Raw genomic sequence first — 53613 nt, forward strand, 5'->3', positions numbered from 1 at the left:
CTGAAATCAGCATCGCCTCGTCGGGGGCGGGAACGCGATAACCGAACATTTCGTCTCCTTTAAGGGGCGTCGGTGACGCCGCCCAACGCATCCAGGGGATCTGCCCACTCGATGACGCCGACCTGCCCGAACGGTCCCCTGCCTTGACAGTTGTTCGTTCAGTCGTCCTCTGAGCAGGTGAGTCAGGCCGGCGGTTGGCCGCTTGGCACCCGGGCAAGGTGATCTTAGGCGGTGCCGGTGAGGGTGGCGAAGGCGACGATGTTGCCAAGGTAGGTGTGGGTTCCAGGGTCCCAATTGCCGCAGGTGATGAGGCGGAGTTGGGGCCGGTCAGCGTTTGTGGCGTAGACGTCGAGGGTGGGGAAGTCGTCCTTGGGGTAGGCCCGCACGGAGTCGGTGGTGAAGGCGGCGGTGGTGCCGTCGGCCCGGGTGACGCTGATGCGGGTGCCCGCTTTGAGGGCGCCGAGCCGGTAGAACACGGCGGGCCCGGTCTCCTTCGAGTCGACGTGGCCGAGGATGACGGAGGCGCCGAGCTGACCGGGCGTGGGTGAGTTCTTGTACCAGCCGGCCTTCAGGGGCTTCCAGGGGACCTGGACGGTTCCGTCGGGGTTGCGGCCCAGGGACAGCAGCGTGGTGTGGACGCCGATGGCGGGGATATCCAGGGCCACCGGTACGGATGCCGAGAGTACGGGTCCGGTGAAGGAGTGCGGCGCCGGTGTGCCGGGGGGCCGGGGTGGTGTGGGGGGTGCCGTGGTAGCCGGTGCTGCCACGGCTGGGGGCTGGGGTGGCGGGACGCTGCTGCTGGGCCCGCCGGTGAGGGCGACGGCGGCGCCGGCTGCGGCCAGGGCCAGTGCTGCGGTGAGTCCGATGATGGTGCGGCGGCGGGTGCCGCCCCCCGCCGGACGGGGGGCGGCGGCTTCCGGGTCCGGCTCGGGGCTGGTGCCGGGCCCGGTCCCGTCGGTCATCGCTGGGCTGCGGCGTTCCTGCGCCGCAGGATCAGGGTGCCGGCCAGTGCCGCGACCGCTGCGGCGCCCAGGCCGGTGGCGATCAGATCAGCGCTGTTGCCGCCGGTGGAGGCCTGGGTGGCTCCGTCACCGGTGCCCGCTCCCCCGGTGGGCATGGCGTTGAGGGCTCCGCAGATGGCGGGGGCGGTGGCTTCCTGGGGGAGCTTCGGGTCCAGCTCGCTGGCGCCCAGGACGTTGTCGTACTTGCCGTTGTGGTTGTAGTCGATGCCGTGCACGACGATCACGGCGTTGTCGGCCCGCACTGCGGCCGCCACGTCCGGGGTCACGGTGATGGTGCGGGTGTAGTGGAACGAGCCGGTGGCCGGGAAGCGGTCGATGGCCAGCGCGCTGTTCGGGCTGGTGTCGCCCTTGGTGGTCAGGGACGTGCCGATCTTGCCGTAGGCGGGCAGACCGTCGGTGGTGCTGATGGCTTTGTGCCCGTTGTGGTCATGGGCCGCGTCCGCCTTCGGGCATTCACCCGAGCCCTTGATGTGGATGTGCTGGGCGTGCGGGGAGGCGTCGAGCAGCTGGTTGGCGGTCACCGAGACGGTGGCCTGGTTGCCCGACAGGGTGACGGTGGCCATGCCGGATCCGTCGACCATGTTGGTGGCCACCGGGTCGAGGGTGGCCTGATAGTTCGCACCGCCGCCGGTGGACTGCGCGGATGCCACCGCGGGCAGCGCCAGCGGGATGGCGAACGCGGCGATACCCACCAGGGGGAGGAGAGTCTTGTTCATGGCGTGCTCCAAACGAACCCCCGCGGCAGTCCGGTGCCGTATGGGATGAGGGGCTCCTGTGCCATAGGGAGGAACAGCGACCGAAGGGGCTTTACCAAGGCCGCCGGGATCAACTCACACCCTGTATTCGGAACTGACACCAGCACCGGATGGGTCTGGGTTGCGGTAAAGCCCAGAAGACCGTCGTGCGGCGATCGCGCCCTCTCCGAGCCTTCCGGACAAAACACGGATGTACGGGGAGTATGGCCTTCCGCTCTCCGCTCCGGAATCGTCCCTGGTCAGGGCCTCCACGTTTGCGCAACCAAGCCGCGCGTGCGGCGGGCGCTCTTGATGGCACATTCGAGCCGGATTCGATCCGGCCGGAATGACCGCCCTGAAAATCACGCTCTGACCTGCGGCGATATAAGGCGGCGGACGAGTCGGCCATATACGCCGGGGACAATCACCGCAGCGCTCTCACCTGCGAAGACACCTCCAGCAGCCCCCTCCGTGGCTACTTTGATGGCTACTTACCGTGTCGGGCTTCAACTGGCCCAACTAGGAGCACCCCTCGCGGAACTCCTAGGGGCAGCCACAAGGGCCAGCCGCGCGCAGCCGACCTTCTCTGTCAGACCGTCCACTATATGGACATGTCCTGTGACGTGCGACACAGCACCATGGAATGCGAGGAGTTCGCCGGGCGCACCAGGGAGGGGTTTCTCCGGAGATACGGAGCCCGTGCTCCGCCAGGCAAGAATTCACCTCGGGCGAACTGCGGTCCAGCCTCCCCCCGCGCCAATCGCCCGTGAGGATTGACCTCATTCCCCAACCCGCGGGATAGACGGCGGCCGACCCCCGGGGCCTTGCTGCACAGCAAGCACCGACGCCGCAACCTGGGCGTCAGTCAGTCCCGAAGACAGTTCGGCGCTTTCTGCGGTGGAACGCAGGCAGAAATGCCACGCCATTGAAGTCGATTGAGAGGTGCAGGCGGTTCGCCTGCATTCGGACCGACGCCCCTCGGCCGAGCCCCGGCGTGCCGCCGCACCTCGGCAACGCCACCTGGAGGGCGCTCGTGCATCTACGCGAACCGCTCTCGGCGCGCCACGTCGGCCGCCGGCCGCGGCGGGAAGCAGTCCACCCCAGTTGTTGGGTGCGGCAGCAGAGGCCGATACACGGCAGGTCCTCCCCCGCCCGTTCCCGCTAGCCCGGGAGTCGGACGAGTGCAGGCGGGCTCCCACTCCCGCGCCGCTCGGACCGCCTAGAACTACTGCGTGCTTGATCGAACCGGCACTGACGCCCAGGTCGTGTAGCCGCCCTCGTCGCCGCGGTACTGGCCGAGGTCGTCGACAAGGCGGCGTACGAGGTAGAGGCCAGGCTCTTCCTCGGGGGCGGGCAGAAGTCTGTGCATCTGCCCCATGGAGACTGTGATGTGGGCGCCATCGAACACGACGCGGCCGATGATGTCGGCGTTGCACCGGTGTCGAGCGGTGATGTCCGTGATTTCGGTGACTACCGCCAAAACATCCCGGCTGGTCGCGTCAGCAACGGGGTTCCCCTTCAGGAGCATGGGCAGAGTTCGGCGGACGAACGCAGCCGTCCGCGCCATGGCGTCGAGCGGGCTGACTTCGGGACCGAGCGTGAACGTGATCTCGCGGTTCATCGTCAGTTGCTGCCACAGCGCCGTCGCTGGCGCCTGCTGGTGTTGCTCAGTGGGGAGATGCCTCACGTACCCGTCCCGTCGCGCCGATTTCGAATGCCCGTTCGATCTCCCCACCGTAACAGACAGGGATCACCCGCTTACGTCGCGCGAGCAGTCCAGCACGAGGGCCGGAGGAGCAAGTTCCAGTTGCTATCCTAAGCAGAAGTTCGGCCATTTTGCCTATCGGTATTTAACTCAGAATCAACGGAGGGGGGAGTCGCCGTGACCCAAGCCCACGGGGCGCAGACTCCGGAAGAGGCGCCAGACGAGCCCGCCAGGGGCACCTTCGCCGAGCGCCTAGACTTCTTGTGCCGCAACGATCCACGCGGGCCCTTCAGCAACCCGCAGGTTGTACAGATGCTGGAGGACCGGGGTCTCCCGAGCTTCTCGGGCACCTACATGTGGCAGCTCCGTACCGGCAAAGCCAACAACCCCACGCTGAGGATGATGGACTCGCTGGCGGACCTGTTCGGAGTACCGCGGGACTACTGGCTCAACGCCGCCACGGCGCAGTCCGTTAACGCCTTGATCATCAAGCTCAACGAGTTGAAGGTCTCGGGTGCAACGCCCGACGCCCTGCATCGTCAGCTCGCCAAATTCACTCAGAAGATGGCCGAGGGCACCGCCCCCGAGGCACTGGCGGCGCAGTTGGATGAGCTGGCCCGACTGAGTCGACATGGGGTGAGCGCGGAGACGCTGAAGAGCCTCCAGGACCAACGCGTGTCCAGCATCGCGATGCGATCGGTCGGTCTCAGCGACGCGGGCCTATCCACCGTGAAGTCCTTCATCGAAAACTTCCGCCTAGCCGAAGGGTTGCCGGCCGAACTGCACACCCCGACCGAAGGCGATCCGGGGGCCACCTGACAATCAGCACGAGGAGCGATCCATGAGGCGCCGCTCACGCCGCACCAACCGAGTCGAGGGAGCGGCACTGGCGCAGCCAGTCCTCGACAGGTGCCGCAGTTTCGTCCGGTCTCTGGATCTTCCTCGCGTTGAGAGTGTCCGCGAGCTGCGCGGATACATCGAGAAGCTGATCGGCGAACCGATCGTCATCTCACCGACCCTCCCCGCTGATGGAGGCACCCCGTGTGGCCTGGTGGTCAAGGTCAACGGGGTGAACTACATCGGGTACGACCCGAGCACCAGCACCATCCACCAGGACGACATCATCGGACATGAGTTCGGCCACCTTCTCAAGGGACATTCGGGCACCCAGGAGGTACCGCCGGCGTCCGCCGAGGGGGTCATCCTCGGGGACGTAGACCTTGACCTGATTCAGATGGTTCTGTGCCGGGCCCGGTACGACGACGAGCAAGAGCTCGAAGCCGAGATCATCGGCACCTACCTGCAAGCGCATGTCCGCCACGCGAACAGCACTCCTGCCACGCAGGGGGCGGACGCTGATCGGGTCATGCAAACCCTCATACGACGGAAGAGCAACACAGAGTGAGCGCGCTGCACCCCTACTGCCTGGCCATATCCAGTCTGGGATTCGTCCTATTGCTCTGGGGTCTGAAAAGCAGCAAGACGAAGACACACCCAGCGCTCCTGCTGCTGGCTCTGACCTACCTGGCCTCCGCCGGCTCCTTCATCATCGAGATGCCGCCGATCTGGTCCCGCATCGACAGCACCTTCGGCGTCACCAACATCGCCGTCCCGCTCTCACAGAGCTGGGTCATGCTCGTGTGCACCTGCCAGACCAGCGTCATCGCCTACTGGGCCTACGCCCCCAGCCAAGCCCGACGCGCAGCGAAGTGGTTCTTCGCCGTCGGCGCTGTCGTCATCGCGGGCCTGATGGTGACCTTCTTCCAGATCCCTCCCGACGACTTCGCGACCTTCCAGGTGCGGGAGTGGTCCTACGCCACGTACCTGAGCATCTACATCGCCGCCTACACCGCCGCTCAGGCGTACCTAACCGTTCAGTGCTGGAAGCTCGCGCGCCGCGTGGGAGTCTCCTGGGTAGCCTGGAGCCTGCGCATCATCGCTGTGGGCGCTCTCATCACCATCGGCCAGAGCGTTATCCGCTCCGCGAACCTCCTTGGCATGGCCGATGTGAAGTGGCTCGACCTTGCGTGGCTGTGCGGCGACCTGGGCGCCCTGCTCACCAGCATCGGCTACCTCCTACCCACCCTCGTCGACCGCGGGCGCGAAACCTACACGTGGGTCAACGAGCACTACACCTATCAGCGTCTCGGCCCGCTGTGGGAAGCCCTCCACGGCGCTTCCCCGGAGATCACCGCGGTCGAGGCCCCGTCGCAGCGCAGCACCTTCCTGCGGCTGGGCTCGATCAACTTCGCCCTGTACCGGCGCAGTACCGAGATCCGCGACGGCATGATCGAACTCCGGCCATACCTACGCGCCAGTGCCCGCAACTCGGCCGAAGCCCGCCACGTGCAGCTCACCGGTACAGAGTGCGCCGCGGCAGTTACCGCCGAGCAGATTCGCGACGCGCTACACGCTCATCAGGAAGGGCGCCCGGCCGCGACCCCGGTCGAGTACGCCGACTCCCGTGTGCCGGCTGATACTGCGGCGCAGGAGATGCGCCTTCTGCTGCGTATTGCCTTCCACTTCAAGAGCCAGGTCGCAGACGCAGCGCCTAACTCTTCGTTGGCGCCCGCGGCCGGCTGACGGATCACACCTGGACGCTTCACGCAGTGCAGGACGCCGCCCGACCCGGAACACGCGGGTCGGGCGGCGCGCGCATCTACAGGACTTCGAAGCCGCGTACCGCCGATTCGATCAGTCGTACCGCGGTTCGGAGACCCCGCTGGGGGCGCTCCGAGAGTGACGGCACGCAGCGCTGCGCCGCCGCGTCGTACGCTGTCCCCAAGATCCCCGCGTGATCGGTGTCGACTGGCTCCCAGTGCACCGGCCATCCCCGATCGAGTACGGCGCGCGCGAATGTCTGCGACTCCTGCCAGTCCAGGACGTCGTCCGCCGTCCCGTGCGCCAACCACACAGGCACCGGCGCGGCGGTCGTCACAGCCAGTTCCTCAATCGGCGGAGTCCCTGACGAGCGCGCCACGAGGTCGTAGCGACCGGACAGACCGACCACCGCGAGCGGGCGCCATCCGTCCACCAGCTCCGGACGGAATGCCATCGACACGGCCGGCCCTGCCCCGGCCGACCAGCCGGCTGTCACCAGCCGCCCGTCTCCCCCGTGCTCGCCTGCGTTCTTCCGTACGAGTTCCAGTGAGTTGAGCAGGTCCGCTTGCCCTCCGTCCTTCGCGTCCGACTGCCAATCTGCAGCGAACGCCGGAATGCCCAGGGCGGCAAGCTGCTCCCCGATCGCGCCCATGACGTCCCGCTCATTTGGCCCGAGTCCGTGCCACAGGAGAACAGCAGGCCGGGGCGCTACACCGATGTGTGTCGACTTGTACACATCGACCAATTTGTTCCGGTCGGTCCGTATCGTCAGCCGCTCGACACCGTTCGCCACGTTGATTCCCCTGTTCGCCGTTCATCGCTTCTTCGACCTGGTCATGGTCGGCTCCCGGCCCGTCCTGATCAGGATGAGCCCGGAGCACGAACCAGAGTACGAACCCAGTCGCCGCCACACCAAGATCGCGAACCGCGGCCTTGACCCTGCGCCCAGAGCAGCAGGGTAGCGGTGACGCTGCTACGCGCCCGGCAGAAGCGCCTTGTGCTGAGAAGGCCAACAAGCTGATAGGGCAGTGCAAGTCTGGGTTGTCTGATTCCGCGGCCAGTGGTGATGCGACCTGCGAAGCTGGGGTCCGTCGTTCGTGTGCCGTGCGGGCGGTCAGGAATCAGGGCAAGGCGGGGGAAGGACTCATCCATGCCAGTCATACAGGCGAGCCTCTGGGGCCTCCTGGGTGCGGCGCTCATCGAGGGCTTGGACTTGTACACAGCCATCCACACCAGCGACGGATGGCCATGGAAACGGAAGGGCAACCCAGCGATTGCCCCGTACCTCGTTGCCGTTGCAATTCGGCTGGGCGTCGGTACTGGTCTAGCTGCGGCGTTTGGGGCTGCTCATCAGGTCGCGGGAGCGCTTGCGGCGGTGACCGTAGGTATCGCTGCTCCGAAGATCCTGCAACAGCTCGCCAAACAGGGAATCCCCACGGGCAGCACGCAGTTGGTCGCAGTGCCGAGCCCGAGTCCTACTGGGGATGAACTACCGCAAGAGGATCTGGCTGCGGGCCCGGAGCGGCGGGGGGGACAGATCAGTGCGCGCTAAGTCCTTCGCATTTCAAGTTCTGGCTAACGTCGCTCGTACCTCGGCGCCGTTCGTTGAGAAGAGTGCCAGTGAAGCCTCGGGAAGCCCAGGGTTCCTTCCGGAGCTTCGACGGGCTCTTGCATCCAATTTGGCAGGAGACAGGGGGAGCAGAGGGGGCGCCGGCGGCGATCACCCGGGCCTCGCCGGAGAAAGCAAACCACCTGAAGTGGGCGGAAGAGCCCGGGGGCACGACCGATGCCCGTCGGGGACTGCGCCGGTTCCCCCCTTCCGCCCCACCATCGTGCCTCCCGTTGGGCCACGGCCTCACGTCACAGGCAATTCCCTGCTGGAGTTGGCTGCGATAGGACTGGAGGAGGCTCGTTCCTTGCGCTCCCCATCGGAGCAGTACGCGACGGCTCATTTGGCTGCACTGCGTGCGGCCGCAGCCGTTCTTGCCATACGGGGGCGGCCAGAGACAGTAGGGGCTCGGCGGAGACCGCGCATTCGCAGCGCATGGGAGGTCTTGCCTGAAATTGCCCCCGAACTAGCCGAGTTTTCCCGGTATTTCGGAGCAGGAGCTCGAACGAGAGCCAGGGCCGAAGCTGGTATCGCTGACGCAACAAATGCACATGGCGCCGAGCAGATGATTCGGAATTCCGAAGATTTCTTGGAGCAAGTGAGACAGCTCCTTGAAGCCTCAAAGAGCGGATTCCCTGTGGTCGCGGAATCAACGGATAGCGAGTCTGAGTCCTCGGCCCTTGCTGCCCTCCCTCGGTGGCTGGTAGATGAGGCCCGGCTCGCGTAGCGGTCCGTGGGTCACCATCCTTCGGCCGCCCGACCGCAGGCCGACGCCGCCACCACGGATTCGACGCTCGGCCCGGAACCGCGACTACCGATCAATGCGGTTCACAAACCACGCTCAGGCGCGAGGGCGGCCAGGCCGGGCCGCCGCAGGGGTGGCCCGGCCGGCTGTTTAGCGGAGGGGTTGGTGATCCATTCGGCGAGGGCTTCGGCGGTGCGCGCACTGTCGACGGCGCACCCGTCCCCGTCGACGCCCCACATCTCCTGAATGTCGCCGCCCTCGTTGATGCCCGCGTACCAGCCCGTGTGCTCGCTGGCGCGGTGGACCGCGCTCGACATTGGCCACGGCATCCCCGGCAGGTCGACGACGTGGAAGTAGATCCAAAGTCCGGGTGACCGGTGCACCACGTGCGAGTAGCCGTCGACGTCGATCAGGTACTCCGCGGGGATGTCCCACTCGGCCAAGGCAGCGATGAGCAGGTCACCGGCGATGGGATCGGCGGCCCGCTGCTGCTCCAGCTCGTGCGCCAGCCTGTAGCGGCCGACCACCCGCAGGCCGGCCGGGGTGAGGAACACGTGGTTGAGCGCCGCTTCACCTTTCACTGACCCGTCGGTCGGACGAACAGCTCCCGTCGTGGCCCGGAACTCGACCAGGGCCGAACCAAGGAGGGATTCCACGACGGTCGGCGACGGGGTCAACGCGAGCTTGCCGGTCATCAAGTCCGCGCTGAACACCGCGTCATGTTGCTCGGGAGCCAGCAGCGCGGCGCGGCCCGCTCTCGTGATGCGCCAGTGGGTGAATCCGCTGTACCCGGCCATGCGGGCCAGGTTGGCACCGTCGCCAGCGGCGGTGACTTCCACGATCCAGCGGGCGGCGTAGAGGTGGTCGAGGGAGTTGGGGTTCGTGCCGTCGGGCAACCGCCCCTCGGGGTGGGCGGCGGCGGCCTGGAGTACCTGGAGCTGGTACGGGGTGGGCTGCTTGGTGTTCCGGGGCATGGCGAGGCGTCCTGTCTGGGTGCAGGGAGGATCGGGGTGCGGTGAGGGTGCCGGGCGGCGGCACGTGGCGGCACCGCCCGGCGACTCGGCTACTGGATGGCGGCGATGATGGCCGCGACGGCGGCCCAGCTCTTGCCCCGCGACAGGTACACGGTCACGGTGGTTTCGTCGCCGTCCGGAGCGCAGGCCGGGATCTTCACGTTGATGAACTCGGCCCCGAGCACCGTGGTGCCCCAGCCCTGGTAGTGGTCTCCGGAGTAGCCGTGTTCTCCGTCGATGTTGGAGAGCGCGGGTGCGGCCCGGTGCAGGCGCAGTGCCGCTGCTCCGTGAATGTGCGCGTCGGAGGCGGGATCCTGCCGCGCGGTGGCGACGCGCAGAGCGGCTTCCGCGATGGGCAGGGGCACGTGGTGGAGGGTGAGTCGGATACTCGCGGCGCCGCCAAGGCTGCTGATGGTGACCGAGACCGATCCGACGGGCAGTGCCCAGTCGATGTAGGCCCATCCGTAGTCCCAGACGGGGCGGACCCGTTGGCCGATCGCGGCAAGCAGGAGTTCGACGGCCTCCGGGACGGTCGTGACGGACCCGGGTGTCAGCGTGTGCGCGCTCATGGGGTGGCTGCCCTTCGTTGGGTGTGGTGGCGGGTTGCTCTCCCACCAACAGCACAAACTATACAGCACCGAGCGCCTTGTGGTGGATTCACGAGAGAGAACGTGGGGCCCGGCGCTGTACGTTTCCGCACCGACCCGGGCCCCGGGCTCAGCTAGGGTCGCCGCACGGACACCCCGATCACGTTCACCGCGCCCCGGTCGTCCTCCACGTGAAAGCCCCGCTCGCTCAGCGTCCGCTTGTACGCCCTCACGGCCTGGCGGAACCTCGCACGCTCCGATGGATCCCGGGGCAATCTGTTGTCGCCGTCCTGGCAGTGCTCCACCCATACCGAGTCGCGAACGAACGCCGGGGCGTACACCGCGAAGCCGTCGTTGACGCCCCCCGCCTGGCGCCGCGCCCGATGGCCGGCCTCGCGGAGTGCCGCCGCCACGTGATGGGCGAACGGGTCCTCTCTCGCATCGCACCCAAGGGTGAGTTGCGGCGGCCGGTGCGCGGCCGGCTCGACGCCCGGCCTGCGGAACACCGCTCCCTCGTGCATGGCTTCGCTCTCCTGGACCCACCCGGCATCCCGCAGTGCCGTGGCGCACTGGGTCATGAACTTCTGCCAAGCTCGGCGGTCCTCGATCGGCGCGTCCGGGGACGGCTTCATCTCCCGCGCGTTGATCGCGGGAACAACCCACGCTGCGAGGGCGTCGCCATCCACTGGGTAGAGCCGCGCACCCGTGCCCCGCATGTAGTCGCTGCGCAGCATGGGCACGCCGGCCGCCATCAGCGCCTTACGTGCCGCGGCGAGGGTGATCGGCCCGTCCCCGTTGGGAAAGCCCGCCATTGAGCTGATGACGGCCGTCCGCGCATCCGGGCGGGGAGTAAGACGCATGACGTGCGGACGGTCGCCCTCAGGCTCGCTGAGTACCAACGTCTCGTCCGGCCCCCACTCGGCGCGCCCCCCGTCCTTCTCCTGCAGAAGCACCCGCAGGACGAGAGACACCACGACGTCGCGCGGCACAGGGAGCTTGGTGCCCGGGTGCTTCCACCAAAACTCCGTGAACCCGCCGACAAGGCTCTCAGCACGATCCCTCAGCGGCACGATCTTGGCTGCTGCGGCGGCGTCCAGGATGAGAACATCGCCCGCTACGGGGCTGACCACCGCCGCGTATCCCTTCTTCCGCAGGAGCGTGGCCATCGCTGCACCTCGGGCGACGCCAGGCGGGCGGAAGGCCGCAACCTGGGCGACGGGCGGCCGCCACTGAACGAAATACGAGGCGTGCAGCGAACGCGCGTGCCGCGGTCCCCTGGCCTCGTCCAGGAAGAACCCTTCACGGTCCGGCCCCGCACACGGAAACATGCGCTTCATGGCGAAGTGGATGGGCGCGTACTGGGGGGTGACCAATCCCGGGAGCTTGTGCTCGCGCTGGGCCAGCCGCCACACCAGTGCATCCAGCACGGCCCGCTTGCGGCTTGCCCCCTGCCGGATCACTGGTGCCCGGCCTTCCCCCTCCCACAGCCGGTCAACGCTCCACCATTCGACGTCCCGGTACACCTCGAACTCGCCCTCGTCAGTGTGGAACCGGTAGGCGCGGCACCCGTTCTCTGCGGTGACGGTGCGCAGTTTCGGCATGACGACATGGTCGACGGCGGTGGGGCTGGTCGTGGGCATGAAGAACCTCCGGATGGCGAGGCGGATGGGAGCGGGGGTGAGGGGCCGGGCGGACTCGTATCGGTCGGTCCGGCCCCACACCGTCAAAGCAGGGAGGTGGCGGCCTGCACGTACAGGTGCGTAGTGACGCCGTACTCACCCGTGGACCGCACATAGATGCGGCCGTCGGCGACGCTGACTGACTTCTCTGCGTCCGGGTTCTGGTCCGACAGCACGGTGAGACCGCCGCTGACCGTGTCGATGGGCAGAGACAGAGGGAGTGTCGAGACGACATCCGGGTCGTTCCGCCGGTCAGCGGGCACCATGTCCCGCAGGCTCCTGAACGTTGACTCGTTGCTGCACGCCAGGAACGGCAGCATCTCGGAGCAGTCCCTCAGCCCAAGGGCAGTCGCATCCGGTGTGGTGAACGAGACCCCGGGCAGCGGGAGGGAGAACGGCGGGAACGTCGGTGTGAACCGGACGGACGCCTGACCGCCGGGACGACGGTGGGTCAGCCACCGACTCACCGCCGTATCCGAGAACGTGACGGGCTCAGCACCGGACAGGATGCGCCAGACACCACCGTGACGAACCCAGGTGCGGCCACTGACGGCCTTGGTCACCTGGTCGCCCTCCACGAAACCGATGGGCCGGGGCGGAAGCGGCTCAAGGGTCGTCAAGGCAACGGGGGTAATAGACATGCGGGATCTCCTCAGCAGTGATCGGGCGAGGTAGTAGTGAGCGGGGCGGCGGGGCGTACGGTCCACCGGCGGGCAGCTCCGAAAGGAGGAGATGCAACCTGCCGAGCGCGCAATTTTTGGAATATTTGGACCGCTCTTACGCGCGCGGGCGCGTTGCGCGCGACTGCGGTGGTCCAGTGGTTGCGGGGTGGTGGTGCGCGCCCTGCTCCGTGTCGCGACGTGGCCGGCCTGGGCACGGGGCGGGGCGCACCGCCCGGGGCCGGGCGGGGCGCGGTGCCGTCGGCGCTATGCGATGTAGTCGGCGAGTGCGGTGATGAACGCGTTCGCCACGTCGGCGGGTGAGGCGTGGGCGGGGGCGAGGGGCGGCCCGGTGAAGAAGTCCGTGGTGCCCTCGTCGCAGGTGTGGCACCAGCCGTCGCGGAACAGGGCGATGGAGTGCCGTACGCCGCCGTGTTCGAGAGCGACACCCCACGTCTGGCACATCACCAGCTGGGCGCGGGCCCCGTAGACGCCGTGGCCGATCATTTCCGCTTCGATCTTGCGGAGCGTTGCGAACGCCTTGCTGCCTTGGAAGGTCCGGGCCTTGCGCTGGGCGCTGGCCCAGGTGGCGGGGTTGTCGTCGGCGTACTCGCCGTTGAACTGAAGATCGTAGATGCGCTTGGCGGGGGCAGCCACGTCATCGGCCTTGGGGAGGTCGGCGGTCCAGATGGTGGCGAGCAGCGGCATCTCATCGGCGGGCGGGGGGCCGTCGAGGAGGTCGACGCGGGAGACGCGTCCGTCGGGGAGGGTCTCGACCATGACGTACACGGGGGCGCTGGGGGGAGCGGTGAGAGTGCTCATGGTGGTGCCTTTCGTTCGGGCGGTCCCGTACGCCCCGGGTTGCTCTCCCGGGGCGTACGGGGTTTGTGTCGTTCCGGGGTGTTCCCCTTCCGACACCAGAACCGTACAGTTCCGAGCACGCACAGCGCAACCCGTGAACTAGATTCCCAGATCGCATGGGAAAAACTGAGATCAATTTTGTTCAATGACGCTCGGAGCTGTACAGATTAGCGACTGATGTGTAACGTCATTCCCACACCGCCGGACAGCACGGGGAGAGCAACCCCGGACAGTCCGCACCCGAACGAAAGGCACCCCCATGGCCGTTGAGACGCCGAAGCTGCACCCGGACATGCCGACTACGGCCGAGGAACTCGCCGAGTTGTTGGCCCCGATCGTGGCTGCGGCCGCCCGTATCGGCTCACCCAAGTTCGGGTTGTCGCCGCTCTTCCTGATGGAGCGCTTCACCACCGATCAGGCGCTGGACATGGTCCTGGCCGACTACGAACTGGCGCTCAACTTGGGCTTGACCAAGGCGCAGGCCATGGGGGCGGCCGGGGCCGAACTCCTCAAAGTCACCATCGCCGCCGTGAACGAGGCCAACGCCATTTTGGCGGCCGGTACCGGCTCCCTCTGATCTTCCCGCCGCACTCCACCTCGCAAAGGAACTCCGCCATGTCCCGCACCCGCCGTTACGCCGTCGCGGCCGCCCTCCTGGCCGGCCTGCTGCTCACCCTCGCCGCGAACATCACCACGTACAGCGGCTTGAACGCCGGGCTGGTCATCGGGCCGCCCGGATACTCCGTCGGCATCGAATGGCGCGGTGAGCCGGGGACCTACGCGGACTTCGACGGCGTCGACAACGACGCACGCTGAGCGGAAAGGGACTGCACCGTGAACGCCATCCCCGCAGCGTCAGCCGTCCAGCTCTTCACCCCCGACTGCACCAGCTACGGCCCGTACGTCGGTCTGCCGCTCGCATCGTTCTGGACGCCAGGCTGCCGACACCTGTTCACCCGGAAGACCGCGCAACAGATCGTGGACGACCTGCACAACGACGAGTGCGGGCTCACCGCCGAGTGGCACGGGGACGTACTGCGCTTCACCTGGGCCACGGAGTACCGCGACGACGCGGGCACCGAGGACGTCACCCCCGACGCGCACGGCCGGTACGCCATCGGCGGCCTGTGGCCGTGGGACGAGTGGGGTGATCACTCCTTCCCGTCCGCTGAGCAGTGCGCGTACGGCGTCGGTGCGGTCGAGTGCTGGCTACCGGCAATGCCCGAGTCCGTGCCCGTCGCGATGAGTGGGGCCTACGCCCGGGGCCGCGCGGAAGCACTCCGCCTGATGCTGCGCCCTACCGAGTCCTAGCATGCCGGCGCCCCGGCCGCTTGGCCGGCGTGGGGGCGCAGCACCGCCCCCACTTCATCCCTGGCAACGGAGGTAACGCCATGCCCGACACGACCCCTGAGACCAATTGGACCCGGATGCGGCCGTCCGACTTCAACGCCAAGCTCCCGGCGGAAATCCCGGGCATCGGACCGGATGCCCCGCCCCCGATCCTCGCGGTCCCCGACACGGCATCGGGCACAGAGGCGTTGTTCGGAGAGGAACCTCCGCCCACCCCGCCGCCCGCCCGCCGCGCCGCCCCTGTTGCCCTGCCCGACTTCCTGTTCTGACCCGCCCACCCGTACGGAGAGAACCGTGACCACCATGACCTGTGCAGTCCGCGCGCTGGCCCGCCCCCTGGACGTGGCGCACACCGCGTACGTCGTCGGGGCCGCCCCTGCCGCGCCGCCCCAGACCGTACTGTCCGGCCCGCTGTTCCGGGCGTTCCTGCGCAGCAACCTGATGCATGGCGGCGCCGCAGCACTCGACGAGGGAACCGGGGAGGTCACGTTCACCGTTGGCCGCCGCGTGTTCGCCGCTGAACCGACTGGGCACCCGGGCTGCGCCCCGTGCGTGCGCTGCGCCCACTGGGCGCGTGAGCACGACTTGCCATGGGCGGTCAGTGCCTGCCGACGCTTTCAGATGCGGATTGGCCACCGGCAGCAGCACGAGGGCGCCGCCGTGGGGTTCGACCGTCAGATGGGATCGACTTGGTACCGGTTCGAGATCAGCCCCCCGACTGACGATGCACCGGGCGGCCGGTTGCGGGTGCACCGCTACCCCCGGCACGGCGAGGAGCAGCGGAACGTCCACGTCTTCGACATCCCCGTTGAGCGCCGGAATGCCGTGGTGGCGTTGGCGGACCCGCAGCGTGCCGCCCGTGCCCTGGGCAACGCGCGGTTCGACCGGCTGCACCGCCGTCGTTGAGGTGCTGCGCCCCTGGCCACGCGTGGCCGGCCCGGGGCGCCGGTCGGCGGGTGTGCGGCTGGTGCGCTCCGGGGGCGCGGGGAATCGGTCGATCGAATTTCGCCGAACGCATTGCCCCGCGTGCTCGGTGCTGTATAGTTTGAGTTGTCGGGAGAACGCGGCGGAGAGCAACCGCCGACCATCCCGCACCCACCCGAACGAAAGGCACTCCCATGGCATCTGCCCGTAGCGCCAACCGCGCCCGCCGCCTCACCGCAACCGCCGTACTGCGCGACCGGACCCGCACCAACCGGGTCGCGAACAAGCCGGTCAAGTGCAGCGACTACCTCACCGCCCAAGGCCACGACACCGAGTTCATCAACCGGTACGGCTCGATGTTCGGGAAGCACGTCGTCAACGCGTACCGGGCCCTGAACCTCGGCGCGGAGCCCCAGAAGGTCCGCAAGCTCATCAACGGCCGGTGGCGCAAGGTCAACGGCTACAAGGCCACGGACCGCGCGTTCGCCTACGGCTACACCTCCTACCCGCGCACCGCCGCCTACGCCGTCACGTACGCGGTCGCCGCGTAACCCTCCCGCCCGTACCGGGGCGGCTTCCCCGCCGCCCCGGTACGCCAGCACCCCGTACAGCCCCCACGACGGCGGAGAGCAACCGCCGGAACACCCGAACCGAAAGGCGTCACCGTGTCCGTCTCCCTGGTCAAGAGCCCGTCCCGCGCCACGCTCGCAGCCACCCGCCTCCACCCGACTCCTGACCGCATGAACGACCTCGCCGGTGACCTGATCATCCTCGCCTGCCTCACCGACGACCCGGACGTCTACTGGGCCCTCCTGCGCGCCGTGAACGCCGCCACCATCGCGTCCAGGTACGCGGTGTTCAGCGGCCAGTACCTCGACCGGGTGTTCCTCACCGTCAGCGGCGCACTGACCACCTACGAGGCGTACGCGCTCCAGCCCACCGACGGCTGACGCCGCCTGCCGCGCCCCGCACCCCGGGGCGCGGCACCCAGGGATGCAACACCGCCCACCGTGGCGCACTCCGGCGCAGAGCAACCGCCGGTCACACCCGAACCGAAGGGACACCCCGTCATGACGCATATCGACGCCGCCCTGTTCATCTCGACGCCCGTCATTCGGGCCGCGACCGCCGCCGCTCAACTCCATCTGCGGATCCAGGGTGACCGGTTCACGGCCATCACCCTCGCCCCGAACCTGCAGGGCACCGCGTACAACCTCACCAACGTCGCCCTCGGCGGCCCGGACGGCACGGTCTTCACCGCCCTGGACCGCCCCGGCGATCACGTGTTCCTCACCGAAGAGGCCATCGAGCGCCAGGCCGCCGCCGCGACGCTCGCCGCACTCATCGCCACCATGCCGGTCCTGCCCGGCGGGCTGCGCATCCCGCTGCGCCCCGGCCGCTGAGCCCGGACACAAGGCACTACCACCCGGCACCCTCACCGCCCGACCACCCCGCTTGGAAGGCCCCTGATGACTGCTGCGCCGCTCCTGGACCAGGACCAGCACGACGTACCGCCCACCCACCCCGGCTGCAAGGTCGCCGCCCTCCTGCCCGCCCGCACCGGGCGCACCTGGGCCGTGCGCGATTTCAGCTCCTCGTTTCGGCCCGCCGCCGTCCAGCTCACCGACGGCACGCGGACCCTGCTCATCGCGTTCCGCGCGACCACTGAGGTGTTCTCCCACACCCCGGGCATGAACCAGTACCTCCCGCTCGCGACGCTCCCCGGCACCGAGCCGGCCACCGTCGCCCGGGAGCTGCTGCGCAACGCCCTGCCGCAGGTAGACCAGCACCTGGACAGTGCGGCGTCGTCACTGCGACTCCCCGGCCGGAACCGGGCCCGCCGTGTGGCCGCCCTCACCGAGGTACACGCGGCACTGGCCGCCCTGGGCACCAACGCCGACCCGTTCGACCGGTCCGACGATCTCACCGGCCTGGACTGGACGGCCGCTGGCGAGCGTTGGCGGTTCTCCCTGCACGCGTGCAAGACCGTCGGCACCCTCGCATACGAGGGGCCCCTTGACGGCCTGGAGCGCGTCTTGCCGCGCATCCTTCCCCCGCCGCCCGCCCGGGTGCCGCGAAGCCTGTTGACCCACGTCTCCGGAGCAGTGGCCCGCCGCCTGATCTCCGCCTGGCCGCACACCCTCCGCCAGGACGAAGACGGTGACGTGCAATTCGGGACCCACCACGACCCCTGCGGATTGATCTATGTCGGGGACGCGAAGGCCCGCGCCCGCGACTCCTCCGCCGTACTCGCCGACATATCGCGCGTCGGCGTCGACCACCTGCTGACGATCCTGCCCGACCTCATCTGACCCTCCCGGCTGCGCCCGGCCCCGGACAGGGCGCAGCCGCCACCGCACAGGAGCCCAACCATGAGCGACATCCGTGTAGTCGAGCTTGTGCACGACCCGCTTCGCGAGGACCTTCGCGACGCCGTCCGCGAGTGGTTCGAGTGGGAGCACAAGCCGCTTCCCGACGCAGTCACGTTCTACGTCACGGGCGACTACGACGACGGGCCAGCCTGGGACACCTACGGCGCCACCCTCCACTACGGCGACCGTACCGAGGGCGCGGACGACTTCGAGCGAACGTCTGTCGCGGACGCCCTGGTCGAGATCAGCGAGGACGAGCGGCCGTTCGGCACCCCGCGCCCGGTCCTGCATCTGCGACTCAAGGCGGACACCTCAACCGCCGCCTGACACAGGTTCCGGCCCCCGGCCCACCCCCGCCGACCCTCACCAGAGAGACACCAGCATGAGCACCACGTACGACCCGAAGCCGGGCACCGATTACCCCATCGCGATCTCCGACATCGCCCGCGCCGCCGCCCGGATTCTCGGTGGCGAGTGGAGCGCGGAGTCCGGATGCTGGGGCGTCACCGGGCTCCTGGCAGCTCCCAACGGCGTCGCGTTCACCATCGGTGTCGACCACGAGGGCGACCTGTTCCTACGCACTGACCACACGGACACCCGGGACTACTTCCTGGACTCCTATGGGGTCTCCGACCTGGATGGCCTCAACAGCGTCGCCCGGGAAGTCGCTGGAGCCGCCGCGCAGGCAATTGCCACGCCCATCCGCCGCCCCCTCTGACCCCGTCACCGGCTGCGCCCGGCACCAACGGGCCGGGCGCAGCCGCCCAATCCCCACCCCTGGAGAGCACCGTGACCGTGACCGAGCAGTACGCCCCGACCGCAGAGCAGCAGTGGGAAAGCGCCGTGATCGGTGCCTCTCACGCGGCCGTTGCCTGGCTTCGGGAAAGCCTCCCGTCGCTGCGCATGATCACCCCACCGCAGCCCGGGGACGTGTTCGTAGGAGTCGCACAGTGGGACGGGCCGGTCACCGGGAACGTCACCATCTACAACGCCAGCGCGTTCTGCTTCCGCATCGACAACGCTCCCCGCGCCCTGGCAGAGCGGATCGTGGCCGCTGTCGTCCATGACGAGGATCACGGCCGGTTCCCGGGCGGTGACTCCACCCTCGCCCAGGTTCCCGCTGACGGACAGGCCCGCAACGTGTGGCTGGACGACCACGGCGCCGACGAGTTCACCATCACGGTCACTGCCCCGGACTGCGTGGAGATCGTCCTCGGCGCCGTCGACATCGACCACGCCCTGATCGTCTGCGAACTCCTCAATCCGGCGCCCACCGGCTGACGCGCAGCGCCCCGCAGACCCGCCCCGTTCATTCTGGAGGACCCGCTCATGCCCGCTGTCCCCGCCCCGGCCGCCGCCCGCTATCAGCCCGTCACACCGGACGAAGCCGTGCCCGTCGCGAATCTCCTGCCCGTCCGGGCCGGCCAGGCGTGGACGATCACGCCGTGCCGCGCGCCCTGGACGACGTGGCCGGCCGCGCGCCTGCAGCAGGGGGCACGGGAGCTGATCCTCGCGTGCGGGCACAGCGGGGCAGATGTTGCCTGGCAGGTTCCCGGAGTCGACGCGTACGGCCCGCATCTGCGGCTGGGTCGAGCCTCGATCCCCGGCATCGCCCGCGAGGTGCTGCGCGTGGTCCTGCCTGTCCTCGACGACCAGTTGGCCGCCCGCGCACCCGACGACGGGCCCGGCGCCCACCGGCACCGCCTAACGGAGTTGAACGAACTCGGGGCGGAGCTGCGGGAGCACGGTGCGGTCACGTTCCATCAGGCCGGGATCGCACCGAACAGCGATGTCCTGTCCTGGACTGGGCACGGGCACGGCATCCGGTACGCGGTCACCCTGCGCGGCACGAACCCGGCCGCCGACCTGGCCGTGTCCGGGCCGCTGAGCGCCGTGGAGCGGCTGCTCCCGCACTTCCTGGACGCCGCCCCGGCACAGGCCCCTCGTGTCCAGCTCACCGGCGTCACGGGCCGGATGGCCCGCCGCCTGACGGCCCGTCTGCGCCCCCTGACAGGGGTGGAACAGCTCGACACCGGTGGACTCGCCATCGGCGCCGCGACCGGCCCTTACGGCTACATAGCCCCGCCCGCCGATCCGGCCGCCCGCGTCCGCGACAACACGCCCGTCGCCGCCGAACTGCACAGCGTCGGCATTGACCACCTGCTCACGCTCAGCACGACCCTTGCCCGCTAACCCCTCCACCACAGGAGCACTCGTGATCACCGTCGCAATCCCCACCGCCGACCTGCCCGTCGCGCCGGACGCAGCGCTAGCGCCGACAGACTTCCCGGCGGAACTCGGCGCCTACCTCGACACCCTCACCATCGACGCCCTCTATGACGTGCGGGCCAAGTGCGCCGACCGGCTGGGCCTCGCACACAAGGCGGCCCTGGTCGCTGGGGTTCGGGCGGCCGTCGTTGATCTCGCCGAACAGAGCGAACTCGACAGTTCACAGCCCGTCGACCGTGCGGAGTTCACTGCCAAGAGCTACAGCAACGGCAACTTTTGGGTCTGTGACTCCGTGGTCTTCGTTCACAGCGACGGTGTGAGGACCGACACCGGTCTCGACGAGATGCCGTGCCACTCCCACCTCACGAACTTGTCGGACCTCATAGGGGCGGGAGAGGACGACGTCCTCACCGTCGACCTGACGACGGGGGTCGTCACGCACCTCTGAACATCCCGGCTGCGCCTGGCCACCCCCGGCGCAGCCCCACCCGCACTCACACGGAGCCGACGATGACCTTGGCGCTGAACAAGCCCACCCCCGAAGAATCCGCCAACCCTTCCGCGCCCGCTGACGCCATTCGCGACATGGTCGCCGTCTTCCAGGCGATGAGCGCCCGGCACCACTCCTCGCTCTCCCACCACACCGACGATGAGGAAGGCGTTGTGGAGGCGGAGCGATACGACGAGAAGGCGTTCGACAACGCCGTAGAAGCCCAAACGCTGCTCGCCATCACGATGGCCACGCTCAGCCACCTATTCCATCTGCCCCTTCCGGTCGACACCGAGCACCTGGCCGTCCGGTGCCAGCACACGGCGTGCGGGTGCGAATGCCCGGAGCAGTACGGCTGTCCGAACTGCGGATTGTGCTTGTGCTGGCGCTCCATGTGCTGCCCCTCTCAATGACCCGCCCTGCTACTCCCGGCCCGCTCGCACCTCCAGGCCGGGCGTAGCGGAATCACCGACCTGGCGTTCTACGCAGCAAGTACTTGAAAGGGTGGCTCTGTGACGACGACGTTCCGCTACAACTCCAACGGCATCCGGGTCCGGGTTCGTGGAGGTCTGCCCGTGTGGTTCGTGCGGGATGTGGCCGTGGCACTCGGCATCCGTCACTCGGCCGGCCCGCTGGTCCCGGCCAGCGCGCACAGTCTGCCCGGCATCGCGACCACCGAGCAGGTGCTGACGCTCCTGGACGCGGCCGGTTGCCCTGTAGACGATGCATTCGGGACCTGGATGTCGGAGGTGTCCGCTCAGGTCACCGCTTCGCCCACATTGCGCTCCGTTCCCCCGACCGTACGGCCCCGAACTGCCCACCACCGAAGGACAGCAGCAGCATGAGCAACCCACTGGACGACACCCAACGCATCATCGCCAAACACGGGCACACCGTGCGCTGGATCTTCGACCCGGAGGGCCAGGAGCAGCCCTTCGCGTACACCGTTGGCCTGTGTGCCCGACCGGGCCGCGCCTACGAACTCGCCGCTGCAGGTCTGCCGTACCAGCATGCCGTGGCCACCCTGAACGGCGCCGCACACCAGCTCCATGTCGACGGCCTGGACCCAGTCGAGGGACTGGAGCTGGACGAAGTCCTCATCGGCTATGCGGTGCGTCTGCGACAGGTGAAAAACACCACGGGCTTCACCGCCATGCGGGAGCTGTACGGCTGGCAGCCGCCCACCTGGCAGGTTCTCGTGCCCGACGTGGGCGGCCGGTTCCCCGGTGAGCACGACTACGACCAGGACCCGGCCGCGCAGCCGCTGCTGTAACCCGCGTCTGGTGGCCGACCTACTTCGTGGTCCAGCCGCGCGCGCCCGCCGCCCGTTTGAGCCTCCCGTTGAGCTCAGCCCAGTTGCCACCGGTCCGTGCCGCCACCGATACGGGGTGCTGCGACAGGGCGCGCAGCGCGTCCAGGGCTACAGCCCGCAGCCGCTCCAGCTCGGCTTCCTGCTCGGCCGTCCACACGACACGTACTTTCGGTTCACGAGGCACGTCGATCGAGGCCACGAAATCAGCCTTGGCCTCCTCGGCTCTCTCGAATGCGGCCTGCAGTGCAACCAGGTCAGGGGGCAGTTCATCCAGGGGCATGGCGCAAAACTATGTGGTGACACTGACACCGGACGGGACCACCGGTGCCAGGCGCGCCTACACGTCGTCCCGCATCCGCAAAAAGCGCAGCGAGCCGTGGCGCCCATGGCCGGCCCGGACCTCAGCAAGCGGGGCGCCCATGACCGGGTAGACCATCGCGTCGTCGAGGGCCCGCACCCGGCTGGGCGCAGTGAGATGACCCGCTACCGCGGCCGCGACGTCCGCCGCCTGGATGGACTCAAGCCGCGGAGATGTCGCCCGGGGCCCATCACTGGCCAGGACCACCACGGCGGTCGGTCGCCGTGGTGTGCCGACGATTCCGACGACGGGCAGGTCGATGGTGTCAGCGGTCCGGACCTTGATCCACGACCGCGCGTTGCGGGGGTCATAGGGGCTCACGAGCCTTTTGCAGACGATGCCCTCAAGGCCCTCGGGCAGCACGGCCAGCCACTCCAGCGCCTGCTCCCGGCTGGTCGTTGACGCCACCTTCTGCACCCTCGATCCGGCGGCCAACGGGAGAAGGATCGCATCCAGGGTCGCGGCCCGCACGCGTAGCGGCTGCGCCCGGCAGTCGATGACCTGCCCGTCCGGGCCGGCCGTGGTCAGCACGTCGAACGCAACGAACAGCACCTCCAGCCGGGCGGCGGCTCTGGCACGTGCGGTCCGCTGCAGGGCCAGGAAGTCGAGGCTCCCGTCAGAGGCAGCCGCTACCACCTCGCCGTCGAGCGTCACACCGTCGGGCAGCTCCGCCAGAGCGGTCACGAGTTCAGGAAAGCGGGGCCCGATGTCGGTGCCTCGCCTGGACCGCAGCAGGACACTGCCGTGGCGTACGTCGGCCTGTGCTCGCCACCCATCACACTTCACGTCGAATCGCCAGCCCGACTCAGCGGGCAGCACAGTGGCCGGGGCCGGACGCATCAACGACACGGCCTCGGGTTCCTCATCGCGTGCCACCGGCCGCAGTCTGCCGCTGGCGGATTCCTCGCGCTGCGCGACGCGAACGCGTTCGTCCAGGATCACCCTCCCGGCCGCGCATCCTGGTTGGCCCCGCGGCTTCTCGCCAGCGGCGGTTACTCTTCCTGCCGTTCCACCGGCGCCGGTTTCCGGTGCCTGCCGGTGTCTTCGCCCATGTTGGGCCGGTCCCACTCCGTGAGCCGTGCGTCGACCGGCTCCGGCACGAAGAGCAGTGCCTTGGTGGCGGCCAGGTCGACGGCCACTGTCACCGGCACCCACTGGTAGCCATCCCACTGCTCAATGACCCGCTCGACCCCGGGGTTGACGTGGGAGCCGCGCTCCGGACCCGGTGCCAGGGTGCGGGCACGCAACCGGCCCAGCTTTCGGGCCCGGTCAGCCGCGCGGCGCTGCGCCCAGCTCTCCAACGGTTCCTCGCTCATGGCAGCCAGCATGGCGCAGCTCACTTCGAACACGCCACCCGCACATCGCGTGCCGACCGGCCTCAGGGCGCGCCACAAGGCGTACGAGTCCGGCACCCTCCCGGCGACCTCTCCCCATACGGAAGGACGCCCTCATGGCTTCCCCTGACCCCTCCCGCACCATCGCCTTCGTCGCCTCGATCCTGCTCATCATGGTCGGAGCGATGATCGCCATCATCACGGTCTTCGCCAACTCCACAGAGGATCCGGACCCGCAGCCCACCACCCCGCCCGCGACCACGGAGCCTTCGACCACCACGACGGAACCGCCGTGGCCGGGCACCGGCGGGACCACCGGATCGCCCACTCCGCCGAATCCCACTTGGCCCGGCAACCCCACCCCGACGCCGACTTCCACCCGGCCCGGCAACTCGGGCGGCGGCTCAACCGGCGGGCAGGACAACCTCACGATCGAGGGGGACGACGGCTCCAGCTTCCTCACTGCCCAGTGACCGACCCCGTTGCGCCCCGGCTGGCCTACGGCCGGTCGGGGCGCTGATGTTCCAGCCGCCGCGACGGGGCGGAAGGGTCAGGAAGAAGACAACTGCGGAGCTTCCCAGAGCAGCCGCGGAACGTTCTGGTTCCCCTGATCAACACGGGGCCGGCTGGGGCAGTCCCATCCGCGTCGCGGTGGACGCTGAGCCACTATCCGCCAGCCTGCGGCGCGCAGGCTCGCCCCGGTCTCTCCCTCCTGCGTGTACGTGATCATGCGTGTGTACCCGAGTGCTTTGGCCGCACGCCACGCTGCGCCGAGAAGCAAGCTGTTCGCATTGCGTGCACCGTCGCTCGCCGTGCGGGTGACCTCCAGCGTCTGACCGTCGTCGAGCATCCGGGCAACGGGACGTCCAACGATGGCGACCGCGCGCAATACCCCGTCGTCGTCGGCCGCACCCAAGGTGAAGACCGCACCGGGCGGGGCCTGGTGATGACGATGCCAGGCCGTGACGAATGCCTTCGCGTCCCTCTGCCGCACCGGCACCACATGGAGACGGACCAGCACGGCAAGAGCGTTCAATTGGGGCGTCACCGGCGAACTCCAGATGCGGGAAGCCGGAGCGCCCAGCGCACCCCGGTCGCCGCGCACACTGGGGCTTCCGGCCGCCTTAGGTCCCGGCCGCGGGACGCAAGGCTAATGCTGGCGGCACCCTGCCAGTTCGCCATCCCCCGGAGCAGCAGCCGCACCCGGCATGCCGTGACCGGGGGCAAGAACGGAGATGCCCATGCAGCCCGCAGTCCTCAAGGCCCTGGAAGCCTGGAAGTTGTCCTACGACGACACTCAGGAGGCGGCCGCGACCGCGATGCGCGTCGCGTACCCAGCACTGGAATCCGTGCCGTCGCCAACCGGGTGCTGCGAAGTCCGCCTCGAATTCGCGACACCCGATTCCGGCTCCGGCACCGTGTGCGTCGACATCGACGGCCGCGCCACGATCCAGTTCACCGGCATCCTCACCCTGATCGTCTCCGACGCCATCGACGGCGTCTTCGGGCTGGGCTGGTTCGACGGCACGCGAGGCGAGTCCCTCGCGGATGCCGGTCCCGGTGTGTACGCGTACGACTGCGACTCGTCCGCCGAGTACGAAATCGTCATCAGCGAACACGGCGACGCCGCTTCCCTCCACATCGCCTACGTCCAGGTTCCCGACGCGGTGGCGATCCTCGACGCGCTCACCCAGGCCGCCCAGGAACGGCAGGCAGAAGCGATGGAGGGGACGTAAGCAACCCGGGCGGGTCAAGGTCCCGTCCTCGCCCCTCCCGCCACCCTGCGGCCGCACCTGCGGCCGGGCGCGAGGAGCAGGATGGGAGATCCTCCGCCGTGTCTTCTCGACGCCGTACCGGCCCCACCGATGTCGTCCGCGCCCTGGTCCACGATCGTGACGGCGGCCGCTGTGTCCGCTGTGCCTCCACCCGCGACCTGACGATCCACCACCGGGTCAATCGGGGCATGGGCGGCGCCCGTGAGGAGTGGATCAACCAGGCGCAGAACCTGCTGACCGTGTGCACCATGTGCAACGGCTGGTTCGAGGACAACCCGCGCGAGAGCTATGCGAACGGTTGGAAGGTCCGGCGCCCGCAGCTCCCCGCCGAGATCACCGTTCAGTACGCCGACCACGGCGTGTACGCGCTCACCCCCGACGGGGTCCGCACCATCACCACCACAGCGGGCGCCCGATGAAGCGCGCTCAGGTCCGCTGCCAGGCTGACGCTTCCCGCCTGCTGATCGGCCCGTTCCAGATCCTCACCGCACGTATCCCTAAAGGGCCCCGGTTCGCCTACGGCCGCATCGCAACGTCCGCGGCCGGCTGCGATCGGGCCGGAGCACCGTTCACCGTCGACTACGACGGGGTGACGGTCGTCATCGCCGGCGTTGCGTTCGCCGTGCTGCGCCGCGGTGCGGTGATGGCCCGATGAAGCACCGGGTGGGCAGCACCCGTACCATCCCGCTGACCCGCAGGTGGGTGCTGCTCATCCATCACGGCGGCGGCCGCGGTGGCGCCGGGTTGGTGCGTGCGCCGGGCGGTCACATCCTCGGCGCCACGCTGGGATTGGTCGGCTGGACGGTGGACCTCGCGGCGATCTTCCCCCACTCGGGAAGGCTGGGGGGATCCCGTCATCGGGCCCGGGGTGATGGCTCAGTGTGGGATGGCGTCGATCAGCTCGCGGGCGCCCTGGCGGAGCAGGGCGACGGCCACTGAGGTGCCGAGGGTGGCCGGGTCTAGGGGCCCCGCCCATTCCTGGGCATCGAGCATGGTCTTGCCGTCGGGGGAGAAAACTCTCGCCCGCAGGGAGAGTCGGCCGTCGCGCTCGGCTTGGGCGTACCCGGCGATCGGGGAGTTGCAGTGGCCCTGCAGAACGTGGAGGAACGTCCGCTCGGCGGTGGTCTCACGCCAGGTGTCGGGGTCGCCCAGGGTGCGGACGGCGTCGATGGTGACGGTGTCGTCCTCGCGGCATTGCAGAGCGAGGACGCCGGCCCCGATCGGTGGGCACATCGTGTCCACGGACAGGATTTCGGTGATCCGCTCGCTGCGGCCGATGCGTTCCAGCCCGGACACGGCCAGCAGCAACGCGTCGGCCTCGCCCGTGTCCAGTTTCTCCAGGCGCCGGTTGGCGTTGCCGCGCATCGGCACGCAGCGCAGGTGCGGGTGGGAGACGGCGAGCTGGGCGATGCGGCGCACCGCGGAGGTTCCGATCCGGGTGCCTTCGGGCAGTTGGTCGAGGGGGAGCCCGCCGGGGTGGATGAGGGCGTCGCGGATGTCGTCACGGCGCAGGAAGGCGGCGAAGACGGTGCCGGCGGGCAGGGGCCGGTCGGCTGGCACGTCCTTGACGCAGTGCACCGCGAGGTCGGCCTCGCCCGCGAGCAGGGCGGCGTCGACCTCTTTGGTGAAGGCGCCCTTGCCGCCGAGCGCAGACAGGTCACCCATCCACCGGTCGCCGGAGGTGGTGACGGGCACGACCTGGGTGCGGATGCCGGGGTGCGCGGAGGCGAGGTCGGCTCGCACTCGCTCGACCTGGGCAAGGGCCATCGGGGAGGACCGGGAGACGATGCGGATCAGCTCGGCGGAGGACATACCCGAAACGATAGCCCGTCAGATCCGGGTCGCCAGCACCAGTCCGGAGGCCCAACGCATCGGCGTGGACAGCAGATTGCGCCGTTCGTGGAGCCGGGTGAGGAATGCGTCCACGCGCTGCTGCTGGTCGGGCGGCCAGGTGGCTTGTGGGAGCAGGTCGTCGCCCAGGTAGAGGGCGCCGGGTTCCAGTAGTTGCGTCAGGTCGTCCAGGCGGTGGAACTTCCCCGGACGGCAGTCCACGTACGCCAGGTGGAACCGGGGCCCGTCGTAGGCGTCGAGCCAGGCGTCAGCGTCAGCGGTCTCGAACACGACGCGCGGGTCATGGCCGAGGTGCTTGGCTGCGACGGCCCCTACCTGTGGGTCGGCTTCGACGGACAGCAGGCTACAGGCGCCGCTCATGCCGTGCAGCAGCCAGGCCGCACCCGCGCCGACGCCGGTGCCCAGCTCCAGCACGCGCCCGCCCGGCTTGGACGCGGCGAGCGTCGCCAGCAGGGAGCCGGTGCGCGGCTCGCACGACATGGCGAAGCCCAGCCGGGCGGCGTCCGCGAGGATCGCCTCCAGCGCGGCGGGCGCGAACTGGGGGGTGTCATCCACCGTGCTGCTCCAGGTGCTGGGCGACCTGCTCGGCCGCGAAGGTGAGGATCAGGTCGGCGCCGGCGCGCTTGAGGGCGGCGTGGTACTCGACAACGCCCTGTGCCCCGAGGTGCCGCAGGGCGGACCACTCGCCTGAGGTCGAGTACGCGATCAGCGGCACCTGTTGGTCGGCTCGCAGCCGCACCAGGATGTCCATCGCTGTCATCACCGGCTGCAGGGTCAACGAGTCCGCTCCTTCCGTGACCCATTGGCGGGCCTGGACGAGCGTGTCGCGGTCCGCCCGGCCTGGCTCCAGTTGGAGCCCCCGGCGGTGCCCGGCGGCCGGGTTGGTGCCCATCAGCTGCTTGAACGGCCCGTACAGCACCGTGTGGATGGCCAGATTCGGATTGACCCCCACGTCCCGGTGACCAGCGGCATCCAGCGCGGACCTGACGGCCCGGACCGAACCGTCGAGCATCGCCGTCGGTGAGACCAGGTCCGCGCCGGCCCCGGCGTGATGGACCGCCATCTGGGACATCAGCGCGTACGTGGCGTCCAGGTCGATCCCGCCGTCCGCCCGCCGGATAACACATTGCCCGTGGTCCGTCCACGAGCAGCCGCACACCTCGGTGGTCACCGCCATCGCCGCGTCGGCGGCCCTCACCTCCTCGATGCCGCGCAACATCCGGTTGCCCGGCCGGAGCGCTCCTGAGGCGAGGGCGTCGCGGTCGTGCCCATACGCGAAGATCTTCACGCCCCGGATGCCCAGGGCGGCCCAGCGGCGCACAGTCGCCGCAACGTCGGAGAGCGGTACCGCGCCTGGCAGTTCGACCGACACCCGGTGGTCGTCGGGTAGGACAAGCAACGGGGCCATCAGGTCGGCCACGGTGATGGCGGGCCTGGCGTACAGGTCGCGCACCGCGCGGCGGGCACGCAGAGGATTCACTCCATCGGGGCCAGGCACGGGCACAACACGTTCGGTGGTTGTGGTCACCACACGATTACATACCGACAAAGTGTCGGCATAACAGGGCGCACGCGAGCGCGCGGTAGGGCGTGGACGCAACCAACTCGCACGCTCCCAACCCCCAAGCCGACCTCCTGCGGCCCGAACGGGGCCCACGGCCGCAGGCGAGCATCTAGGCTCCCGCCATGACAGACGTGACGGGAGCACCGACTCTGCGGCGCAGCGAGAAGGCGCTGATGAGAGTCCTTCGCAGCCGCTCCCTCGACAAGCCGCTCAGTACGAAGGAACTCGCGGAACTCACCGGGTACGGCGTCGAAGCAGTGAGGAAGGCGCGCTACCGGCTGCGCGCGTTCGGGCTGATCACCTTCACACCAGGCGGCGGCCTGGACGCGACCCGCTACGCCCTGGTCCCCGAACCGGCGGACGGCGCACCGACCGCCGCCACGCCCGGTCGGCCGGCCTTGTATCTGGTGCGCTAGTCCGGGGCCTCCGCAACGGCGCGTACCAATCGGTCGGAGGATCCGCCCATCAGCGCTGTTAGGCTCCCGTCAACTCCGGGCTACCGCGCTGGCCTCGACGACGGCTCCGCCGAGATTCAAGGTGCCTCGCACCGCGCTTGAGACCCCTCGCGCCCGTGGAGCCCCCATGCCCGCCGATCACTCCCGCAAGACCGCCATCCGTCAGTTCATGGCCTACACCGGCGGGAGCTACCGCCAAGCCGCACAAGCCGTCGACGACGCCGCCCGCGCCACCTGCTGCGGTGAGAAGACCTGCGACAACCTCAACTGTGACTACGGCTACGGCTACGAAGACGATCCCGTGCGGATGTGCCAGCACTGCCTCTACTTCTTCGGAGCGACCGCCGACGACTTCTACGCCGAGAGCTGCCCGAACGGCTGCAGCGGGCAGACCGGCTGAGGTGGCAGACCCGCTGACAGGTCCGCTCATGAATCCGCAGACGGACCCTCGTAAGACCTGTTAGCCCCAACAGGTCTCACAGGCCCCGTCGTCGGTGCCGCCGTTAGCGGGCCGTACGGATGCCCTGGTAGCCCGGTCCGAGTCCGCGTCGCTTCGGTGGTGTACGCCGCGCTGGCACCATCACCGCGGCGGCGGGCTCGGGGATGCTTCGTTCGTCGTAGGCCATGGTTCCCAGCGTGGGAGGCGGCGCGGCCGCGGCGCAGGAGGCTGTGCTGCCAGCAACGCAACCATCGCTCGGTGCTGTACGCTTGCTCTCGTTGTTCGGTATGGGGATACCCCAGCGCCCACGTCGAGACGGAAAATACCAGCCATGGCCCGACCCAGCGTTGCTCACCTTGAGATCGAGCGCCGAGACTTCACCGCCATCCGCGAGACTGCCCGCAGGGCCGTCGTCAACGAGCTGGGCGGCATCGCCGATCCGAAGGAACGCCTTCGGCGCGCCGCCGAGATCGTAGGCCAAGCCGATGTGCAGATCGCTGCAGTGGTACACGAGCGCAACGCGTGCGCTCTGTCCCTAGCCTTCTACGACGGTGTCCGCGGTATCTACCAGGCCATGGGGACTGCAAAGAACGGCTTCGACGAGATGCGCCGGCTGGCCCTTGGCCTGGACAAGAAGACGGGGAAGCTGCCCCAGGGCGAAGCGGCGGCTACGGCCGCCCAGGCGGCGGAGGTGCGGCGGATCCCCGACGCCGGCCAGCAGCTACCGGACCTGTCGGAGCAGGTAGCTGTCGCTGAGGCCCGCCGTAAGGCCGCGGTGCCGTTCCGTCAGGATGCCTGCCTCGTCATCTCCGAGGAGCCGTACGGGTGGACGAGTGCGCAGATCGCTGAACTGGCGGGCGTCACGAGCAACCGGGTTCGGGATGACCTCACGATCGCCCGAAAGCGCCGCAGCTAAGGCCCACCGGCCGCCTCATCAGCCCGTGACGTGCACGTTTTCCCGGGCCCCCAACCGGGGCCTGATTTTCAGGCCCCGGTCACCGGGGCCTGAAAAACCGGGCTCCGGTGAACCGGCCTCCGGTGTCCCGGCTCCCGGTGAATCAGGCGCCTTTAGAAGATCCAATAACCGAGATGCAAGAAGAGAGATCCGGTGCCCTCGCTACGCTCAGGCACCGGCGCGACCTGGCGGTTTGGCAGGCTCATCGGCGAAAAGTCGGCAAGCCCCGCATCGGGCCGGGGTGTTGCGGTTTCCGGACTGCCGGCGTTCTACGAGACATGACGATCACCGCTGCTCTCGACGCCGCCCCCGGGACCGTGCGCATCCTGGCCCGTCACTACTACGAGGCCCGGCGGCAGATCCTGATGCAGTCCGGTGACATCCTCGCCCCCTGGTACACACTCACCGAACCTCAGCGAGCCGCGGCCGAGAGGGAGGCCCTGGTGATCCTTGAAGCGATACGCCGCCTCGAAGCTGAACAAGCCGCCTGTGAGAAGGCCCGCACGGTTCGGCCTCGGCCACCGCTCGCATCCGTGCTCATTGAGGACACCCGACTTCTCTGCGACGCGTAACGCTTTCCGGCAACCCGTCGTACTACTGGGTGTGGCGTCGTCGACCGAGCGGTCCTCCCCCCTACTAGGGCAGCTCAGGCACACGCCGCACCCCCCGAAGGCCGGCCGGCCGTGCTCAACTCCCCGAGCACCGTCGGCCGGCCAGGGGCCCAGCTTCCGGCGCCCGCCGTGTGGGGAGGCCCCCGAACCGTCTGATCGGGCCCGCGGCCGCGACACAGCGCGGCGCCCGACCCAGACACCCACCCGGCCAGGACGCGACGCAAGCCCCGCCCAACTTGCACCGTGCGGCCCATGCCGTCCTCCGCCTCCCTCAAAGCACCACGCGCCCGCCTGATACCCCCGGCGGCGGAGCTGATCCGCGGCAGCCGTCCCGGCGTGAAATCCCTCGACGCGGCGAACGTCGCCGACATGCTGCTGCGGGCCCCCGTCGAAGCCCGCCGCCGAACCTTCCGCGACGTCCTGCCCGACCGAGAACGACCCCACGTCCTACGCGAGGTCCGACGCGCGACCGGCTCCCTCTACGGGCTGTGGGCCGACACCCCGTCCGGGTTTATTGAGGACGTCCTATCCGAAACGATCTGGAGCCGTCAGCGGGAAATCGTTGACGCGATCCCGACCCACAAGCGCACCGTCGTGCCGGCCGGGTTCGGGGTCGGCAAGACCTGGGTCGCGGCGCGCCTCGTCGCCTGGGCTGGAGCCGTCAACCCACCAGGAACGATGGTCATCGTCACCACCGCGACCCGATTTCGGCAGGTCCGCAACCAGCTGTGGCCCCACATCAGGAAGTGCGTAGCTCGCTCCGGCCTGCCCGGCTGGTGCGACACCACCCAGTGGAAGATGCCCGACCAGTGGGGATCCGACGTCGTGGTTGCCTACGGGTTCTCCGCCCCGGAGGGCGACGAAGCAGCCATGCAGGGCATCCACGGCACCCCGCGGCTCCTCATCATCGTGGACGAGGCCGGCGGAATCACCCGCGGCATCGGCGCCGGTACGAACAACCTGCTGACTGGCGACAGCCGCATGCTGGCCATCGGCAACCCCCCGGCCAACGACCCCCGCTCATGGTTCGAGCTGCTGTGCGAGGAGGGCGATGACCCAGAGGAGCCCTCCACCATCACGATCCCGATCCGCACCCTCGACAGCCCTGCCATCACCGGGGAGCACGTCCCGCACTGCCGGGACTGCCCGCAAGGCGTCGCCCCCCACTCCCTGGCCATCCACCTGCCGGAAATGGACTGGGTCGACCGCACCGTACGCGAGTACGGCGAAGACCACCCCTACGTCATCGCGAAAGTCCACGCCCGCTTCCCCCGCGGTAGCGGCGGCAAAGCCATCCCGATCTCCTGGATCGAGCAGGCGCAAGAGAGCGATGACCCGACCGGCGACGACTGGATCCGCATCTGCGACCTCGGCCTGGAAGGCGAGACGGCCCAGCACACCGTGCGCCGCGGCGCCTGGATACGCCTGGGCGTCGACGTTGCGGCCGACGGCGGCGACGAAGTCACCATCTACCGCAGCGTCGGCGACGCCGTCGAGCACCGGCACCACTCCAGCGGCTCCGCCAACGCCAACCAGGTCGACGTCGCCGAGAAGATCCTCGAAGAGATCACCAGGGCGCAGCGCCTCGCGAAGGCCCTGGGCACCGTGGCGCCCATCCGCGTCAAGGTCGATAAGAACGGCCTCGGCCACGGCGTCACCGGCATGCTGGAACGCTGGGCTGCCACCGGTCGCCACGCAGCACAGATCGTCGGCGTCATGGTGTCGGAGTCCCCGTTCCAGGACGACCCGGGCGCCGTCATGCGCCCCTGGCGCAAGCGCGACGAAATGTGGCTCGCGACCCGGGCCCTGCTACAACCCGACCCGTCCACCGGAGCCGGCCGGCTCCGTCTGCGCCTGGACCGGGACGCCGCCGTACAACTCTCCACCCCGAACCTGGGCAACAACAGCAGCGGCTTCGTCGTCATCGAGTCGAAAAAGCAGATGAAGGCCCGCGGCATGCGCTCACCGGACCGGGCCGAAGGCGTGCTCCTGGCCCTGTACGAGCCGGAACCGATCGCGCCGCCGCGCCGCCGCGGGCTGCTGAACTAGCGCGTGACGGCGTCGATGGACCCGAATTCAGCGAGATCGGCGGCGACTCTGCTGAACGCGGCAAGGCCGACTGGCGCCGGCTCGGTTCCCATCTTCTGTGCGGCTTTCCAGGCGTTAGCCGCCACTTGCACCGGGCGCCGATGCTCAATTGCTGTCTCCATGCCGGACAGGAGCCGGTAGCCGCAGGCCATCCTCCGCGTCGCACACGTCGCATCCGTGCCCTAGAGGCTCTGCGACCAGGGCGCGAGCCTGGTCAATGGTCAGTTTTCGCTCGCCGGGGATCCAGCACCCACCGCGGTGGACCGTCCAATGCGCGCCGTCCGCGTAGTGGTGGCTGCCAGCCCGCCAGTCCTTCGCCAACGGAGGCCAGCCCTCTGGCTCTGTGTCCGCCTCCGCGTCTCCCTCCAGCGCCAGCCCCCGGGCCGCCAGTTGATACCACCACGACCCGTCTGGCGCCCGATGCCGACGGCCGACCACGCATTCCAGTGTCGCTCCGTCCGCCAAGTGGATCACCGCCACCGGCAGGTTGTCCGTCTTCGACTCCTCACCCATGTATCGAATGATAGTTCGATTAGCGGCGATCTGGCATCACCGCAGGTTGGAGGGTTGGGGGTGGTTGCTTCAGTTGGAGGATTGAGCGCTCCAGGTCGTGGGTCCGCCCGTTCACCGTTTTGTGGTCTTACCCCCCACCGGGAGCCTCGGTCCGCTTTACTCGACGCATGGCACACCTGGTTTACATCGACGAGACCGGCTCCGTCGGGAAGGGCGCCAACAAGCAGAAGCTGCTGACGCTGGCTTCCGTGCTCGTGCACGAGGACAAGGTGCAGCCCCTCGCGGAGAAGTTCCGCCAGGTAGCGTGGAAGCACCTGGGATGGGTGCCAGCCGACTTCGAGCTTCACGGAAACGAGATCTGGAACGGCACCGGCCCCTGGCGTTCCCTGACGCCCGCCGGGCTTATCGCCGTGTACGAGGACGCGATCACGGTCCTCAACGATCTCGACGTCGGCGTGTCCTACGCCAGCATCCACAAGGAGCGCCTGCGCACTCGGTACGGCGGAGATGCAGACGGGAACGCCTACCTCTTGGCCTTGCAGTTCCTTCTGGAGAAGATCGACAGCAGGTACGCGGGCAACAAGATCCTTATCGCCGACGAGCAGAAGGAACATCAACTGCGGGCGGTAAAGATGGTCGCTGACCTCCAGGACTGGGGCGGAGGCGAAGTGCCCGGGACCAAGCTCAAGACCGTCATCGACTCCATGCACTTCGTGAGCTCGCACGCGAGCCCGGGGGTGCAATTGGCTGACCTCGTTGCCTATGCGCTACAGCGTCACTGGAACGAACGGGACAGTCATCCGGATGCTAAGGCGGCTATCGGCAGGATCACCGACGTGATCTCTCAGCACACTGGCACCTGGCGTGAACCCTGGCCAGCCTGACCACTGCGAGACAGGCCCGCGGGGTCCTGGCGCGCACCAGGAAGCGGATCCTACCGACCAACAACGGAGGTCTCCTTCGCCGGCACCAACACGGGAACGTGCTTGGTGATCAGCCGGTAGACCTTCGCCCGGTCGCGACTGCGCGTGTCGTCGACCCACCCCTTCGCAGCCCACTGAGCGAGCGGAGCCTGGACGGAAGTGCGGGCGGCATAGCCGTCCAGGTCCATCGCGACGACGTCGTTGAGCGTCAGGCCGGCGTCCCCGGCCTGCTGGAGGGCGCGCCAGAGTGGGACACGGCGACCGGGTATCTCCTCACCGTTCGGGAAGACCGGCACCGAGCGCAGTGTCGGCCGGATCCCGCCCGGTCCTCCGCCTCTGGGAGCCGGCGGGGTGGGATCGTCCTCGGGCTCCGGGCCGGGGCCCGGGTTGGCGGTGGCGTGCGCGTTGGAGGTGGCGACGATTCGTGCGTCGCTCATCCAGTAGCACCGTCCCTCGTTCGGCTCGCCATAGCGGGCACTGGAGACCATGACCTTGCCGGGCTTGTCCAGCCAGTCCAGACGCCAACCGGCGCCGAGCGCACCCGCCCCGTAGATCATGTTGATCGGGGTCGTCTCGTGCACCGGCAGGCCGACGCGAGTGCCGTACTGCTGGCGGGCGTCGGTTCCCTTGCCTCCGAACGCTTGCTCGGATGGGGACTGTGTGGCTGCCACGACGCGGATGCCCATCGCTCGGGCCACCTGGTTGATGGTGACCAGCTCGTTGAGGACGTCGGGGGCCTGGCGGAGCAGTTCGGCGAGTTCGTCGATGATCAGGACCCAGTACGGGCCGTGCTTGGACGTCCACTTTCGGACCGGTTCACCGTTGGGGCCGCGGAGTGTCGCCAGATATTGGCCGCGGCGGATCATCTCCGCCTTCACCGCGGCGAGGACCTGCCGGGCCTGCTCTGCGTTGTCGGCGAGCATCAGCAGGTTCTTGCGCCACGGGCCGAGCTCCAGAGCGCCCGGCTTCATGTCGATGCCGAGGATCTGTACGTCGTCGCAGGACACCAGGTCGCCGATGATGACGTTGACGGCCGCGGACTTGCCCTGGTTGGTGCCACCCCCGACCAGGACGTGATCCTCGGAGAGGTCGATCAGGATGGTGCTGCCGTCCGGATAGACGCCGAGAGTCAGCGGCTGCTCGATGGATGTGATTGACGGGCCGGGCCAGTCGATGGGGCTGGCCAACGGGTCGGTGACCTGCATTCGGACCATTAGCTGGTTGCTTCGCGGGCCGACGGACAGCCGCAGCCGGCCTGGCAGGTCCAGGTTCGCCTCCAACTGCTTGCGCTTGGCGATGATGGCCTCTGCGGAGGTGTTCTTGCCCGGAGGAAGCGTCACCAGGGCATGCCAGCCCGTGGCGGTGAAAACGATGCTGGACACGTCCATCGGAGGCACCCCGAGCGCGACCAGGGCGCGCCGCAGGGCAGTCTCTTCAGAGGTGTCGCCGGTCATGCCGGTCATGCCGACGTTGACCCCCATACCCGCAGGCAGAGCGCCGATCTTCGCGGCCTTCATCTGGAGAGCCATGCGCTCATGGCGGTGCTTGACCAGCCACGGGACGTACGCGGCGTAGGCGCTCAGCCCGGCCACGCCGGTCGCGATGAGAGACGGTACGGACGGGCCCAGGCCGGCACCGATCCAGGTGTCCGCCATGACGACGACGCCGCCCAGGCCGATGTTGGCCGCGCGGAAATTCTTGTGCTGCAGGCCCTTCGCGCACAGAGCAGCGGACGCCGCGGTGGCGAGCCCGTAAGCGGTGTTCTCCACGCCGGTGACACCGGCGGCGTGGTGCCACCACGCCAGGCCAGTCAGACCGAAAGTGGCTGCGGCCGGAGCCAGTTCGTAGCGGAGCCGGCTGCACCAACGACAGGCGGCACCGACCACACCGGCTGCCACCATGGTGGCGCGGGCCAGGCGTGTGTCAGGGATGGTCACTGCGAATCTCCCAGATGACGTGACGTGAGTGGGGAAGGAAAGCCCAGGTCGGGGCGGGTCACGTCACATCGGGGAGAGGGTGGAGACCAGCGGGAGCATGCGAATGCATCGCGGACCTTTCGGCTCGGGTGATCCGGCGGTTGCTCTCCGCCGGGGGTGGGCCCAAGGCCCAATTCAGTTATGGGTGCACTCTACGAGGCATGCGGGGTGATCAGACAGAGCGTTGCGCCCCGGGGGTGTTGGCTGCTTCTGCGGCCGCCCGAGGAGCACGTCGACCTCGACGGCGGACAGCTCTCCCGACAAGCACGCAATGTCTCAGCGGATCGTGCTCAGGATCGCGGACTTCTCGGCGTGGTGGGAAGCGGGTTGGTGATCCTTCGGGTTTCGTGAGGTTCCGTCAGTACGCCGATGAGGACGAGTTTCTTTCGTAGCCGGGCACCCGACGACTGCCGCGAAACATGGTGGTCGACGATGGAATCTACGCTGGTTCACGATTCGTGAGCTGCTGCGAGTCTGTGCGGATCCATGACATCACTATCTTTGTGCTGGCGAGGATTTCGTTTTCGTACTTCGTGGAGGATTCTCGGATCACATCTAGCAATCCGATGTGGTTGCTGGTTTCGTAGTCTGCGCGCGAAAACTGTTCGTTCCTCTTTCAGATTGCTGGCAGGAACTATTTCGTGATGCGACTGCGATGATTCGTTATGCTGCGCTACGAATGATGCGGGGTTGGTATTTCACATCTAGCCAGCATTCGATGTGCTGGGGTGTAAGATGTTGTCTACTACAGAGGAGTCGGTACAACACCACTCCTTCGTGACAGTTCGCATGAGTGAGCCCCGTGCTCGTCTTCATCACGGAAGAACACGGGGCTCACATCCGGCAACCGGACTGTGGCGGCCCCATCTCTGCAGAGGTGGGGCCGCCTGCTCGTTGGCTAGTGGAAGAACGCCACGTAGAGCGCACATGCGGTCTGCGTGGCGTCGAACACGAGCGGGGTCCATACGAGGATCCGTTGTTCGAGCGTCGTCCTGGCCGGCTCGGGCTCCTCCTGGGGGGGAGCTTCGCCGGTTGGCATTGCCTAGCACCTCCCCTCCTGAGTGGAACCACGTGGATTCCGCTCTGCCGGGAAGGCGATAACCCCCACCTTACCGTAAGGACGCCTATCTCCGGGCCGTCTCCCGACCCCTCCCCTAAGGCTCGGAGAAGCGGGGCAATTGTAGTGGACTAAACGCTCCGTCCAGGTTCCGATAAGCATGGACCATAAGTTGTACCGAGGTTAGAAAAGGGCGTGGTCAGAGCGTCGCCGGGCGGCTTTTCCACCCGGTCCGAGCCGCGCGGGCGGTGCGTTCCGACGGGGGGAACGGGGTCACTCGGCGGCGTCGTGGCGGGCGAAGGCGGTCCGGAAGGCGCCCAACAGGCCGTCGCCCAGGTAGTAGAAGGCGGTCTTGGACCAGCCGCGCTTGTCCGGCCCGGTGGGGGTCAGCGGCGCCACGGTGCCGGTCGGCCACCACCCCTTGGCGGTGCCGGACTTGAGGGTGCCGGTCAGGCTGGTCATCCGCCCGGACAGGGCGTCATCGCCGTGCACCGCGCGGAACTCCTCCCCGCTGACCCGACCGCCGCCGTCGACCGCGGCGCGCAGCAGCTGCCGGCCGCGGGGGTTGATGTGCTCGATGAAGGTGAGCGCGCGATCGGCGGTCCACCCGGGGTCCGGGGCGTCGTCGGTGACGGCCGCCGGGCCGAGGGCGGCGATCAGGGCGGTGAACCGGTCGAGCCAGTCCGGCGGCGGATCGGTGATCCGCAGCGTGAGGTTCAGATCCATCGGGGGCCTCCTGGAGAAGTCACCCCGCAATGACCCGGGGTTTACCCAGTATTCAAGGCGGTGCGCTGTGAGTCCAGGGTGAACCTGAGGTAATCGGTTGCAGTGGCCACGGCCCGCGCCCCCTACTCCCCCGGCCGGGTTACCGTCGCGCGGATAGGGTGTCCTTACCTCCTATTCGTGGAAGAATACGAGGTAGTGAGGGTCCGTCAGGATGTCTGGCGTCAGCAAGGGGGCAGATCTTGCAGGTCCATGAGGACAGCGAACCGATCCGGTCCGTGCACCAAGTCCTGGTGTCGGGCAGTGACGGTCTGCCGCCGGCGGGTGTGGCCGCCCTCCGGCGATCAGCTTCCGATCAATTGGCTGCTGCCGCACACTGCGGGCTGACCAGCACAGTCGGACCCGTCCGGATCACTGAGGAGACGGGACCCTTCGGCGCCATGCTGGTCCGCGCCGCGGCGCTGTGCAGTGATCCACTGTGCGCGGAGCTGTTGGCAGACAGCCAATGAACGCCTCGATCGCCGCGGAAGAGGTCATCGACGCCGAGCTGGTCGACGACGCCCGGACGGACGTCCTGCTTCCGGCGCCGACCGACGCCACCCCTACCTGGTTGCTCACCCGCGACACCCTGCTGGGCGCGGGAGAACTCCCGCAGCGGGCCGACGAGCAAGTCAACTTCACCGAGCGGGACTTCACCGTCTCGCCACGGGTCAAGCAACGCGCCGAACAACGCGGCGCCCGCAATACCCGCATCAACCGCGACACCACCCGGGAGCGGTACGCCGCCTGGTGCCACGCGGTCGGCCGGGTAGCCCGGCCGACCACCACCACCGCGAACGTCGCCGAATACGTCGGCCACCTCATGGAGAAGGGCAAGGGCAAGCCGGGCGAACCACACGTCCAGTACAGTCCGGACAGCCTCCTGGCCTACACCTCGCGGATCATCACCTGGTACCCCAAGGGCCAACGCCCGGACGCCTCCCTGCTACGGGAGATGATCGAGGACTACCGCCTGGAGGAATACATCCCGGCCGGCGGCGAGAAGGAACAGGCCGCGGGCCTGACCATGAAGTACCTGGTCAGGGTCCTGGATTGCATCGACGAAGATACCCGGATCGGCCGCCGCGACGCGGCGATGCTGGTCACCGGCTACGGCATGCTGTCGCGCTCGGTGGAGGTCGCCGGCCTGCTGGTTAAGCACGTCCGACTCGACACCGACGGCGTGTGGGTGTGGACCGCGAAAAGCAAAACCCGCCGGAAGGGAGGCCGTTGGCGCTTCATCCGCGACCGGGCCGACCTCAAGGTCGTCGCACGGGTGCGGGCCTGGCTCGCCGACCTCCGCGCGCTGGCCGCGTACGCGCCGACGCTGCCGCTGTTCCGGGCGCTGAACACCGACGGCAGCCTCAAAGGCCGCGGCAACGCCACCGTCAACGGCCTGCACCTGTCCGGCCGGGCCGTCAACGAGATGGTCAAGAAGCGCGCGGCCGGCGCGGGTGTCTCCGTCATCAACGGCCTCAAGGTCACCAGCCACTCTCTGCGAGCGGGCCCGAACACCGACATGGCCGAGGCCGACGTGCCGCTCGCCGAGCGCAACACCGCCGGCGACTGGGGCCGGGACTCCACCCTCGCCGACGAGGAGTACAACCGCCCCGACGGCAGCATCGACATCAGCAAGCGCGACCCCCTGGACGCCGTCCCGCTGTATGGCAGTTTCACCAACGTCACTGCGCCGGGGTAACCAGGTGCTGGGCGCGATCCCGGGGTCGCGCGGCCGGTGGGCTCCGGAGCCGCCCAGCCGGTCACGTCCCGCGTCGCCTGCTCCGGTCGTCCCACGCGGCAGGCTTACCGTCGGGCTGGTACTCCGGCTAGTCCGTCGTCATCGTCTCCCCCACGGTTCTTGCGGTCGCGAGCGTCATCGAGGTTGTCGAGGTTGGAGCTGATGGACTCGGTGAGGCTCTGGGCGGTTTCGGCGCCGGCACCGGTTCCGGGGTCGCCATCGACTTGGACAGCGCCGTTTGTGGTCAGCGCCAGCGTGTAACCGAGTTCCTGGAGGACGCCGTTGAGGACGTAGTGCATGTAGTTGCGCGAGGTGCGGTGGAACAGCACAGCGCGGCCGTCGGCGATGCCTTCGGTCTGTTCGCGGGCCGCTGCGTTGCGGGCCGTAGTGGAAACGAACCACTCAACGGTGGCGTGTCGGGCGCCAACAGAAGTGATGAGCACACCGGTGGCGAGGCTGCGATCTTCGGTGTTGGCGATGGGCAGGCCCATGCCAGTGAACAACGTCTCCAGCTCGGCGGAGATCTGCTTTCCGTCGCTTCGGTGGGGAGTCATGGCCGGACACTATGAGCGTCTGCGTCCGACAGCCGCGCGTTTCGGGGGCGGTCACTCCATCGAGGAACAGACCCAGTCCCGTTGAGCTTCTGGGGCCGGGGCGGTCGTGCGAGCGGCGCCGCTCCGGTGGGTAGAGGGCTGCGTTGGATCACGTTGAGGTTCATACGGTCTCCGTAAGGGGTGAGATCGCGCAGATTTCCGAGCGCGGATACGATTTATCGGGCTCTCGGGCGGTCATGGTGTGGGGAGATCTGCTTCAGCCGAAGCGGGACGGGTTGGGTGCGGTACGCCATTGAGTGGGCGGCTGGCCCCGTACTGCGCTGCCTGGATTTCATACAAGGCCCGATAGCGCCCACCGGGCAGCGCCATGAGGTCTGCGTGCGTGCCCTGTTCGATCAGCCAGCCGTGATCCAGGACGTAGATCAAGTCCGCGGTGGCTGTCGCGGCGAGGCGGTGCGTGATCAGCAGCACGGTGGTGCCGTCGTCGGTCAGGGAGCGCAGCGCCTGGAACGCCTCGACCTCGGCCTTCGGGTCGAGCGCGGAGGTGGGTTCGTCCACGATCAACAGCGGGGCGCGGCGGTAGCGGGCTCGGGCGCTGCCCAGGCGTTGCCATTGGCCGCCGGAGATTTGGGTGCCGCGTTCGAAGCCTTGGACGACCAGGCTGTCCCAGCCGTGTGGAAGGGTGCTGATCATTTCCATGGCGTCGGCTTCGCCGCATGCTTGGTCGATGAGGTCTTGGTTCAGGGGCTGGTCGGAGCGTCCGATGTGGATGTTGGTGCGGGCGGTCATGGGCCAGCGGGGGAAGTCTTGAGCCAGGACGGCGACCTGGTCGAAGACTTGGTCGCGGTCGGCGTCCCGGATGTCGATGCCGTTCCACGTCAGGGCGCCGGAGCTGGGCAGGTACAGGCCGGCGACGAGTTTGGACAAGGTGGTCTTGCCTGATCCGTTCTCCCCTACGAGGGCGACCACTTTGCCCTTCGGGATGGTCAGGCTCACGTTCTGCAGGGCCGGCGTCTGGCCGTTGGGGTAGGTGAAGGAGACGTCCCGTAGCCGGACCTCGGTCAGGGGGCCGGGTACCTCCGTGCCACCGGCGGGGATGGCTTGCTGCTGGGCCGTGGTGCAGGCGTCTTCGAGGTCGCCCAGGTACATCGCCTCCTCGTAGAGGCGGTTCATCTGCGCGACCAGGGAGGCCAGGTTCGCGCTGGAGGTCCGGACGGCGATGACCGCGGTGCCGGCGACGGCGAGCGGCATGCCGCCGGACGCCAGCAGCCACCACAGCACCCCGTATGCCGCCAGGGCGGCGATGCCCGACGCGGCGGCGGCGGTGGTCTCGGTGCCGGCTTGGGCGCGGGCGAGGCGTCGTTGCTCCGCGGCGACGGTGGCGGACATGTCGTCGTAGGCGTTGGTGAGCATGCGGCCGGCTCCGTGCACCCGAATTTCGGCGGCGGAGTCCTGACCGATGAGGGTGTTGGTGATGACCGCGATGGCTCGCCGGTGGTCCAGCCATGCGTGCCGGGATTCGTACTGGCGCCGGGCGGAGGCCACGGCTCCCCATCCCTTGGGTACGGCGATCAGGACAAGCATGAGCACGAGTAGGGGGTGCAGCAGGGACAGGACGCTTGCTGCTGCGGCCAGGCCGATCAGGGAGTTGATGACCGCGACGGAGGAGCCGAGCATCTGCCGCACCGAGTCGGTGCCCATCCGGCCGGCATCCAGCTTGCGGTGGAAGACCTTGTCTTCCAGGGTGGCCAGCTCGACGCGGACGGCGGCCCGGTAGAAGCGGGCCGTGCACACGCGCTCGACCTTGGGCTCCAACTGGCCCGAGGCGGCGACCGAGACTGCCGACAGCAGGACCGCGAGGATCGAGACTGCGGCCATGGCGGTGAGTGCGGGCAACATGTGGCGGATGCGATCGGGGGTCGGGCCAGCCGCGAACAGGGCGACCAGTGCCTGGTTGGTGGCCACCAGCAGAAACACCCGGGTCAGCCCTTGGCCCAGTTCCGCCGCCAGCAGCGCCAAGAGCGCCCTGCGGTCCTCCTGCCAGCCGGCGCGCGCTACGGTCCCGATCAGTTGGGGGAGCTGCCGGGCCATCGACCAGAACGATAAGCGCAGCAGCGGCTGTCCGTGCCCGACGTAGGTCTTCTCCCAGCGCAGGGCTCCGCCGAACAGTAGTTGTTCGCTGGCCGACACGGGAAGCGGCGCGGCCGGCCGCCGTAACGTCCTCACCGGCACCCGGCGGCGGGGGCCGAAGCAGCAGGAGTGCGGATCACGATCCTCATAGCGCTATGGGGCACGAGCAAACCTTTCGGCAGGGCGACAACACCGCCAGTGCGGCGACAAGCAGCAGCGGTTAGGAGATACCACTGATCCTGTGCGGTCATGCGATGGACGCCGGCCGCGCCAGGGGGATCTGGAGGCACAGAGAGTCAGGCTCGCCGGACCCCGCGCGGGGGAGCTGGTGCTCGGGCAGCACCACCGAAATCATCCGCTGGCGGCAATCGCTGCGCGCCGAGGACTGGTGCGGGTTCTGTTAGGCGATGATGTTGTCCGGGGTGTGGAGCCATACCGCCTGACCTGCGGGTGAGACGGTCAGGCCGAAGTGTCGAATGTCGGGTGATCCGGCGACGCGGTACCAAGTGAAGGCGGAGACAATCTCGCCCCAGAGGTCTCGGGGTCCCCGCGCTGTCACGGCCCTGTCCTCCCACCAGTTGCGGTACGTAATCGTGGCGGAGGATGTGCCAGCCAGGTCCCACACGTGAAGCTGCTTTTCCTCGCCCTGGCCGCTGTGGGCGTAGTCCAGGTCTTGGGTGCGTAGCCCGATAGCGAAGTCCTGCTGCCAGGGGCCCTGCATCACGTCGTATGGGTCGACGACGCTCGCCGCGGTGCGAGGATCTCCCAGCTCGCCGATGGTTCGCGAAGGTCGTTGCTGCCGGATCCACATGTAGGACGCGTTGCCGACGAAGTTTCCTTCTGCGATGCCGTCACGGACGCGCAGCTTCAGGAGCCCGGAGTTGTCATAGGCGGTACCGAAAGGGGTGAGGATGATCGCGTCCTGGGCACACTGTTGCACCCAGTCGCCGGGAATGCGCAGGAGAGAAGCGGTGGAGATCATCCGATCGTGCGGGGCGGTCTGCGCGTCGCCCAGTTCTCCGTTGCCGCAGGTGACGTTGGGTTCGTAGCCCGCGGCTTTGAGGTTGGCCTGCGCGGTCGTCGTGAGAGCAGCGTCGACTTCAACGGAGGTGATGAGAGCGCTGCCGACGCGCTCGCAGAGCAAGGCGGTGTTGTAGCCGCTTCCCGTTCCCAGCTCCCAGACTCTGTGCCCCTGGTCGAGTTCGAGGTGGCCCAGCTTCTCGAAGACGATGTCCAGCGCCGAGATGGTCGAGGTGAAGGAACCTGCGGCCGGCCCGTCAGGTGTCACCGCACCGTCGTCCATCTGCGTGATGACCGCGCGGCGAGAGTCGTAGACCGCCCTCGCCCATCTCTGGTGGTCCTTGTTTCGGTCCACCAGCGAATGCAGGCCGTCGTCGTTGGTGTCGAGGGTCCAGATCCGGTCCGGCGTGAACTCTTTGCGGTCGACAACATCGAACGCTTCGGCCAACCACGGTTCGCCGAGAACGCCCTTGGTTTCCAGGGCTGTCCGGCATACGCGCTTGAAGTCCACAGAGTGTCTACTTCCCGTGCTTGCCGTCGCCGGGCTTGAGTGCGTCGGTTTTGCCGTCGCTGTTCCCGGGCGGCTTCCGTGGCTCGGTCTTCGGGGTGTCCTTCTTGTGCTTGTTGTCGTCGCCCATGGCCGGATGCCTCCTCGGTTAGCGGTGCTTGGCGGATTTGCGCGTGCTGGTGCCGACCGGGATCGGTGCCGGGTCGGGCCCAGGATTCGATGGGGTGCTCATACGACCCTCCTCCTTTGGGCCTCGCTCCATACCGTGACCTGTCCTTCTTCGTGGGTCTTAGGGACCCGAACTGCCTGGCGGTATGGAGCGAGGAATTTGTGGTGGTGGCAAGCGGCGGCGCTACAGGCCGATCGGTCGGCCGCTGCCCTGGTACGGGACTGCGGCACCCCAGGCGGCCGGATCCACCGCCGGCCAGCCGACAGCGGTCACTACCCCACGCGCACGGCGCACGTCCGCCCGGACCGCGTCGAGCTCGCTGATGAGAGGAGAGATCGCGCTGTGATCGACGACCAGCAGATGCCTGGCTCGGCCACTGCGCACGGCGTTGATCGCACCCTGGAGCCCAGCCTTCTCCTCCGGTGGAGCAGCCCCTTCGCGGTCGAGGTAGCGAGCGACGATCAGCAGGTTGTGCTCCCGCGCGTACTCCTCGATCACCAACTGCGGGGACTCCACGTCGCCGCTCGCTGTGGTGTTCACATAGAGGACTGCTGGGAGAACTCGCTCGTGCTCTTCGTGCGCTGGGCGACGAGGGGGCGAGGGCCGATCGGAGTCGCTGAACTCAACTGCCGTCATGACAAGGACACTAGGAAACTCGGAAGTCGGCGGTCCACACTGTTACACGGAATTACATGCCAACTACCCGAGAGAGCGAATGGCTTCCGTGATCAGGGCCCGAGCCTTCGCGCCGTAGACGGCGGTCTCGGCCAGCTCGGAGAACGCCTTGATGTACAGCTGGACATCGCTCGGCGCCGATACCGTCACCGCCGCAGCGAGCAGTTCCACCGACGCCTCGTGCTCGTCGAACACCATGAAGGTCTCTAGCGGCCACATACGGCGCGGAGCGGTCCGAGGGATGATCCCCAGCGACACCGCCGGCAGGGTCATGACCGCAAGCAGGTATCCCAATTGGCCGGCCATCACCTCGGCGTCACCGAAGCCGAAATACAACACGTCCTCCTCGACGATCATCGCAAAGCGGTGGTCGCCCTCCCGGATGACGTGGGACCGCGACATCCGGGCCTCGACGGCCTCCGCCACGTCGTTGGGGATCTGACGGAACTCGGTGATGGCCGAGAGCAGGGCTGTGGCGTAGGTATCGGTCTGGAGGAGGCCAGGGATCACGTTGGAGCAGTACACCCGGAAGTGTCGGGTGCGCTCGAAGAGCGGGACGGACGATTCCTGGAGCCTGCGGAGCCCGGTTCGCTGTTTCCTCCGCCATTGCACATACATCGATTCGACGGTGCGGTTCGCGGCGATCAGATCGGCCGCCTGGTCCTCCGCTCCACAGGCACGGCACCACGCCCGGATATCTGCGTCCGAAGGGGGCGTTCGCGCGTTTTCGATCCGCGAGGACTTGGCAACGCTCCACCCCGCCCGTGCGCCCAGATCGCGTCCGGACAGCCCAGCATCCAAACGAAGATCCCGCAGGCGTACGGCTATGACTTCCCGAGCGGCTTGGACGCTGGAGGAGGGGGACGTGGGCATGGGCCGGTTTCTCGGTGGTGCGCGCGATCAGACCTTGAAGGCTTCGTGAGGCACGGCGCGCTCCCAGACGGCACCAAACGCGGTCGAGCAGAGACGCGCGACCGTCGGCTCCTCGGTCCACTCTTCGCCGGTGTACTCGCCGTCGCCGGTGAAGTGTCCGAATCGGACGATTCGCTCGTCAAACAACCAGAAGTCGTTTCCCGGCAAGGCAATGTCCGAGGCCCGGCGCCTGGGCAGCCACCGAACCTGTTCGCCCGCTGCAACATTCATGAAGCTGCCGTCGAACTCGAACCGGATGTACTCAGTCACGGGCTCCGACACGATGCGCGCTCTGCGCACCTCAACGCCGCGGGCCACGGTTTCCGCGATCTGGGTGTGCCACGGGCGCCACCATGAAGCCTCATCGGCAGGGTCAAACCTGTGCCCTGACCTCCACTGGGCATAGCGGCCGGTCTCGTTGTCTACCGCGTAGGCGTCCCGCATCTCCAGGTGCAGTGCGGATCGGGTACAGCTCGCCAGCACTTCATCGAAGTCGAACACCGGCTTGCTCCGCCTCATCGCACGCCTTCCTGATCGCGGCCACCATCCGTAGAGGCAGCCGCACAACCGCTTCGCTCTCGGGTATCGGACCCGTCCTCAAGCACTCGATCAGAGCAGCCTCGTCCGGCTTCCAGCCCTGAAAGAGCATTTCTTCCGCGTCGAGGTCGACCCACACGGTCGGGCAGTTCTTCTCGTCGGTGTCCGGGTCCTTGGCGATGAACGTTAGTGGCATGGGTGCCTCCGCTGTCGAGGGGGTTACACCAACTTGCACGACCGTCACCCATCCGGACACGCTCGTCAAGAGGGCATCAGCGGGCCGACGGCGTGTGCCGCCAAACGCCCCAGGGGGGCACCTCGCTCTCAGCCGCTCGGCCGTCAGGACGCCACAGCCCCTCGGTGGACGTTCTGAAGCTCCCACGTTCGGACCTTCTCGCTGAGTTCGGTAGCCTCCCGCACGCCCCGGCCGACGAACGGCTTGAGAGACCGACGCATGCTCGCGACCTGACCGATGGTTCGTGCCGAGGCGACCCCATCCATGAGCTCCAGGGATCTTCCCCAGGTCGCGCAAGCCTGTTCGATGTGCCCCTGCTGCACTTGAGCCCCACCGAGCTGCGCAGTGGTAATCCCGTTAACTCGCCGGTACGCAGTCGTGTCCCGGCCTGTCGCGCTCGACGCGTAGAACTTCTCCGCGCTGGCCGCGTCTCCGGTGGCGCTCAGGATCTTTGCAGTGTGGGCATCGATGGTGGCCATCGTGGGGCCCCACAGCGACGTCCAATTCGGCAGCCGGTCCGCATCGTGGCCGCGCAGGGCGATCTCGCGAGCCTTGTCGGCCTCCCTCAGCGCATCTGTGCGCTGTCCGTTCGCCGCAAGGGTCCGCGCGTGGCAGACGATCAGCAGCGACAACGTCGCCTGGTCAACCTTTCCGTCCGCAAGGCTCAGCGCCTGACCAGCCTGCTCCAGCGAGTGTTCCGGCCGGCCAATGTTCAGGCCATGGTGCGCCATCCCCCGCAGCACGAAGGCACTGTGCGCGCCATTTTCTGCCTCCTGCGTCAGGTTGTATGCCTGGAGGTAGTAGCGCTGGCACAGGCCATGCTCACCCGCGTCATAAGCCTTCCAAGCGACCAGCATCGTTAGAGATGCGGCAGCCGAGAGCATCTCCCGCCGCAGTTCATCGGTTCTCCAGGACACCCGGCACAGCGGCAGGACATCCTTCGTCAGGTACGACACGACCGCGCTGCGCCCGTGCCGCCCGCCGTGCCGTTCGTCCATCTCAGTCAGGACCCGGGTCATATCCTGCACCGCGGTGATCTCCGCCCGCCCGGCCGTGCCGGCCCGCTCTTTCGCCATCTGCGCGTACTCACCGGACGCGCCCAGTGGAAGCGCGGCGGCCGCCACGCTGTAGGCCGCCCCGGTGAGGAAGGACCTGCGCTCCATATCGGCTCTCCCCAGCATTGCCAATGTCTCGACAGGATCCGGGCCCAGTCGCAATCCGAGCTCATCGGAAGTCTGCCCGTCGGCGCTCAAGGCAAGTTGCGCCGCCGTCACCCTGCGGCCCAGGCGCCGCGAGAGCACCTCTGCAACATACCCGGCTGTCGCCGGACCCGGCTTGGCACCGCGGACCCATTTCAGGACGCCAGCCCTGGTCGTGGAGACGCTGTCGCCTGTCTCTTTCGCGACAAGCTGCACTCCACGTGCGACCTGGCCGTAGCTCAGGCCGGCCTGCTCGATGGCCTCGCGAAGCAGCTCGTTCGTAATCCCCTCGGACGGCACGGGACCTCACCAACTCGGGACAGGGCGGTAAACGCGGTAAACACACTGGTCGCTTCAGGCTGTAGCCCAACCAGCTTATGACGCGCTGTACTTGCCGTGTTGCTCCTTCGTAACCACGGAAGCAACATTCGCCACATCAGTTACACGGTGATGGTGGGCGCCGTACCCCCTGATCACCCGCCACGGGCAACGGCCAGGATCCCGGTCCCGTGGCGGGCCGCCGCCGACTACAACCGCTCTCAGCGAAGAGCTGCTCCGGTGACGCAGCCTCCGCACCTCGGACTACCGCCACGAGAGCCATGCCCACCACCTCAACACGAAGCACTCCCGCGCCTTCCCTGCCGTGAAGGGGGGGGTGCAGCCAAGCGGCCAGCAGATGACGCGAAGGGCAATCTCATGGTGACCGCAACACAGGGCGAGGAGCTCCTTGCAGAGCTGTGTGGTGAGAGGCCGGGACGTCATGCACCGGCTGTGCTCAACGAGCTGGCGCTGAACATCGAGCTGGGCAGCGACCTGGCGGAGGTCGGGAGGATCAGGCGAGATGGGATGTGGGTGGGACGCATTCGGCGCATCGGCACCGCCAAACTCCGCCTCTGGGGATTGCCGTCCACCGTCGTGGACGACGCCGAGCTGCTGATCAGTGAGCTAGTCACCAACGCCCTACAACACGGTACGGCCCGGGAGATCAGCTTCCGCTTCATCCTCTCCGCCGACCTGCTCCTAATCATGGTGGACGACCGCTCCCCCGGCCGGCCCCTGGTCCGAGACTCCAGCCCCGACGACGAGTCCGGCCGGGGAATGTTCCTCGTAGAAGCCATCGCCGCTGCCTGGGGCGTCAGCCCCGACGAGACGCGCACCTGGTGCGCCCTGACGACGCACACCACGGGAGGGCCCCGATGAGTACGCCTTCGGTGACGGCGCGGCGCGGCGCCGCCTCGCTGACCAACGTACCGAGATGGATCCCGCCGCCGGGTGGCCGCGCCCTCCTGGAACGGGTCCTGAAAGGGCTGCGTGCGTCCGCCGACCTGGACCGGATCTATGACGCCCTTGACCAGGCACTGGGCGAGAGCGCCCCGGCCGCCGGCGAGGTCCCCGCCCTCACCCACTGCCTACGCAGCGCGCTGGAAGGGCATCTGGCCACCGCGATAGCGCAGGCAGCGGTGCTGCCCGCGCCGCTGGTCGCGGGCCTGGTCGAGCGCGCCGGCCGCGCCTTGGCCGAGGAGCCGCCCGCGGACCCTGCCGCAGCACTCGGGCATCTGCGACGGATTGCTCTAGCGGCGCAGGACATCCTCGACGTCCTCATAGGAGATACGGAATGAGCGCATCGGCTCGGGCCCTCGACCCTCGGGCAGGCGCCCACCGCAGTCGGCGTGAGTTACCGCCGGCCGAAGTGGCCGGCGGGCCGCCATGACAGCGAGGCCGCCTCCGATCACCGGCCGGTACCCCCTCAACGGAGTATTCATGACGTACACGACGACAGCCCCTCTCCCACAGCCCAGCGCCGACACCATGCCGGATGTGCGCACCCAGACCTGGCAAGCGGCCAGCGAACTGGGCGAGATCTTTCGCGCCGTCGGCATCAACGTGTCGCGCGTAGTGGTGAACGACGACGACGATCGGGCGCCCTTCATCAATCTGGGCACAGTCGACGCGGCGGCCGGCTTCGAGCTGGCCCGGCGGATCCGCAAGAGCATGAAACCCCTCCTGCAGACGGCCAACGCCCTCCAGGCCGCCTTCATCGCCCACGAACTGGAAGTCCCCGCCCCGATCATCTACCACGGCAAGATCATCCTGGGGAACATCTCTGTCCCTGACACAGACCGCCTCGCGTGCCTGCTGGGTGCGCCGTCACAGGAGGAGGTCGTGGACCTGACGCAGTGGCCCGAGGCGCAGCAGGTCGTTGACCGACTCGGTGATGCCTTCAAGAAGGCCACCCGCGGCGGTTTCCTCGACCCCAAGTTTCACCCCGAGTGCCTGCGGTGCCAGGAGGACGCTGCGATCCAGTTGGGGACCATCGACGCGCGGACCGCGCGCCGTCTCGCCAGCGCTCTCGAATTTGGGGCATGAGGATGACGACGCCGCAGCAGCCCGACATCGCCCGCGACCTCCTCAACCGGGCCACTGCCGCCCGGCTGCACCACAGCCGACTCACCCGCGGCCAGCTGAACCCTGCGGAGATCGCCGCCGGCCGCCACCAGGATCACGCGAACGCCGGCATGCTGCGACGCGTCACAGCCGAACACGGCTGGCCTGGTCGGCGGCTCGTCGGGGAAGACGGCGCCCAAGCCGCTTACCTGATCGCCCTGTACGCCGATCATGACCCCGATCTCCAGAACGCGATGCTCCGGTTGCTGGGTGGCGCGGTGGACAGCGGCCAGGCCCCGGCCGGGCACTGGGCGCACCTTCACGACCGGTGGTGCATCAACAGCGGCCAAGCTCAACTCCACGGCACCCAGTACGTCCGCGGGCCCGCCGGCGTGGAGGTAGCGCCGGTCCGGGAACCCCAGCACCTCGATACCCTCCGCGCCCGTGCGGGCCTGCCGCCGCACGCCACCGCGGCGGAAGCCGTCCGCCGCCGCTACCCCCCAACCAGGCATGCCGATCCACCGAGCGATGCGGGACCGCCCGAAATGGTCCTGGTCAAGTGGGCCGCATGACGCCCTGCGCGTCACCGGCCTGCTGCGTGCACGCTCTATGACCGCGCCAGCGCTTCGCTTCGCAACCGGTCTCCCCCGCCCGCTCTCGTAGCGGGCCCCTGAGCTGCCGTGCCTCCCCTGCGGTGAAACCCCCCGCCCGCACCGGGGGTACGGCTCCATCTCTACCGTCCCGACTATCTTCGAAGAGGTACGACCATGCCCGTGACCGCCCTTCCCCTGCCGCACCTGGTGGCTGAGGCTGCCGTGAACATCCTCCAGCGCCTGGAAAACGACACCGCGTTCCCCGCCTTCCACATGGCCAGCCTGACGTACTCCGACGAATGGCAGTGTTTCGCTGGCTTCCCCGTCATCTCCCAGTGGAAGCTGGAAGACGACGCGCGGCCGCTGTTCGTCGAGGCCATGCGTGCCCTGGCGCTCAAGGCCGCGGTCTACGCGCTGACCGAGGACGACAAGGCGGCCGAGATCGCCATCGCGGTTCCGGTGGACGAGATGACGCACGCGATGCTCGCCCAGTCCCAGCTCCTGCACCGCATCGCGGAGTGCCACGCCGTGAGCATCATCCACCAGACCGATCAGGAGCACACCGACTACCGGCACGGGGATTACACCCACCAGTGCTACACCGCGGCGTGGGGCGAACCGCCAGCCCGCTACTGGCTGGACCACGAGCAGGTGGAAGCCAACCGCAGCCACCTCGCCGGCCTCTACGCGAGCATCGGCCTGGGCCGGTCCGGGCGCGAGCACAGCATCGCCTTCGCGCCGGCGGCCTAGCCCAGTGCCGACCGCAGTGCCGCCGTCACGTCCAGATTCGGATCCGACGCCCGCAGGATCTGCGACGCCTGCGCGATTACTCCGGCGAACGCGTCCGGCGGCGCCGCGGTCAGCGCGGCCCGCAACCACTCCCGCACCTCGCCGGCGTCGCCCGGCGGCGGCGCCTCCCACGGCAACACCAGGTGGTCCGTCGCGTACGGGGCGGGCGGCAGACCCACCCGCTCAGGGTGCACACACACCGGCACCCCGGCCGCGGTGTACCGGTTGCCGCTCACCGGGTCGAAGGGGCAATCCCGGCTCGGCTTGGCCACCACGTCGAAGGCGCCCCCGGGCAGCAGCAGGGAGGGGCAGACCGCGCACACCGGCCGCTCACCCTCCTGCGAGAACGGCGCCCGATCCTTCTCCACCCGGCTCACCCTCCACCGACGCGTCCACCACTTCAAGGATCCGCAGCGTAGCGACTGCGGCCCGACGAGGAGCCCCAACCGCCATGGCCCACCCGGAGAACCCCCACGAGCAGATGCTCGATCGGACCGTCGCGGTCCACCTTCCCTTCACCGAGGCCAGGACCCTTACCTGGGCGGGAACGGACGGCAGGCCCGTCCTGGGATTCGAAGACGCGCAGATGACGCACCTTCGACACGGCCCGCACACGGTAGTCACCGTCGAAGGGATACTGGGCGTCTACGAGGCCCCCACCCTGCGGGAACGACTGACGGACCTGATCGACACCGGTGACGGCGACGTGATCGTGGATGTGCGCGGCGTCGGAATTCTCGACTCGACCAACCTGGGCGTCCTGATCGCCGCCTGCAAGCGCATCCGCATCCAGCGACGCGGACGAACTCTGTACCTGGTGGCGAAGAAGGACACCGGTCCTGTGCACCGGATCATGCTCATCACCGGCCTCATCAAGGTGTTCTACCTGTGCGACTCCGTGACCAACGCCCTGCGCGCGGCGACCACGGCCAGCCCGGCAGCGGACGAGCAGGAGGATCCGCGATGACCATCCAGCAGCCGGACGTCGTTCCGTACATGGTCGCGTGGAGCACGGAGAAGCGGATTTCGCGGTTGCTCCTGTGCGGCCCGGGGGGAATCCACTACGCGGACGAGCAAAGCCACGACCGTGACAGCGGCGGTGCGCTGTGGGTCGGCACCACGTTGGGCCAGGGTCGCGGCCGGCCCAATTTCGCCCACACCCATGCGCAACGGCAGCGCCGGTGCATGAGGTTGCTGCTGTGTCACGTCTGCGGAGGGCCCGCCGACTGGACGGGACAGGGCGTTCTCTGGCTGGTGGAGGACAACCGAGCCGACTGGCCGAACTGGCCGGAGAACCTGGTCACCGTTCACCCCCCGATCTGCTTGCCCTGCTCCCGCCAAGCCCTCCGGCTCTGCCCTCACCTGGCGGGAAACGGCGTCGTGGCCGTGCGCGCGACGGAGTCCGCGATCGAGGGCGTGTACGGCCAGATCTACCGCCAGGGGCCCCGCTCCCCCGTGGAAGTGCGCAAGGACACCGTCTTCTACGACTCTCCGGAAATCTGGTGGGTCCTGGCCGCCCAACTGATCAGGACGCTGCGCGGCTGCACGGTCGTAGACCTGGCCGCGGCAACCGCCAGCATCTGACCCCCGCACACGCACCCCGGTGCGGCCAAGCG

Annotated in this window: 67 protein-coding genes and 1 pseudogene; 39 read left to right on the plus strand and 29 right to left on the minus strand. The window is 68.4% G+C overall.

Annotated elements, in window-relative coordinates; translation table 11 throughout:
* Window positions 1-224 precede the first annotated feature (224 nt).
* The 3 genes from G3I60_RS04870 to G3I60_RS04880 form a co-directional block, all read right to left on the minus strand.
* Window positions 225-962, minus strand: coding sequence for a class F sortase (locus G3I60_RS04870; RefSeq protein WP_164293827.1), 738 nt, complete (start codon window positions 960-962; stop codon window positions 225-227).
* Window positions 959-1738: a hypothetical protein gene (locus G3I60_RS04875; protein WP_138359489.1), complete on the minus strand. Its 780-nt coding sequence runs from the start codon at window positions 1736-1738 to the stop codon at window positions 959-961. The genes G3I60_RS04870 and G3I60_RS04875 overlap by 4 nt, the downstream gene beginning before the upstream one ends.
* Window positions 1739-2981: 1243 nt before the next feature.
* Window positions 2982-3377: a hypothetical protein gene (locus tag G3I60_RS04880; RefSeq protein WP_164606527.1), complete on the minus strand. Its 396-nt coding sequence runs from the start codon at window positions 3375-3377 to the stop codon at window positions 2982-2984.
* A gap of 261 nt (window positions 3378-3638) precedes the next feature.
* Here G3I60_RS04880 and G3I60_RS04885 point away from each other — a divergent pair, with 261 nt between their 5' ends.
* The 3 genes from G3I60_RS04885 (at window position 3639) to G3I60_RS04895 (ending at window position 6044) form a co-directional block, all read left to right on the plus strand.
* Window positions 3639-4280, plus strand: coding sequence for a hypothetical protein (locus G3I60_RS04885; RefSeq protein ID WP_164606529.1), 642 nt, complete (start codon window positions 3639-3641; stop codon window positions 4278-4280).
* 250 nt (window positions 4281-4530) lie between these two features.
* Window positions 4531-4866 (plus strand): hypothetical protein, encoded by a 336-nt coding sequence (locus G3I60_RS04890; RefSeq protein WP_164606531.1) that lies wholly within the window; start codon window positions 4531-4533, stop codon window positions 4864-4866.
* The gene (locus G3I60_RS04895) at window positions 4863-6044 is read left to right on the plus strand and encodes an MAB_1171c family putative transporter (protein ID WP_164606533.1); all 1182 of its coding nucleotides are present in this window, start codon (window positions 4863-4865) and stop codon (window positions 6042-6044) included. The genes G3I60_RS04890 and G3I60_RS04895 overlap by 4 nt, the downstream gene beginning before the upstream one ends.
* A gap of 76 nt (window positions 6045-6120) precedes the next feature.
* Here G3I60_RS04895 and G3I60_RS04900 read toward each other — a convergent pair whose 3' ends face one another.
* Window positions 6121-6714, minus strand: a complete 594-nt coding sequence (locus G3I60_RS04900) for an alpha/beta hydrolase (RefSeq protein ID WP_164606535.1) — start codon at window positions 6712-6714, stop codon at window positions 6121-6123.
* 1243 nt (window positions 6715-7957) lie between these two features.
* On the opposite strand from G3I60_RS04900, the pseudogene G3I60_RS45120 reads away from it, so the two are divergent.
* Window positions 7958-8398, plus strand: a pseudogene (locus G3I60_RS45120) (SAV_6107 family HEPN domain-containing protein); the annotation flags it as partial.
* A gap of 101 nt (window positions 8399-8499) precedes the next feature.
* On the opposite strand, the gene G3I60_RS04910 reads toward G3I60_RS45120, so the two are convergent.
* The 5 genes from G3I60_RS04910 to G3I60_RS04930 all read right to left on the minus strand — a co-directional run bounded on the left by G3I60_RS04910 (window position 8500) and on the right by G3I60_RS04930 (window position 13176).
* The gene (locus G3I60_RS04910) at window positions 8500-9390 is read right to left on the minus strand and encodes a hypothetical protein (RefSeq protein WP_164606539.1); all 891 of its coding nucleotides are present in this window, start codon (window positions 9388-9390) and stop codon (window positions 8500-8502) included.
* Between the two features lie 89 nt (window positions 9391-9479).
* On the minus strand, window positions 9480-9998 hold the full coding sequence (locus G3I60_RS04915; RefSeq protein ID WP_164606541.1) for a hypothetical protein: 519 nt from the start codon (window positions 9996-9998) through the stop codon (window positions 9480-9482).
* 152 nt (window positions 9999-10150) lie between these two features.
* The gene (locus tag G3I60_RS04920) at window positions 10151-11617 is read right to left on the minus strand and encodes a hypothetical protein (RefSeq protein ID WP_164606543.1); all 1467 of its coding nucleotides are present in this window, start codon (window positions 11615-11617) and stop codon (window positions 10151-10153) included.
* A gap of 122 nt (window positions 11618-11739) precedes the next feature.
* Window positions 11740-12336 (minus strand): hypothetical protein, encoded by a 597-nt coding sequence (locus G3I60_RS04925; protein WP_164606545.1) that lies wholly within the window; start codon window positions 12334-12336, stop codon window positions 11740-11742.
* Window positions 12337-12621: 285 nt separating this feature from the next.
* The gene (locus tag G3I60_RS04930; RefSeq protein WP_164606547.1) at window positions 12622-13176 is read right to left on the minus strand and encodes a hypothetical protein; all 555 of its coding nucleotides are present in this window, start codon (window positions 13174-13176) and stop codon (window positions 12622-12624) included.
* Window positions 13177-13474: 298 nt separating this feature from the next.
* Here G3I60_RS04930 and G3I60_RS04935 point away from each other — a divergent pair, with 298 nt between their 5' ends.
* The 17 genes from G3I60_RS04935 (at window position 13475) to G3I60_RS05015 (ending at window position 21853) form a co-directional block, all read left to right on the plus strand.
* A complete protein-coding gene (locus G3I60_RS04935) occupies window positions 13475-13792 on the plus strand; it encodes a hypothetical protein (protein WP_164606549.1) in 318 nt (105 codons plus the stop codon).
* Between the two features lie 38 nt (window positions 13793-13830).
* Window positions 13831-14031, plus strand: coding sequence for a hypothetical protein (locus G3I60_RS04940; protein WP_164606551.1), 201 nt, complete (start codon window positions 13831-13833; stop codon window positions 14029-14031).
* An 18-nt stretch (window positions 14032-14049) separates the two neighbouring features.
* Window positions 14050-14526, plus strand: a complete 477-nt coding sequence (locus G3I60_RS04945) for a hypothetical protein (protein WP_164606553.1) — start codon at window positions 14050-14052, stop codon at window positions 14524-14526.
* Window positions 14527-14606: 80 nt separating this feature from the next.
* Window positions 14607-14834 carry a hypothetical protein gene (locus tag G3I60_RS04950; RefSeq protein WP_164606556.1) on the plus strand — a complete coding sequence of 76 codons (228 nt, stop codon included), beginning with the start codon at window positions 14607-14609 and terminating at the stop codon, window positions 14832-14834.
* 25 nt (window positions 14835-14859) lie between these two features.
* Window positions 14860-15471, plus strand: coding sequence for a hypothetical protein (locus G3I60_RS04955; protein WP_164606557.1), 612 nt, complete (start codon window positions 14860-14862; stop codon window positions 15469-15471).
* 212 nt (window positions 15472-15683) lie between these two features.
* The gene (locus G3I60_RS04960; protein WP_164606559.1) at window positions 15684-16040 is read left to right on the plus strand and encodes a hypothetical protein; all 357 of its coding nucleotides are present in this window, start codon (window positions 15684-15686) and stop codon (window positions 16038-16040) included.
* A 114-nt stretch (window positions 16041-16154) separates the two neighbouring features.
* A complete protein-coding gene (locus G3I60_RS04965; protein ID WP_164606561.1) occupies window positions 16155-16439 on the plus strand; it encodes a hypothetical protein in 285 nt (94 codons plus the stop codon).
* 120 nt (window positions 16440-16559) lie between these two features.
* Entirely contained in the window at window positions 16560-16892 is a 333-nt protein-coding gene (locus G3I60_RS04970) for a hypothetical protein (RefSeq protein ID WP_164606563.1), read from the plus strand.
* 66 nt (window positions 16893-16958) lie between these two features.
* Window positions 16959-17801: a hypothetical protein gene (locus G3I60_RS04975; RefSeq protein ID WP_164606565.1), complete on the plus strand. Its 843-nt coding sequence runs from the start codon at window positions 16959-16961 to the stop codon at window positions 17799-17801.
* Between the two features lie 60 nt (window positions 17802-17861).
* A complete protein-coding gene (locus G3I60_RS04980; RefSeq protein WP_164606567.1) occupies window positions 17862-18188 on the plus strand; it encodes a hypothetical protein in 327 nt (108 codons plus the stop codon).
* A gap of 55 nt (window positions 18189-18243) precedes the next feature.
* Window positions 18244-18579: a hypothetical protein gene (locus G3I60_RS04985; RefSeq protein ID WP_164606569.1), complete on the plus strand. Its 336-nt coding sequence runs from the start codon at window positions 18244-18246 to the stop codon at window positions 18577-18579.
* Window positions 18580-18650: 71 nt separating this feature from the next.
* The gene (locus G3I60_RS04990) at window positions 18651-19142 is read left to right on the plus strand and encodes a hypothetical protein (protein ID WP_164606571.1); all 492 of its coding nucleotides are present in this window, start codon (window positions 18651-18653) and stop codon (window positions 19140-19142) included.
* Between the two features lie 48 nt (window positions 19143-19190).
* Window positions 19191-20054, plus strand: coding sequence for a hypothetical protein (locus G3I60_RS04995; RefSeq protein WP_164606573.1), 864 nt, complete (start codon window positions 19191-19193; stop codon window positions 20052-20054).
* Between the two features lie 22 nt (window positions 20055-20076).
* A complete protein-coding gene (locus G3I60_RS05000; protein ID WP_164606575.1) occupies window positions 20077-20538 on the plus strand; it encodes a hypothetical protein in 462 nt (153 codons plus the stop codon).
* 62 nt (window positions 20539-20600) lie between these two features.
* The gene (locus tag G3I60_RS05005) at window positions 20601-20993 is read left to right on the plus strand and encodes a hypothetical protein (protein WP_164606577.1); all 393 of its coding nucleotides are present in this window, start codon (window positions 20601-20603) and stop codon (window positions 20991-20993) included.
* Between the two features lie 99 nt (window positions 20994-21092).
* A complete protein-coding gene (locus tag G3I60_RS05010; protein ID WP_164606579.1) occupies window positions 21093-21425 on the plus strand; it encodes a hypothetical protein in 333 nt (110 codons plus the stop codon).
* Complete coding sequence (locus G3I60_RS05015) at window positions 21422-21853, plus strand: DUF4262 domain-containing protein (protein ID WP_164606581.1); 432 nt, start codon at window positions 21422-21424, stop codon at window positions 21851-21853. The genes G3I60_RS05010 and G3I60_RS05015 overlap by 4 nt, the downstream gene beginning before the upstream one ends.
* Window positions 21854-21872: 19 nt before the next feature.
* Here the strand turns inward: G3I60_RS05015 and G3I60_RS05020 are convergent, their stop codons facing one another.
* From G3I60_RS05020 to G3I60_RS05030, 3 genes are all read right to left on the minus strand, one after another.
* Window positions 21873-22172: a hypothetical protein gene (locus G3I60_RS05020; RefSeq protein ID WP_164606583.1), complete on the minus strand. Its 300-nt coding sequence runs from the start codon at window positions 22170-22172 to the stop codon at window positions 21873-21875.
* A gap of 57 nt (window positions 22173-22229) precedes the next feature.
* Window positions 22230-23090, minus strand: a complete 861-nt coding sequence (locus G3I60_RS05025; protein ID WP_239069571.1) for an ATP-dependent DNA ligase — start codon at window positions 23088-23090, stop codon at window positions 22230-22232.
* Between the two features lie 152 nt (window positions 23091-23242).
* A complete protein-coding gene (locus tag G3I60_RS05030) occupies window positions 23243-23566 on the minus strand; it encodes a DUF6087 family protein (protein WP_239069558.1) in 324 nt (107 codons plus the stop codon).
* A gap of 134 nt (window positions 23567-23700) precedes the next feature.
* On the opposite strand from G3I60_RS05030, the gene G3I60_RS05035 reads away from it, so the two are divergent.
* The gene (locus tag G3I60_RS05035; RefSeq protein ID WP_164606589.1) at window positions 23701-24057 is read left to right on the plus strand and encodes a hypothetical protein; all 357 of its coding nucleotides are present in this window, start codon (window positions 23701-23703) and stop codon (window positions 24055-24057) included.
* Between the two features lie 77 nt (window positions 24058-24134).
* Here the strand turns inward: G3I60_RS05035 and G3I60_RS05040 are convergent, their stop codons facing one another.
* Window positions 24135-24632 carry an XF1762 family protein gene (locus tag G3I60_RS05040; RefSeq protein ID WP_343241917.1) on the minus strand — a complete coding sequence of 166 codons (498 nt, stop codon included), beginning with the start codon at window positions 24630-24632 and terminating at the stop codon, window positions 24135-24137.
* A 193-nt stretch (window positions 24633-24825) separates the two neighbouring features.
* Here G3I60_RS05040 and G3I60_RS05045 point away from each other — a divergent pair, with 193 nt between their 5' ends.
* The 3 genes from G3I60_RS05045 (at window position 24826) to G3I60_RS05055 (ending at window position 26014) form a co-directional block, all read left to right on the plus strand.
* Window positions 24826-25320 (plus strand): hypothetical protein, encoded by a 495-nt coding sequence (locus tag G3I60_RS05045; RefSeq protein ID WP_164606591.1) that lies wholly within the window; start codon window positions 24826-24828, stop codon window positions 25318-25320.
* A 98-nt stretch (window positions 25321-25418) separates the two neighbouring features.
* On the plus strand, window positions 25419-25778 hold the full coding sequence (locus G3I60_RS05050; protein WP_164606593.1) for an HNH endonuclease: 360 nt from the start codon (window positions 25419-25421) through the stop codon (window positions 25776-25778).
* Window positions 25775-26014, plus strand: a complete 240-nt coding sequence (locus G3I60_RS05055) for a hypothetical protein (RefSeq protein WP_164606595.1) — start codon at window positions 25775-25777, stop codon at window positions 26012-26014. Before G3I60_RS05050 ends, G3I60_RS05055 begins: the two co-directional genes overlap by 4 nt.
* Before the next feature lie 221 nt (window positions 26015-26235).
* On the opposite strand, the gene hemC is transcribed toward G3I60_RS05055, so the two are convergent.
* From hemC to G3I60_RS05070, 3 genes are read right to left on the minus strand one after another with little or no spacing between them, the layout of a single operon-like run.
* Window positions 26236-27171, minus strand: coding sequence for a hydroxymethylbilane synthase (hemC, locus tag G3I60_RS05060; protein ID WP_164606597.1), 936 nt, complete (start codon window positions 27169-27171; stop codon window positions 26236-26238).
* Between the two features lie 18 nt (window positions 27172-27189).
* Window positions 27190-27765: a class I SAM-dependent methyltransferase gene (locus tag G3I60_RS05065; RefSeq protein ID WP_164606599.1), complete on the minus strand. Its 576-nt coding sequence runs from the start codon at window positions 27763-27765 to the stop codon at window positions 27190-27192.
* Window positions 27758-28690 (minus strand): hypothetical protein, encoded by a 933-nt coding sequence (locus G3I60_RS05070; protein ID WP_164606601.1) that lies wholly within the window; start codon window positions 28688-28690, stop codon window positions 27758-27760. Before G3I60_RS05070 ends, G3I60_RS05065 begins: the two co-directional genes overlap by 8 nt.
* Window positions 28691-28896: 206 nt before the next feature.
* On the opposite strand from G3I60_RS05070, the gene G3I60_RS05075 reads away from it, so the two are divergent.
* The 5 genes from G3I60_RS05075 to G3I60_RS05095 all read left to right on the plus strand — a co-directional run bounded on the left by G3I60_RS05075 (window position 28897) and on the right by G3I60_RS05095 (window position 33283).
* Window positions 28897-29190 (plus strand): hypothetical protein, encoded by a 294-nt coding sequence (locus tag G3I60_RS05075; RefSeq protein WP_164606603.1) that lies wholly within the window; start codon window positions 28897-28899, stop codon window positions 29188-29190.
* A 166-nt stretch (window positions 29191-29356) separates the two neighbouring features.
* Entirely contained in the window at window positions 29357-29629 is a 273-nt protein-coding gene (locus G3I60_RS05080; protein ID WP_164606605.1) for a hypothetical protein, read from the plus strand.
* 370 nt (window positions 29630-29999) lie between these two features.
* Complete coding sequence (locus G3I60_RS05085) at window positions 30000-30584, plus strand: hypothetical protein (protein ID WP_164606607.1); 585 nt, start codon at window positions 30000-30002, stop codon at window positions 30582-30584.
* A gap of 317 nt (window positions 30585-30901) precedes the next feature.
* Entirely contained in the window at window positions 30902-31195 is a 294-nt protein-coding gene (locus G3I60_RS05090; protein WP_164606609.1) for a hypothetical protein, read from the plus strand.
* A 291-nt stretch (window positions 31196-31486) separates the two neighbouring features.
* Window positions 31487-33283, plus strand: coding sequence for a hypothetical protein (locus G3I60_RS05095; RefSeq protein ID WP_203672294.1), 1797 nt, complete (start codon window positions 31487-31489; stop codon window positions 33281-33283).
* 144 nt (window positions 33284-33427) lie between these two features.
* Here the strand turns inward: G3I60_RS05095 and G3I60_RS47035 are convergent, their stop codons facing one another.
* A complete protein-coding gene (locus tag G3I60_RS47035) occupies window positions 33428-33835 on the minus strand; it encodes a DUF6233 domain-containing protein (RefSeq protein ID WP_369334861.1) in 408 nt (135 codons plus the stop codon).
* A gap of 167 nt (window positions 33836-34002) precedes the next feature.
* Between G3I60_RS47035 and G3I60_RS05100 the strand changes: the two genes are divergently transcribed.
* A complete protein-coding gene (locus tag G3I60_RS05100) occupies window positions 34003-34719 on the plus strand; it encodes a DUF3800 domain-containing protein (protein WP_164606611.1) in 717 nt (238 codons plus the stop codon).
* Window positions 34720-34769: 50 nt separating this feature from the next.
* Here G3I60_RS05100 and G3I60_RS46705 read toward each other — a convergent pair whose 3' ends face one another.
* The 3 genes from G3I60_RS46705 to G3I60_RS05115 all read right to left on the minus strand — a co-directional run bounded on the left by G3I60_RS46705 (window position 34770) and on the right by G3I60_RS05115 (window position 38517).
* Complete coding sequence (locus tag G3I60_RS46705; protein WP_164606612.1) at window positions 34770-36695, minus strand: FtsK/SpoIIIE domain-containing protein; 1926 nt, start codon at window positions 36693-36695, stop codon at window positions 34770-34772.
* A 937-nt stretch (window positions 36696-37632) separates the two neighbouring features.
* Window positions 37633-37773: a hypothetical protein gene (locus tag G3I60_RS05110; RefSeq protein WP_164606615.1), complete on the minus strand. Its 141-nt coding sequence runs from the start codon at window positions 37771-37773 to the stop codon at window positions 37633-37635.
* A 291-nt stretch (window positions 37774-38064) separates the two neighbouring features.
* Window positions 38065-38517, minus strand: a complete 453-nt coding sequence (locus G3I60_RS05115) for a hypothetical protein (protein WP_164606617.1) — start codon at window positions 38515-38517, stop codon at window positions 38065-38067.
* Between the two features lie 502 nt (window positions 38518-39019).
* Here G3I60_RS05115 and G3I60_RS05120 point away from each other — a divergent pair.
* Window positions 39020-40252 (plus strand): tyrosine-type recombinase/integrase, encoded by a 1233-nt coding sequence (locus tag G3I60_RS05120; RefSeq protein WP_164606619.1) that lies wholly within the window; start codon window positions 39020-39022, stop codon window positions 40250-40252.
* A 104-nt stretch (window positions 40253-40356) separates the two neighbouring features.
* Here the strand turns inward: G3I60_RS05120 and G3I60_RS05125 are convergent, their stop codons facing one another.
* The 8 genes from G3I60_RS05125 to G3I60_RS05160 all read right to left on the minus strand — a co-directional run bounded on the left by G3I60_RS05125 (window position 40357) and on the right by G3I60_RS05160 (window position 48530).
* Entirely contained in the window at window positions 40357-40845 is a 489-nt protein-coding gene (locus tag G3I60_RS05125; RefSeq protein WP_164606621.1) for a hypothetical protein, read from the minus strand.
* Window positions 40846-41079: 234 nt separating this feature from the next.
* The gene (locus G3I60_RS05130; RefSeq protein WP_343241918.1) at window positions 41080-43035 is read right to left on the minus strand and encodes an ABC transporter ATP-binding protein; all 1956 of its coding nucleotides are present in this window, start codon (window positions 43033-43035) and stop codon (window positions 41080-41082) included.
* A gap of 340 nt (window positions 43036-43375) precedes the next feature.
* The gene (locus G3I60_RS05135; RefSeq protein WP_164606624.1) at window positions 43376-44506 is read right to left on the minus strand and encodes a hypothetical protein; all 1131 of its coding nucleotides are present in this window, start codon (window positions 44504-44506) and stop codon (window positions 43376-43378) included.
* 349 nt (window positions 44507-44855) lie between these two features.
* Window positions 44856-45212 carry a hypothetical protein gene (locus G3I60_RS05140; protein ID WP_164606626.1) on the minus strand — a complete coding sequence of 119 codons (357 nt, stop codon included), beginning with the start codon at window positions 45210-45212 and terminating at the stop codon, window positions 44856-44858.
* A 159-nt stretch (window positions 45213-45371) separates the two neighbouring features.
* Window positions 45372-46220 carry a helix-turn-helix transcriptional regulator gene (locus G3I60_RS05145; RefSeq protein ID WP_164606628.1) on the minus strand — a complete coding sequence of 283 codons (849 nt, stop codon included), beginning with the start codon at window positions 46218-46220 and terminating at the stop codon, window positions 45372-45374.
* 27 nt (window positions 46221-46247) lie between these two features.
* Window positions 46248-46778, minus strand: a complete 531-nt coding sequence (locus tag G3I60_RS05150; protein ID WP_164606630.1) for a DUF6879 family protein — start codon at window positions 46776-46778, stop codon at window positions 46248-46250.
* Window positions 46744-46992 (minus strand): hypothetical protein, encoded by a 249-nt coding sequence (locus G3I60_RS05155; protein WP_164606632.1) that lies wholly within the window; start codon window positions 46990-46992, stop codon window positions 46744-46746. Before G3I60_RS05155 ends, G3I60_RS05150 begins: the two co-directional genes overlap by 35 nt.
* A gap of 143 nt (window positions 46993-47135) precedes the next feature.
* The gene (locus tag G3I60_RS05160) at window positions 47136-48530 is read right to left on the minus strand and encodes a hypothetical protein (protein ID WP_343241919.1); all 1395 of its coding nucleotides are present in this window, start codon (window positions 48528-48530) and stop codon (window positions 47136-47138) included.
* Window positions 48531-49001: 471 nt separating this feature from the next.
* Here G3I60_RS05160 and G3I60_RS05165 point away from each other — a divergent pair, with 471 nt between their 5' ends.
* The 5 genes from G3I60_RS05165 to G3I60_RS45135 all read left to right on the plus strand — a co-directional run bounded on the left by G3I60_RS05165 (window position 49002) and on the right by G3I60_RS45135 (window position 51958).
* Window positions 49002-49430, plus strand: coding sequence for an ATP-binding protein (locus G3I60_RS05165; protein ID WP_164606634.1), 429 nt, complete (start codon window positions 49002-49004; stop codon window positions 49428-49430).
* Window positions 49427-49849, plus strand: coding sequence for a DUF6415 family natural product biosynthesis protein (locus G3I60_RS05170; RefSeq protein ID WP_164606636.1), 423 nt, complete (start codon window positions 49427-49429; stop codon window positions 49847-49849). Before G3I60_RS05165 ends, G3I60_RS05170 begins: the two co-directional genes overlap by 4 nt.
* Before the next feature lie 142 nt (window positions 49850-49991).
* Complete coding sequence (locus G3I60_RS05175) at window positions 49992-50597, plus strand: hypothetical protein (protein ID WP_164606638.1); 606 nt, start codon at window positions 49992-49994, stop codon at window positions 50595-50597.
* The gene (locus tag G3I60_RS05180; RefSeq protein ID WP_239069559.1) at window positions 50594-51187 is read left to right on the plus strand and encodes a DUF6624 domain-containing protein; all 594 of its coding nucleotides are present in this window, start codon (window positions 50594-50596) and stop codon (window positions 51185-51187) included. The genes G3I60_RS05175 and G3I60_RS05180 overlap by 4 nt, the downstream gene beginning before the upstream one ends.
* Before the next feature lie 195 nt (window positions 51188-51382).
* Window positions 51383-51958 carry a hypothetical protein gene (locus tag G3I60_RS45135; RefSeq protein ID WP_239069560.1) on the plus strand — a complete coding sequence of 192 codons (576 nt, stop codon included), beginning with the start codon at window positions 51383-51385 and terminating at the stop codon, window positions 51956-51958.
* On the opposite strand, the gene G3I60_RS05190 is transcribed toward G3I60_RS45135, so the two are convergent.
* The gene (locus tag G3I60_RS05190) at window positions 51955-52365 is read right to left on the minus strand and encodes a hypothetical protein (protein ID WP_239069561.1); all 411 of its coding nucleotides are present in this window, start codon (window positions 52363-52365) and stop codon (window positions 51955-51957) included. The two genes, G3I60_RS45135 and G3I60_RS05190, sit on opposite strands and share 4 nt — an antisense overlap.
* 83 nt (window positions 52366-52448) lie before the next feature.
* Here G3I60_RS05190 and G3I60_RS05195 point away from each other — a divergent pair, with 83 nt between their 5' ends.
* A complete protein-coding gene (locus G3I60_RS05195) occupies window positions 52449-52964 on the plus strand; it encodes an STAS domain-containing protein (protein ID WP_164606640.1) in 516 nt (171 codons plus the stop codon).
* A complete protein-coding gene (locus G3I60_RS05200) occupies window positions 52961-53581 on the plus strand; it encodes a hypothetical protein (RefSeq protein ID WP_164606643.1) in 621 nt (206 codons plus the stop codon). The genes G3I60_RS05195 and G3I60_RS05200 overlap by 4 nt, the downstream gene beginning before the upstream one ends.
* The last annotated feature ends 32 nt before the right edge of the window (window positions 53582-53613 follow it).

Source organism: Streptomyces sp. SID13666, from assembly GCF_010548325.1.
Lineage (GTDB): Bacteria > Actinomycetota > Actinomycetes > Streptomycetales > Streptomycetaceae > Actinacidiphila > Actinacidiphila fildesensis.

What these genes read in the sequence shown, in the direction of transcription:
- G3I60_RS05090 (WP_164606609.1), top strand. Translation starts at nt 30,902, where the DNA reads ATGACGATCACCGCTGCTCTCGACGCCGCCCCCGGGACCGTGCGCATC.
- G3I60_RS05035 (WP_164606589.1), top strand. Translation starts at nt 23,701, where the DNA reads ATGGCTTCCCCTGACCCCTCCCGCACCATCGCCTTCGTCGCCTCGATC.
- G3I60_RS04920 (WP_164606543.1), bottom strand. Translation starts at nt 11,617, where the DNA reads ATGCCGAAACTGCGCACCGTCACCGCAGAGAACGGGTGCCGCGCCTAC.
- G3I60_RS04940 (WP_164606551.1), top strand. Translation starts at nt 13,831, where the DNA reads ATGTCCCGCACCCGCCGTTACGCCGTCGCGGCCGCCCTCCTGGCCGGC.
- G3I60_RS04995 (WP_164606573.1), top strand. Translation starts at nt 19,191, where the DNA reads ATGCCCGCTGTCCCCGCCCCGGCCGCCGCCCGCTATCAGCCCGTCACA.
- G3I60_RS05150 (WP_164606630.1), bottom strand. Translation starts at nt 46,778, where the DNA reads ATGAGGCGGAGCAAGCCGGTGTTCGACTTCGATGAAGTGCTGGCGAGC.
- G3I60_RS04970 (WP_164606563.1), top strand. Translation starts at nt 16,560, where the DNA reads ATGACGCATATCGACGCCGCCCTGTTCATCTCGACGCCCGTCATTCGG.
- G3I60_RS04925 (WP_164606545.1), bottom strand. Translation starts at nt 12,336, where the DNA reads ATGTCTATTACCCCCGTTGCCTTGACGACCCTTGAGCCGCTTCCGCCC.
- G3I60_RS05195 (WP_164606640.1), top strand. Translation starts at nt 52,449, where the DNA reads ATGGCCCACCCGGAGAACCCCCACGAGCAGATGCTCGATCGGACCGTC.
- G3I60_RS47035 (WP_369334861.1), bottom strand. Translation starts at nt 33,835, where the DNA reads ATGGGTGAGGAGTCGAAGACGGACAACCTGCCGGTGGCGGTGATCCAC.
- G3I60_RS04985 (WP_164606569.1), top strand. Translation starts at nt 18,244, where the DNA reads ATGAGCACCACGTACGACCCGAAGCCGGGCACCGATTACCCCATCGCG.
- hemC (WP_164606597.1), bottom strand. Translation starts at nt 27,171, where the DNA reads ATGTCCTCCGCCGAGCTGATCCGCATCGTCTCCCGGTCCTCCCCGATG.
- G3I60_RS05100 (WP_164606611.1), top strand. Translation starts at nt 34,003, where the DNA reads ATGGCACACCTGGTTTACATCGACGAGACCGGCTCCGTCGGGAAGGGC.
- G3I60_RS04950 (WP_164606556.1), top strand. Translation starts at nt 14,607, where the DNA reads ATGCCCGACACGACCCCTGAGACCAATTGGACCCGGATGCGGCCGTCC.
- G3I60_RS05055 (WP_164606595.1), top strand. Translation starts at nt 25,775, where the DNA reads ATGAAGCGCGCTCAGGTCCGCTGCCAGGCTGACGCTTCCCGCCTGCTG.
- G3I60_RS05120 (WP_164606619.1), top strand. Translation starts at nt 39,020, where the DNA reads ATGAACGCCTCGATCGCCGCGGAAGAGGTCATCGACGCCGAGCTGGTC.
- G3I60_RS05115 (WP_164606617.1), bottom strand. Translation starts at nt 38,517, where the DNA reads ATGGATCTGAACCTCACGCTGCGGATCACCGATCCGCCGCCGGACTGG.
- G3I60_RS04875 (WP_138359489.1), bottom strand. Translation starts at nt 1,738, where the DNA reads ATGAACAAGACTCTCCTCCCCCTGGTGGGTATCGCCGCGTTCGCCATC.
- G3I60_RS05125 (WP_164606621.1), bottom strand. Translation starts at nt 40,845, where the DNA reads ATGACTCCCCACCGAAGCGACGGAAAGCAGATCTCCGCCGAGCTGGAG.
- G3I60_RS05175 (WP_164606638.1), top strand. Translation starts at nt 49,992, where the DNA reads ATGACGTACACGACGACAGCCCCTCTCCCACAGCCCAGCGCCGACACC.
- G3I60_RS05110 (WP_164606615.1), bottom strand. Translation starts at nt 37,773, where the DNA reads ATGCCAACCGGCGAAGCTCCCCCCCAGGAGGAGCCCGAGCCGGCCAGG.
- G3I60_RS05015 (WP_164606581.1), top strand. Translation starts at nt 21,422, where the DNA reads ATGAGCAACCCACTGGACGACACCCAACGCATCATCGCCAAACACGGG.
- G3I60_RS04960 (WP_164606559.1), top strand. Translation starts at nt 15,684, where the DNA reads ATGGCATCTGCCCGTAGCGCCAACCGCGCCCGCCGCCTCACCGCAACC.
- G3I60_RS05170 (WP_164606636.1), top strand. Translation starts at nt 49,427, where the DNA reads ATGAGTACGCCTTCGGTGACGGCGCGGCGCGGCGCCGCCTCGCTGACC.
- G3I60_RS04910 (WP_164606539.1), bottom strand. Translation starts at nt 9,390, where the DNA reads ATGCCCCGGAACACCAAGCAGCCCACCCCGTACCAGCTCCAGGTACTC.
- G3I60_RS05155 (WP_164606632.1), bottom strand. Translation starts at nt 46,992, where the DNA reads ATGCCACTAACGTTCATCGCCAAGGACCCGGACACCGACGAGAAGAAC.
- G3I60_RS04870 (WP_164293827.1), bottom strand. Translation starts at nt 962, where the DNA reads ATGACCGACGGGACCGGGCCCGGCACCAGCCCCGAGCCGGACCCGGAA.
- G3I60_RS05080 (WP_164606605.1), top strand. Translation starts at nt 29,357, where the DNA reads ATGCCCGCCGATCACTCCCGCAAGACCGCCATCCGTCAGTTCATGGCC.
- G3I60_RS05145 (WP_164606628.1), bottom strand. Translation starts at nt 46,220, where the DNA reads ATGCCCACGTCCCCCTCCTCCAGCGTCCAAGCCGCTCGGGAAGTCATA.
- G3I60_RS05095 (WP_203672294.1), top strand. Translation starts at nt 31,487, where the DNA reads ATGCCGTCCTCCGCCTCCCTCAAAGCACCACGCGCCCGCCTGATACCC.
- G3I60_RS04915 (WP_164606541.1), bottom strand. Translation starts at nt 9,998, where the DNA reads ATGAGCGCGCACACGCTGACACCCGGGTCCGTCACGACCGTCCCGGAG.
- G3I60_RS04980 (WP_164606567.1), top strand. Translation starts at nt 17,862, where the DNA reads ATGAGCGACATCCGTGTAGTCGAGCTTGTGCACGACCCGCTTCGCGAG.
- G3I60_RS04930 (WP_164606547.1), bottom strand. Translation starts at nt 13,176, where the DNA reads ATGAGCACTCTCACCGCTCCCCCCAGCGCCCCCGTGTACGTCATGGTC.
- G3I60_RS45135 (WP_239069560.1), top strand. Translation starts at nt 51,383, where the DNA reads ATGCCCGTGACCGCCCTTCCCCTGCCGCACCTGGTGGCTGAGGCTGCC.
- G3I60_RS05075 (WP_164606603.1), top strand. Translation starts at nt 28,897, where the DNA reads ATGACAGACGTGACGGGAGCACCGACTCTGCGGCGCAGCGAGAAGGCG.
- G3I60_RS05020 (WP_164606583.1), bottom strand. Translation starts at nt 22,172, where the DNA reads ATGCCCCTGGATGAACTGCCCCCTGACCTGGTTGCACTGCAGGCCGCA.
- G3I60_RS04935 (WP_164606549.1), top strand. Translation starts at nt 13,475, where the DNA reads ATGGCCGTTGAGACGCCGAAGCTGCACCCGGACATGCCGACTACGGCC.
- G3I60_RS04975 (WP_164606565.1), top strand. Translation starts at nt 16,959, where the DNA reads ATGACTGCTGCGCCGCTCCTGGACCAGGACCAGCACGACGTACCGCCC.
- G3I60_RS04900 (WP_164606535.1), bottom strand. Translation starts at nt 6,714, where the DNA reads ATGGGCGCGATCGGGGAGCAGCTTGCCGCCCTGGGCATTCCGGCGTTC.
- G3I60_RS05045 (WP_164606591.1), top strand. Translation starts at nt 24,826, where the DNA reads ATGCAGCCCGCAGTCCTCAAGGCCCTGGAAGCCTGGAAGTTGTCCTAC.
- G3I60_RS05030 (WP_239069558.1), bottom strand. Translation starts at nt 23,566, where the DNA reads ATGAGCGAGGAACCGTTGGAGAGCTGGGCGCAGCGCCGCGCGGCTGAC.
- G3I60_RS05180 (WP_239069559.1), top strand. Translation starts at nt 50,594, where the DNA reads ATGAGGATGACGACGCCGCAGCAGCCCGACATCGCCCGCGACCTCCTC.
- G3I60_RS05200 (WP_164606643.1), top strand. Translation starts at nt 52,961, where the DNA reads ATGACCATCCAGCAGCCGGACGTCGTTCCGTACATGGTCGCGTGGAGC.
- G3I60_RS05005 (WP_164606577.1), top strand. Translation starts at nt 20,601, where the DNA reads ATGACCTTGGCGCTGAACAAGCCCACCCCCGAAGAATCCGCCAACCCT.
- G3I60_RS04880 (WP_164606527.1), bottom strand. Translation starts at nt 3,377, where the DNA reads ATGAACCGCGAGATCACGTTCACGCTCGGTCCCGAAGTCAGCCCGCTC.
- G3I60_RS05085 (WP_164606607.1), top strand. Translation starts at nt 30,000, where the DNA reads ATGGCCCGACCCAGCGTTGCTCACCTTGAGATCGAGCGCCGAGACTTC.
- G3I60_RS05025 (WP_239069571.1), bottom strand. Translation starts at nt 23,090, where the DNA reads ATGCGTCCGGCCCCGGCCACTGTGCTGCCCGCTGAGTCGGGCTGGCGA.